Origin of the sequence: Sphaerotilus sp. (assembly GCF_031429695.1) — a bacterium.
GTDB lineage: Bacteria > Pseudomonadota > Gammaproteobacteria > Burkholderiales > Burkholderiaceae_C > Sphaerotilus.
This window is the reverse complement of the sequence record NZ_JANPAB010000108.1, coordinates 1-53,942: the sequence shown is the minus strand read 5'-3', so window position 1 is coordinate 53,942 and position 53,942 is coordinate 1. Positions and strand designations below refer to the sequence as shown.

Sequence of the window (53,942 nt, the reverse complement as noted above, 5' to 3'; positions counted from 1 at the left end):
GCGGACCCGACGCCCATGCCGACCGACCGGTCCAGCCCGCGTCTGGTGGAATCCGCCGCACCACTGCAGCCGCTTGCGCGGGTGTACGGCGAGCAGGCGTTCAATGCGGTGCCGGCCCGACGCCTGCGGGTCAGCGCCACCGCGGTCGGTGCACGTGCAGACATGGTGTCCGCAGTGCTGGACAAGGAATTCGCGGCACTGCGACCGGGCGACCGGGGATTGTTCTTTTACGCCGGTACCGGGCAAGCCGACCCCGGCGACGCGGCCGGCAACACGCTGCGCCTGTGGGACAACTCCGCGCTGTCTGTGCGGGAAATGGATGCCCTGAGCAGCCACGCACCGGTCACTGCACCGATGCGCTTCGTACTCACGCAATGCCACTCCGGCGGTTTTCAGCGCCTGATCCACCCGTCCGCGCGCAACCAGCGCAACCTGGGGCGCCACAATCGGTGCGTGTTTACCTCCGAGCCAATCGACCATCTGCGCCGCAGCTGTCCGGACTTGCCGGCTGATATCGAATCTGATGCGGACCTCGATTACGCCAGCCAGTTCTTTTCCGCGCTTGCAGGCCGAACCCGTGCTGGAACACCGCTGCGGCGCTCGCCGGATCTGGACGGTGACCACACGGTGACACTGCACGAGGCACACCTGCACGCCATCATCGAGGGCGACGGCAGCGACCTGCCCCGGTCGTCCACGGAGACCTACCTGGAGCGCTGGCAACCCGTCTGGCTGCGCTATCTGGATACGGTCAGCGAGCCGGACAACGAGTACGGCCGCGTTGCGCAGGCGCTGGCGGAACGCTTGCACCTGCCGCTGCGCGGACGTGCGCTGGTCGATGCACTGGAAACCCGGCAGAGAGAGCTGACCTCGCGCTTGCAGCGTCTCGCGGACGAGTCCCAGCGTGTGGGCGCTGACGTCGACCGATTACAGACGACACTCCGCCGCGCCCTGACCCAGCGCTGGCCCGCAGCAGCCCATCCGCACACTGCTGGCTATGTGCGGTTTCTGGCGAACGATCTCGGCGCGGCGCAACGGTTTCTGCTCGGCCAGACCGCCACCTACCCCAGGCTGGTGGCGCGACAGGAGCGGCAGGCCCAGATCGTTCAGGACCGCCTTGCACTGGACCGCAGCCTGACGCAGCTGGACAAGCTGATGCGGATGCGGCAGCTGGCGCGCCTGCGCGTGCAGTTCGACCGCTACGCCAATGACCAGGCGCGACAGGAGCTGGAGCGCCTGACCCGCTGCGAAAGCACGCCTCTATAGCGTCTTTATAGCGTGCTGCGTCAAACTAGCCCGGCTGCTGGTGCCGTCAACACGTGCCGGTAACGCTTCATCGGTCCGATGTCAGCGTAGCCCATCCAGCGTGCAACTTCCTCTTCCGCATGCCCGCTCAGCAATTGGCGCACGGCAAAGGTGTGCCGCAGCCGAAAAGGGGAACCGCCCTCGACACCCGCTTCCTCCATGACGCTGACCGCTGCACGGTGGCAGGCCGGATGGGACCAGGGCTTGCCGGCCGTTGTGGACGGAAACACCCAGCCAGACTGCTGCATCGCCGCTCCCTGCGCTGCGCGCACCGCCAGCCAGAACTTCAACTGCCCTGCCGCCCAGGGCGCGATCGGCACCTGGTGAGCCGCCGAGCTGCCGTCCGCTGCGACCGACAGCCTCCACGGCACTCCAGCGACAGGGCCACCGTCGACGGCTACCTCCTTGACGGTCAGCACGCGAATCTGTCCCGGTGCCAGGCCGGCACCGAGCATCAACGCCACGGCAGCCCGGTCGCGGACCACCTTCCAGGTCACGCCACCAGGCACGTCCAGCGCAGCAACAGCGGTGCAGTGACGGATCAGCGCAAGTGCCTGCGTATCGGTGAGCACATCCGGCACGGGGGTCAAGGCGGTCGCGTTCGCGTAGCGGTACGGCGCCTCCTGCATCAGTAACAGCGGAGCGTCGACCGGCGTCAGACCCCCTTCTTCTCGGCCGAGGTTGAGTACACGGTCAATGAGTTGCAGCAGGCGCCAGGCGTAACGTGGGGTCAGTTCAGCATGTGCACGCCCGGTGCGGCTCTGGCGCTGTGGGCGCACCGCCGCGAACGCGAGGAAGGCCAGCAGATCTTCGCGGCTGAGTGCCTCCGCCGGATCGAGGCAAACGCTTCGGATGCCCGAATCCCCGTCAAACGGTGCGCAGTAGGCAATGAAGGCCTGCCACATGTCGGCGTAGATCTGTGCCGATTCCTCCCGCAAAGCGCCCTGCTGCCGCGGCCCGCGTGCAGGTGATGAGGCAAGCCATGCCGTGAATTGCGCTTGCAGCGCATCGGCGAGGTGATTGCCGTCCGAGGTGGAAAACAGGGAGAGGGTATCGCTTCGCATAAAAAGATACTAACGAAAACCTCCTTGAATCACAAACAATCCCCCTTATTCGGTCAGTCCCATCTGCAAGCAGTTAAGCCGTTAGTATCTTTTGTTTACCGTGGTCCAACCACCTTCACTTCGAGGGGCCTAGCGTGGCTGGCGTATGCGGTTCAAAGGAATGCTCAGGCAAGCAAGAATGCCGAATCACAAATCTCGACGGCGTGACAGATCAATCGTGTTTTGAAAATCCATTGATAGGTTCTATCTTACGCAGCCCATCGACTGCGGTGAAAATCGCCCTATCCCGCCTCCCTTTGCCGGAATCCGTCCTGATGAACACCACCCGCCCGCCTGCCGACCTGAACCTGTGCGTCGAGCAAGCCCTGTCCGAGGACATCGGCCAAGGCGATGTCACCTCCGTGCTGCTGCCGCGGGGGCAGATCGTGACCGCCCGTGTGACGACCCGCGAGGCCGCCGTGCTATGTGGCCAGCCTTGGTTCACCGCTGCGTTCCAGATGATCGACCCGACCGTGTCGGTGACCTGGGCGACACCGGAGGGCAGCCGCGTGCAGCCTGACGACCTGCTGTGCACAGTGACCGGTTGCGCCCGCATGCTCTTCACCGGCGAACGCACGGCGTTGAACTTCCTGCAGACGCTGAGTGGCACAGCCACCTCGGTGCGCCGCTATGTGGACGCCGTGAGCGGAACCGGCGCGCGGATCGTCGATACCCGCCAGACGCTGCCCGGCATGCGCAGCGCGCAGAAATACGCCGTGCTCGTGGGTGGCGGGCTAAACCACCGGCTCGGGCTGTACGACGGTTTCCTGATCGAGGATGTCCACAGCGCCGCCGCCGGTGGGCTGCGCGAGGCGATCCACTACGCACGCGCCATGGGCCTGAGCGTGCCGATCATGGCGGAGATCCGCACGCGCGAAGAGACCCGCATCGCGCTGGACGAGGACATCGATCTGCTCTTGGTGGAGAGCCTGCCGCTGGAGCTGGTCAAGACGGTGGCGCGCATGGTGCATGAGCACCGCGACTGCGGCGGGCGGACGCTGGTCGAGTACTCGGGCGGCGCCTCGCTGGAGACCGTGCGTTCGCTGGCGGAAACCGGGGTGGACCGCGTCGCAGTGGGCTCGATCACCAAGCACCTGCGCGCGGTGGATATCACGATGAAGATCGTGAAGTGAAGTGACGCAAGCTCACGCCACCGGGCAGGTCGGTGTGAGGGTCACGAAGTACCAGCCGGTGCCATCCTCCAGCGAATACGAACCGAGGTTGCCAGGCCGCAGATCGATGGTCAGCGCCTGCCCGAGCAGGTAGGCGCACTGGCGCGTGTCGATGTAGAACGGCACGGCGCCCACCGTCCCGACACACTGGTCGGTCACGGTGAGCGACAGGTCGCCGGGATTCAGCGCCAGCGGGTTGCTGCCGTCACAGCAGCCCCCCGACTGGTACAGCAGCATCCCGGGATGCTGCCGAAGCAGCGTGGCCAGATGGGCCAGCGCTGCTTCGGTGGCCGACACGCGGGTGGACACGGCAAGCGTCGTGTCCGCGGGCATCAGAAGAATCCCAGCGCGTTCGGCGAGTAGCTGACGAGCAGGTTCTTGGTCTGCTGGTAGTGGTCCAGCATGGCCTTGTGGGTTTCGCGGCCGATGCCGGATTCCTTGTAGCCACCGAACGCCGCGTGCGCCGGGTAGGCGTGGTAGCAGTTGGTCCACACGCGGCCCGCCTGGATGGCACGGCCCATGCGGTAGGCGCGACTGCCGTCACGGCTCCACACGCCGGCACCCAGACCGTAGACGGTGTCGTTGGCGATGGCCAGGGCTTCGGCTTCGTCCTTGAAGGTCGTGACCGCCAGCACCGGGCCGAAGATCTCCTCGCGGAAGATGCGCATGTTGTTGTTGCCCTTGAACAGCGTCGGCTGGATGTAATAGCCACCGGCCAGATCACCCGACATTTCGGCGCGGTTGCCGCCAATCAGCACTTGCGCGCCTTCGGCCTTGCCGACGTCCAGATAGGACAGGATCTTGTCCATCTGCATGGCAGAGGCTTGCGCACCCATCATGGTGTCGGTGTCGAGCGGGCTGCCTTGCTTGATCGCCTTGACACGCTCCAGCACGCGGGCCATGAACGGCTCGTAGATCGATTCCTGGATCAGCGCCCGCGACGGGCAGGTGCAGACCTCGCCCTGGTTGAACGCGAACAGCACCATGCCTTCGATTGCCTTGTCGAAGAAGGCGTCGTCGGCCGCCATGATGTCCTCGAAGAAGATGTTGGGCGACTTGCCCCCCAGCTCCAGCGTGGCCGGGATCAGGTTGGTGGCGGCGGCCTGGGCGATCACGCGGCCGGTGGCGGTCGATCCGGTGAAGGCGATCTTGTTGATGCGCTTGGACGTCGCCAGTGGCATGCCGGCTTCGCGCCCATAGCCGTTGACGATGTTCAGCACGCCCGCTGGCAGCAGGTCGGCGATCAGTTCGGCCAGCACCAGGATGCTGATCGGGGTCGATTCGGCCGGCTTCAGCACCACGCAGTTGCCTGCACCGAGGGCCGGAGCCAGCTTCCACGCCGCCATCAGGATCGGGAAGTTCCACGGAATGATCTGGCCGACGACGCCGAGCGGCTCCTGGAAGTGGTAGGCGATGGTTTCGCCGTCGATCTCGCTCAGGGCGCCTTCCTGGGCCCGCACGCAGCCAGCGAAGTAGCGGAAATGATCGACCGTCAGCGGGAGGTCAGCGTTCAGCGTTTCGCGGATCGGCTTGCCGTTGTCCACGGTTTCAGCGTAGGCCAGCAGCTCCAGGTTCTGCTCGATGCGGTCAGCGATCTTCAACAGGATGTTGGCGCGCACGGCCGGGGGCGTGGCAGCCCAGCCGGCCTTGGCGGCGTGGGCGGCGTCCAGCGCCAGCTCCACGTCGGCTTCGCTGGAACGGGCGACCTGGGTATAGACCTTGCCGCTGATCGGGGTGATCACGTCGAAATACTGGCCACTCACCGGAGCGACCCACTGGCCACCGATGAAGTTGTTGTAGCGGGTCTTGTACTGGACCTTGGCTTCCGGGGTGTTGGGCTGGGCATAGATCATGGGATGTCTCCTGCGGTGTGACGGAAAGGTTGCGGACACCCGTCACTACGCGAAGGTCGTGCCAGCCGAAACCGCCTGGACAGACCGCTGGCCAGTTGCCACGAAATGGCCCGTTTCCTGCTTGAACCCTGTCCAACTGGCGGAACAAGGTGAACACCTGGGACACCCTGCGCTGCAGCAAATCAGGGTATCCCGCCATCCGCCTGAATTTCGTCAACCTGAAGCCGCGAATTGGTCGAATTTGGAATGGTCCATGTCGTGACGATTGGAAGCGCCAGACATAAGGGTAATTACTGAATGAGCAAGGTCACCAAGCCCAATCAGACCGCCCCGATGACTGCGGCCCGCCTGCGGGAAGCCCGCCGCGCGATGGTCGAGGGACAGGCGGACAGCTCGGATCTGGCCGCCTGCAGCCCGGCCCTCCTGCGCTCCTGGGAACGCAGCCGGGCGGCGGGCCTCACTCCCATTGGTCGCACGCCCGGCACGCCCCATGCCTCGGCCCTGCAACTGGCCCAGGCCCGCGAGCAGCAGCACGAACTTGTCGCCCACGCCCGCCCCGCGATGGAATTCATCCACGAGCAGACCCGCGACAGCGACAGCATCGTGCTGCTCTCCGATGCGCAGGGCTTGCTGCTCGACACCCTGGGCGATGCGGGTTTCGCCAACCGGGCCGAGCGGGTGGCGCTGCGTCCAGGCGCCAACTGGCATGAACAGTGGCGCGGCACCAATGCGATCGGCACCGCGCTGGCCGAGCAAAGCCCGGTGGTGGTCCACGGCAGCGAGCACTACCTGGAGCGCAACGGCTTCCTGACCTGCGCCGCCGCGCCGATCATCGACCCCGCCGGCACGCTGCTCGGCGCGATCGACATTTCCAGCGACCACCGCCAGTTCCACCGCCACACGCTGGGCCTCGTTCGTTCGGCCGCCCGCATGATCGAGCACCGCCTGTTCGAGACCCGCCACCGCGACAGCCTGCGCCTGCGCATCCACAAGTACCGAGAAGGCATTGCGGGCCTGACCGAAGGGCTGGTCGCGCTGTCCGAGGACGGCTGGCTGATCGGGGCCAACATGGCCGGGCTGCACCTGCTCGGATTGGCACGCCGGGACATCGCAGGGCTGCGCATCGACGCCATCTTCGAGACCACGGTGGACATGCTGCACGGTCACAGCCGAATCGGCCAGGGCTGGCCGTTCGAGCTGCGCCGGATCGGCGGATCCGTCCTGTGGGTGCAGGTGGAAGCCTGCCGTGGCGGCATTGATGTCACGCCAGCACCGGACACCGCCCAGGAAACGCCACGTGCCCTGCCCGATGACGTGGAGCGCACGGTCACTGAGTGCCAGGGCAATTTGTCTGAAGCCGCGCGCCGGCTAGGCATCAGCCGCACCACGCTCTATCGCCGCCTGCAGCGATAGCGTGGGGCGTCAGCGCTGCCTCATGCGCGCAGGAAGTGCCCGAGCTTGTCGCGCTTGGTGCCGAGGTAGGCGGCGTTCTCGGGGTTGGCGTCGATCTCGTGCGGCTCGCGCTGCACGATGGTGATGCCTTGTGCCTCCAGCGCCAGCACCTTCAGCGGGTTGTTGCTCATCAGGCAGACCGAGCGCACACCCATGTCCCGCAGAATCGCCGCCGCCGACTCGAAGCGGCGGCTGTCGGCCGGGTGGCCGAGTGCCAGATTGGCCTCCACCGTGTCCATGCCCTGGTCCTGCAGGTTGTAGGCCCGCAGCTTCTGCTCGATGCCGATGCCCCGCCCCTCGTGGCCGCGCATGTAGATCACCATCCCGCGGCCCAATGCGGCGATCCGCGCCAGGGCGAGCTGCAGCTGCGGGCCGCAGTCACAGCGCAGCGAGCCGAAGATGTCCCCGGTCAGGCACTCGGAGTGGACCCGCACCAGCACCTCGTCGCCGGCCACATCGCCGCAGTGCAGCGCCAGGTGCTCGATGCCAGTGGAACGGTCGAAATACGCGGTGATCGTGAACTCGCCGTGCGGCGTGGGCAGGCGCGCGCTGGTGCCCTTGTCGATATCAGTCATCCCGCGATTGTCGCCCGATCACGCCTGGAGCACCCCGCGGCGCACCTGGTCCCGCTCCAGCGACTCGAACAGCGCCTTGAAATTGCCTTCGCCAAAGCCGTCGTCGCCGCTGCGCTGGATGAACTCGAAGAACACCGGCCCGAGCATCGTGCGCGAGAAGATCTGCAACAGCAGGCGCGGCCGGCCGTCCGCGGTGGAGCCGTCCATCAGGATGCCGCGGGTCTGCAGCTCCGCCACGGGCTGGCCGTGGCCGGGCAGGCGCTCGTCCAGCATCTCGTAATACACCTCGTTCGGCGCCGTCATCAGCGGCACACCGGCCAGCGCCAGCCGGTCCACGGTATCGATCAGGTTGTCCGTGAGCAGCGCGACGTGCTGGATGCCTTCGCCGTTGAACTGCATCAGGAACTCCTCGATCTGGCCCGCGCCGCGCGAGGATTCCTCGTTCAGCGGGATGCGGATCTTGCCGTCCGGTGCCGTCATGGCCTTCGAGGTCAAGCCGGTGTACTCGCCCTGGATGTCGAAGTAGCGAATCTCGCGGAAGTTGAACAGGCGCTCGTAGAAGCCCGCCCAGAACGCCATCCGGCCGCGGTAGACGTTGTGCGTCAGGTGGTCGATCAGCCGCAGGCCGTGGCCTTCGGGGCGACGCGGAACGCCGTCGAGGAACTCGAAATCGATGTCATAGATCGACTTGCCATCCTCGAACCGGTCGATCAGGTACAGCGGCGCGCCACCGATGCCCTTGATCGCTGGCAGCCGCAGTTCCATCGGCCCGGTGGGGATCTCGATCGGCTGCGCGCCGAGTGCCAGCGCACGGGCGTAGGCCTTGTGCGAATCCTTCACCCGGAATGCCAGCCCGCACGCCGAGGGACCATGTTCGGCCGCGAAATAGCCCGCCGTGCTGCGCGGCTCGCGGTTGACGATGAAGTTGATCTCGCCTTGCCGGTACAGCACCACATCCTTGGACCGATGACGGGCAACGAGCGAGAAGCCCATCAGCTCGAACAGTGGCTCCAGCAGGTTGGGGGTGGGCGAGGCGAACTCGACGAACTCGAAGCCCATCAAGCCCATGGGGTTGTCGTACAGATCCGTGTGCATGGGGACTCTCCAGTGCTGAGCCGTGCGGTGCTGCCTCGCCGTTCAGGCGGGTCTGGCCGCGCGTGCGACCGTTCGTTTGGCAATCTCGATCTTGGCAATGGCGTTGCGGTGGACTTCGTCAGGGCCATCGACCAGTCGCACGGTGCGCTGGTGCGCGTACATCTCGGCCAGCCAGGTGTCCTGACTCACCCCCGCCGCGCCATACGCCTGGATCGCCCAGTCCACCACCTTGCAGGACACGTTCGGCGCGACGACCTTGATCATCGCGATCTCCTGGCGCGCGCCCTTGTTGCCAACGGTATCCATCTTGTACGCGGCGTTCATCGTCAACATGCGCGCCTGGTCGATCATGCAGCGCGACTCGGCGATGCGTTCATGCCAGATCGACTGTGCCGACAGCGGCTTGCCGAAGGCGACGCGGGTGGAGAGCCGGTCCACCATCATCTCCAGCGCCCGCTCGGCCGCACCGATGGAGCGCATGCAGTGGTGGATGCGGCCCGGGCCAAGACGACCTTGCGCGATCTCGAAGCCACGGCCTTCGCCGAGCAGGATGTTCTCCACCGGCACCCGCACGTTCTCCAGCAACACCTCCATGTGCCCGTGCGGTGCGTCGTCGTAGCCGAACACGCTCAGCGGACGCAGCACCGTCACTCCCGGCGTGTCCCGCGGCACCAGGACCATCGACTGTTGCTCGTGGCGCACGGCCTCGAAATCCGTCTTGCCCATCACGATGAAGATCGCGCAATTCGGGTGACCCGCGCCGGAAGAGAACCACTTGCGCCCGTTGATGACGTAGTCGTCACCGTCACGCCGGATCGAGCACTCGATGTTCGTCGCGTCCGACGACGCCACTGCCGGCTCGGTCATCAGGAAGGCGGAGCGGATCTTGCCGTCCAGCAGCGGCTCCAGCCAGCGCTCCTTGTGTGCGGCGGTGCCGTAACGCTCGATGGTCTCCATGTTGCCGGTGTCCGGTGCCGAGCAATTGAACACCTCGCCCGACCACACCACGCGACCCATGAGTTCGCACAGCGGCGCGTAATCGAGGTTGGAGACACCGCCCTCGCCCTTGTACGGGTGCGGCAGGAACAGGTTCCACAGCCCGGCGGCGCGGGCGACGGGCTTCAGCTCTTCCACCAGCGGCACGACCTGCCACGGATTGCCCGTCGCCCGCAGCGCGTGCATCTCGGCTTCGTAGCGCGCTTCGTTCGGGTAGATGTGTGCGTCGAAAAATGCCTGGACGCGATCGACGAGGTCTTGGCTCTTGGGGGAGAGTTCCCGGTTCATGCTCTGGCTCCTGCGGGTCTGAGGTGGGATGCTGGTGATTGAAGCACCGCCACCGCGCCCCCGAGGTCGCCTAGGTGACCAGATCCAGTTCCGGATAACAGCGGAACAAGCCTTGCTCGCTGAATGGAATGCGCCGCTCGCTCGCCAGATACGCCGCCACGCGCGGCACCTCGGCCACGCGGTCGTGCAGATCCACGATCAGCGGGGTGCGGGACAGTGCGCTCACCGCCGCCTTCGGGAAGGCATAGCGCAGACCCTCGATCAACTGGAACAGCGACAGGTCCGCATAGCTCATCTTGCCGCCGACCAGGAAGCGCGTGCCGGCCGGATTGCGGGCGACGATCTGCTCGAACCACTGCAGGTACTTGGGCATGCGCGTGCAGCAGAACTCCTGCGCGCGCCGGAGTGCCTCGGGCTTCTGGTCCTCGTAGTACAGGCCCACGCCCACCGGATGGTGCGTGTCGTGCGCCTCGCTGACCATGTCGGCGAGGGTAAGCTGGATCTGCTGCGTCCAGACCCGTGACTGCTCGCTGCGCCCGACCAGCTTCCACTCCAGCGCCAGGTATTGCAGGATCACCGCAGTCTGTCCGATCACGATGTTGCCGTCTTTCAGGAACGGCGGCGCGAACGGGGGCTGGACCGCTTTGGTGTCTTTCAGATGGCGCATCAATGCGGGCACGCCCTGCCCCGCCGCCTCGTCGCCGCGGGCCACGTCGGTGTACGGCGCACCCGCCGCCTCCAGCGCCAACCGCACGAATTCGCCTCGACCCTGAATGGTCGGCCAGTAATGAAGTTCATATGCCATGGACCGGACTGTAGCGGTCAACGCCTTGCATTCCGCCGCCCCGCCCTCAGATCGGCATTTCTCGCCTCTTACCCACAACGCACCGAAGGAGTTACCCGCATGGGCCTGTTCGACATGTTCAAGACCGACACCGGCGACAAGATGACGCCGCACCTGGCGTTCACCACCTCGCTGATCTACATGATGAGCGCGGACGGCGAGATGGACGCCGAGGAAGTCGGGCACCTGCTGTCCGTGCTGGGCGGCCAGGACGACGGCAAGGGCACGATCGGCGTCGGCGCGCAGAACCAGGCGCTGCTGGACGCGGCGCTGAAGTACCGCCGCAAGAACTCGCTCGACACCTTCCTGACCGAAGCCACGCCGCTGCTGAGTGACGCGCAGAAGATGTGCATCCTGGTCAATCTGATCGACTCCTCCCTGGCAGACGGCCAGCCCGAGCGTGAGGAGCAGGAAATGTTCGCCAAGTTCCTGAAGGCGTTCAACGTCACCGAGGAGCGTTTCCGCCCGTTCTTCGAGGTGATCGTGCTCAAGGCGGACCGCACGGTGTTCACCAACCAGACGCATCCGAAAAACCAGCCCGGGTACCAGGTCAAGCTCTCCCTGGCCTGATCCGGCCCTGATCACCACCCGCCAAGCGCCCCCGCTGTCCTGCTGCAGCGGGGGCGCTTGTGCTTGTACTTGCATCGAATCGAACCGCGAGCCTGCCATGACCGAACGCCCGCCACTGCACCAGCGTTGTTTCACCAGCGAGGCGGTCGAAGCCACGATCGACCGCGTGCGCACCCGCATGGCCGACGCCGAGCTGGGCCAGCTCTTCGCCAATGCGCTGCCGAACACGCTCGACACGACGGTCGAATTCACCGATGGCGAGCGGCCGGACACCTTCGTCATCACGGGCGACATCCCTGCGATGTGGCTGCGCGATTCGACCGCGCAGGTGTGGCCGTATCTCGCGCTGACGCCGTCCGAGCCGCGGTTGCAGCGGATGCTGGCCGGGGTGGTGAACCGGCAGGTGCGCTGCGTGCTGATCGACCCGTATGCGAATGCGTTCAACAAAACGCAGGAAGGCAGCCAGTGGGCGGACGACCGCACGGCGATGCGCCCCGAGCTGCACGAGCGCAAGTGGGAGCTGGACTCGCTGTGCAGCGTGATCCGCCTGGGCCACGGCTATTGGCAGGCGTGTGGCGACACGTCACCGTTCGATGCGGACTGGACGCGCGCGATGTGGCTGGTGCTGCAGACGTTGCGCGAGCAGCAGCGCCGCGACGGCCCCGGCCCCTACCGCTTCCAGCGTCTGGCGCTCAGCCCGACCGACACGCTGCCCTTCGACGGCGAAGGCTGGCCGGCGCGGCCGAACGGGCTGATCCGCTCCGGGTTCCGGCCGTCGGACGACGCGTGCCAGTACCCCTACCTGGTCCCCGCCAACTTCATGGCCGTGACCTCGCTGCGGCAGCTCGATGCGCTGGCTTCGGCGCTCGGACAGGCGGCGCTGGCCGAGTCAGCGCGGGAGCTGGCGGATGAGGTCGCGGCGGCGCTGCCGACCGAGGGGGTGCTGCCCTATGAAATCGATGGCTACGGCAATGCGCTCTACATGGACGATGCGAACGTGCCGAGCCTGCTGTCGCTGCCGTATCTCGGCTGCATGGCGGCGGACGACCCGCGTTACCGCGCCACCCGTGCCTTCGTGCTGAGCGAGAACAACCCGTTTTTCTTCCGCGGCCGGGCGGCGTGCGGGATTGGCGGTCCGCATTGCGGGCTGGGGATGATCTGGCCGATCGCGCTGACGATGCAGGCGATGACCAGCACGAACGACGCCGAGATCCTGCGGTGTCTGGCGATGCTCAAGGCGAGCCATGCGGGGACCGGGTTCATGCACGAGTCGTTTCACCAGGACGATGTGCGCAGGTTCACGCGGCCTTGGTTTGCTTGGGCGAATTCGTTGTTTGGGGAGTTGGTGTTGCGGCTGGATGCGCAGCGGTCGCATTTGTTGCGCTGAGGCGCAATTCATTCGAACAGGCGACACCCGCCTCACTGGCAGATGAACACACTGATGTACCACCGGGTTGGTTGCTGCGACTCTCGCAAGGCCACCTTTAGCCCTGTCTTGGCTAATCGATCGGCAAGCGTCCTCGCTGCCTCCGTTTCGTCCGGCACGTTGTATCGGATCTCGTTGGACGTGATGCCATAGCCAGGCTGCTGGTTGACGCTGTCCGGCAGGAACCGCAGACGCCATCGCCCCGACTCGCCTGACTGCCTGAGCGCCAGAACGCTCCTGGCAATCGGCTCGGACGTGGCCTGCTTCGCAGCGCAATAGAACACGTCGACGTCCATGCTACCCACTGCTGTGGACCGAACAGCCGGCTCGCCCGGTGCCGGGATCACCGGCGCCTTCTGGACAACAGCCTGTGCTTCCTCTTTAAAGAACGAAGAGCTTTCTGTAGCCGCTCGCTTGATCTCCGGCGTACTCGCACTGACCGCCAGCACGCCCAGCAACTTGTACCGGAAGGGATCGTCCGCCAGCGACTCAATGAGCACCCGAAGCGCCTCCTCGTCCTTGGGCGTCTTGTCCTTTCTCTCGAGAATCTTGCGAACTTCCTGGTAAAGGTCGAAGGACAGCTTGCGTCCGGACTCAGTTTCCTTGAGTCGGGCCTCGGCTTCCTTCAGGCGACCCTCTGCGGCCTTCAGGTCGATGTCGAGTTTCTGGGTCTGCGTCTGAAGCCGCTTAAGCTCGGCATCCAGCGGCAAGGCGATCCATGCCGCGAACACCGCGATCCCGGCCGACGCGATGGTGACGACTTTCGACAGGCTGTCCAGCGTGACGGGCATGGTGCGAACCTCCTCGGCAGGGGGAAATGCGTCCGGTCTCGACTGAAGTTAGCCTGTGTCACCTTGGCCGGCATCCCCAAAGTTGACGACATTGCCCGTTGAATTGGACCTCATCCCCGCCACCCCAACCGCGCCGACACCCCCCGCCCCCGCCCCCGCAACACCCGCACCACCTCCGCCGCCTCCCGCACCTCCAGCGTCGCACTCGGCCCGATCGCCGTCAGCGCCAGCACCATCTGCCCGAAGCCGTCGAACACCGGCGCCGCCACCGCGCTGACCCCCCGCACCGAGCCATCGACCGCGCCGCTCCAGCCCTGGGCGCGCACCCGGTCGAGCTGCGGCGCCAGATCGGCCAGCGTGCGGCCGGCACCCTCGGCCTTCAGCACCGCCTCGACCTCCGCCGCTGGCCGGTGCGCCGCGAACAGCAGGCCGGACGCCGTGCCATCGACCGACACCACCGTCCCGTGCCGCATGTTGACGTGGACCGCCTGCGGCCCCTCCTCCAGCCGCACGATGGTCGGCCCGCGGTTGCCCCACACGGCGATCGCCACCGTGTGCCCCACCTCGCGTGCCAGCGCCGGCAATTCCGCCGAGGCCAGCCGCACCGGATCGACCTGTTGCAGCGCGATCAGCCCCAACTGCAGCGCCAGCGGCCCCAGCCCGTAGCGGCCGGTTTCGGCGTCCTGCTCGACCAGCCCGACCGCGCCGAAGCTGACGAGATAGGGATGCGCCTTCGCGGGCGTCATGTCGGCTTCGCGGGCCAGGTCTTTCAGCGCCAGCGGGCGGCCGGCGTGGGCAAGTGCGTGCAGCAACTGGCCGCCGACCTCGATGCTCTGGATGCCACGGGAGCCGCGGGGAGTGGGTTCTTCGGTCATGGCGATGGTCTGCGGCAATGGGTTGCGGGTTTTTACTAATGCGAATGCATTAGACATTAACAAACGCCGTGACTAAGATCAACCATCGTTCGGATTAGACGAACTCGTTCGACAGGAACAAACCGCCATGACGCAGACCAAAACCTTCGCCTCCGCCGCCGACCTGGAAGAAAAGAAGGTCAGCTTCGACAAGCTGTCCGACCACGCCTATGCGTACACCGCCGAGGGCGATCCGAACACCGGCATCATCATCGGCGACGACGCCGTGATGGTCATCGACACGCAGGCCACGCCGGTGATGGCGCAGGACGTGATCCGCCGCATCCGCGAAGTGACGGACAAGCCGATCAAGTACGTGCTGCTGAGCCACTACCACGCGGTGCGCGTGCTGGGCGCGACGGCCTACGAGCCCGAACAGATCATCGCCAGCCAGGACACCTACGACCTGATCGTCGAGCGCGGCGAATTCGACAAGGCCAGCGAGATCGGCCGCTTCCCCCGGCTGTTCCAGAACGTCGAATCGGTCCCACCGGGCCTGACGTGGCCGACGATCACCTTCACGGGGAAGATGACGATCTGGCTGGGTTCGGTGGAAGTGCAGGTCCTGCAGCTCGGCCGCGGCCACACCAAGGGTGACACCGTCGCGTGGCTGCCGAAGGAAAAGATCCTGTTCTCGGGCGACCTGGTCGAGTTCGACGCCACGCCGTATGCGGGCGACGCCTACTTCCAGGACTGGCCGCAGACGCTGGACAACCTCGCCGCGCTGCAACCGGAGAAGCTGGTGCCGGGCCGTGGTGCCGCGCTGCAGACGCCCGAGCAGGTGCAAGCGGGTCTGGCCGGCACGCGGGCGTTCGTGAGCGAGCTGTATGCCAGCGTCAAGGCCGGCGCAGCGGAAGGCCGCGATCTGCGCAAGGTGTACGAAGAGACCTTCGCCACGCTGAAGCCGAAGTTCGGCCACTGGGTCATCTTCAACCACTGCATGCCGTTCGACGTGACCCGCGCCTACGACGAAGCCAACGGCCACCGCGACCCGCGCATCTGGACCGCCGAGCGCGATGTCGCCATGTGGCAGGCCCTCGAAGGCTGATCGATCCCCGCTGTCCCACTGCGCAGGAGAACCCCCATGCCCATCACCCACGGCGTTCACCACGTCGCCTACCGCTGCAAGGACGCCAAGCAGACCGTCGAGTGGTACCGCGACCACCTCGACATGGACTTCGTGCTGGCCATCGCCGAGAACGAGGTGCCGTCCACCAAGGCGCCGGACCCGTACATGCACGTCTTCCTCGACGCAGGCAACGGCAACGTGCTGGCCTTCTTCGAGCTGCCGAACTCGCCCGCGATGGGCCGCGACGAGAACACGCCGGGCTGGGTACAGCACATCGCGTTCAAGGTGGCGTCGATGGAGATCCTCGAAGCGGCCAAGGCGAAGCTGGTCGCGGCCGGGATCGACGTGCTCGGGCCGGTCAACCACACGATCTTCAAGTCGATCTACTTCTTCGACCCGAACGGCCACCGGCTCGAACTGGCGGCCGACATCGGCACGCCGGAGATGATGCAAAAGCTCGACGAATGCAAGTGGGACATGCTCGAAGAGTGGTCGCAGACGAAACGGGCGCCGCGCCATGCCGCCTGGATGCACGAAGGCTGACCGGGCAGGAACACGGCGATGCTGAGCACCTACACCTATCCCCGCTACGCCTGGCGCCGCCCGGCCGAGCTGGACACGCCGGACACGGTGACGCGGCACCCGGTGGTCGTCGTCGGCGCGGGTCCGGTCGGGCTGAGCGCGGCGATCGATCTGGCGCAACAGGGGCTGCCGGTCGTGCTGCTGGACGATGACAACACCGTCAGCGTCGGCTCGCGCGGCCTGTGCTACGCCAAGCGCACGCTGGAGATCCTCGACCGGCTCGGCTGCGGGCAGGCGGTGGTGGACAAGGGCGTGACGTGGAACGTCGGGCGCACCTTCCACCGCGATGCCGAGGTGTTCAGCTTCAACCTGCTGCCCGAGCCGGACCACCGCCGCCCCGGCATGGTCAACCTGCAGCAGTACTACGTGGAGCAGTACCTCGTCGATCGCGCCGCCCAACTGCCGAACCTCGACCTGCGCTGGCTGAGCAAGGTCACGCGGGTGACGCCGCTCACCGGGGACGATGACGGCGCGCTGATCGACGTGGAAACGGCCGAGGGCGCCTACCGGCTGCATGCCGACTGGCTCGTCGTCGCCGATGGGGCACGCAGTCCGATCCGCCGCCAGCTCGGCCTCGACATCGAGGGCAAGGTGTTCCAGGACCGCTTCCTGATCGCCGACGTGGTGATGAAGGCGGATTTCCCGGCCGAACGCTGGTTCTGGTTCGACCCACCGTTCCACCCGAACCAGAGCGTGCTGCTGCACCGCGAGGCCGACAACGTCTGGCGCATCGACTTCCAGCTCGGCTGGGACGCCGATCCCGAGCACGAGAAGAAGCCGGAGCAGGTCATCCCGCGCATCCGCGCCATGCTCGGGCCAGAGCGCGAGTTCACGCTGGAGTGGGTCAGCGTCTACACCTTCCAGTGCCGGCGCATGGCGGATTTCCGGCACGGGCGGCTGCTGTTCGTCGGCGATGCGGCGCACCAGGTGTCGCCGTTCGGGGCGCGGGGGGCGAACTCCGGCATCCAGGACAGCGACAACCTCGCGTGGAAGCTCAAGCTGGTCATCGACGGGCGAGCGCCCGAGGCGCTGCTGGACACCTACCACCGTGAACGAGGCGAGGCGGCGGATGAAAACCTGCTGAACTCGACCCGCTCGACCGATTTCATGACGCCCAAGAGCCAGGCGTCACGCGACATCCGCAACGCGGTGCTGACGCTGGCGAATGACCACGCCTTCGCACGGGCGCTGGTCAACTCGGGCCGGCTGTCGGTACCGACACACCACCGCGGCTCGCCACTGTCCACGCCGGACGCCGAGGGCAATACCTTCGGCGGCCGGATGACGCCGGGGGCGCCGATGGACGATGCACCCGTGACGGTGGACGGCCGCGACGGCTGGTTGCTGGAACACACGGGCAACGGCTTCGTGCTGCTGCTGTTCGGAGACGCGGGCACATCAGCGTTCGATCCACTGGCCGGCGATGCAATCCCGGTGCACACGCTGCGCCTGCCCGCCGAGGGTGTCGCGGCGCGGCGCTATGACGCCCAGCCCGGCACGGCGCTCCTGATCCGCCCGGACCAGCTCGTCGCCGCCCGCTGGCGCCGCCCCGATCCCGACGCCGTGCGCGCCGCCGTGCTGCGTGCGACCTGCAACGCTTGAAGCCTGAGGCCCACCGCGATGCCGCACCTCCAGACCCAGCCGAACTTCGGCGCCAACGCCCCCGCCCCGCTGCGCACCTACACGCCCGGCGACGACTTCTACGACCTGCTGATCGACACCCACCGCGGTCTCGACGACGACACGAGCCGCCTTGTCAACGCCCGGCTGATCCTGCTGCTGGCCAACCACATCGGCGACATGGCCGTGCTGCGCGAGGCGATGGCCGCTGCACGCCACGGCACCACCCCGGACACCACCACCCCATGAACCCGAACACTCACCTCGACGCCACCCACGACCTGGCCCTGTGCAGTTGGGTTGCCTCCGCCAACGATGGCGCGACCGATTTCCCGATCCAGAACCTGCCTTATGCCCGCGCCCGACGCGCCGGGACGGACGAACCGTGGCGGATCATGGTGGCGATCGGCGATCAGGCGCTGGACCTTGCCGCCGCTGTCCTCGCCGCCGAGCACACCGACGCGCAAACCGCTGCGCTCGCGCCGCTGGTGCAGGGTGATCTGAATGCGTTCATGACCCGCGGGCCGGCGGACTGGCAGCTTGTGCGCGAGTCGCTGTCGCGGGCGCTGACCATGGGCAGCCCGGCAGAGAGGGCGCTGGCGCCCTGCCTGATCGCACAGTCGGCGCTCGAATTCGCGCTGCCCTGCACGATCGGCGACTACACCGACTTCTACACCGGCATCCACCACGCCACCACCGTGGGCAAGCTGTTCCGCCCTGACAACCCGCTGCTGCCGAACTACCAGTGGGTGCCGATCGGCTACCACGGTCGAGCGTCGTCGATCGGCGTCAGCGGCCAGACCGTGCGCCGTCCGATGGGCCAGACCAAGGCGCCCGACAGCGACTCACCGCAATTCGGCCCCTGCAAGCGGCTGGACTTCGAGCTGGAACTCGGCCTGGTCATCGGCACCGGCAACGCACTGGGCGAGCGCATCGACATGGCGCAGGCCGAGGCGGCGCTGTTCGGCATGGTGCTGCTCAACGACTGGTCGGCGCGGGATGTGCAGGCGTGGGAGTACCAGCCGCTCGGGCCGTTTCTGTCCAAGAACTTCGCGACGACGATCTCGCCGTGGATCGTGACGATGGCGGCATTGGCGCCGTTCCGGCTGCCTTTCACGCGACCCGCCGGCGATCCGCAGCCGCTGCCCTACCTCGACAGCGCCGCCAACCGGGCGGCCGGCGCAATCGACGTGCAGTTGTCGGTGTGGATCGAGACCGCGCAGATGTCGGCATCCAAGGCCAGCGCAGTGCGGTTGAGCAGCAGCAATTTCAGCGAAGCCGCCTACTGGACCGCCACGCAACTGGTGGCGCACCACACCGCTGGCGGCTGCAACCTGCAAGCGGGTGACCTGCTGGGCACCGGCACGCTCTCAGGCCCGGCACCGGATCAGGCGGGTTCATTGCTGGAGCTGTCGATGGGCGGAAAGACGCCGATCACGCTGCCGAATGGCGAGCAGCGGACTTTCCTGGCAGACGGTGACGGCGTGATCCTGAAGGGGCGGTGCAGCGCAGTGGGAGCCGTGGCGCTAGGGTTTGGCGAGTGCCGCGGGACCGTGTTGCCGGCGCTGGCAGGTTGAGCGCCTCGGCATGGCAGTGCGCTTCATCGTGTGGTGATACGCACTATACTGGGCCCGATTGACCTGCTTGATCGGAACCGCCATGCACCAGCTCACCGCCAACGACCTGAAGACCAAGGGCGTTGCCGCCATCGAGGCGGTTCTCGCCGAACAAGCCGAAGCCGTGATCTCGGTGCGCGGCAAGGAGCGTTATGTGGTGATGGACATGGCGCAGTACCACTATCTGCGCGAATGTGAGCTGGAGGCGGCACTCACCCAGACGCGCGCGGATCTGGCTGCAGGCGCCTACACCAGGGAATCCGCAGAGGCGCATCTGGCCCGCTTGCAACAGGCATGACCTATGCGCTGGTCTTCACGGACCACTACACCCGTCGCGCCCGGCAGTTCCTGAAACGCCACCCGGAACTGGTGCGGCCATACGGCAAGACCCTGCAATTGCTGGAGCTGAATCCGCACCACCCTTCCCTGCGGCTACATGCACTGAAGGGACGGCTGGACGGCCTGCACTCGGTCTCGATCAACCTGTCTTACCGCATCACGCTGGAGTTGCTGATCGTTGACCAGGAAATTGTTCTGGTCAACGTGGGCGACCACGACACGGTGTATTGACGGCGGATCGCCGACGGACACGTCAGCGTCCGTGGCGCCAGTCGCCGCGGTTGTCACGCCATTGGCCACGGCTGCCGTCGTCCCAGCGATCGTCATCCTGCCAGTGGTGGCGGTGGTGGCGGGGCCATGGCCGCTGCTGCTGCTCGACATAGACAACACGGGGCGCCTGTTGCACATACACCGGCTCGGGTGCGTAAACACGTTGCGGCGACGCCGGATAGAACACGACGGGCGGCGCCGGCAACTGGATGCCGATGGACCATTGCACGCCACCGGCCTGGGCTGCACCGGCGCACAGGCCGGTGGCGACCAGCAGTGTGGAGACCACCAGGCGGCGCGATGCGGACGTCAAGAACGAGAACATGACCGATTCCTTCTGAAGGCGGGAGTGCTCTAGCAACGTGCCAGCCCGCCCTCCAGGGGACAAGCGCGGCCTGTCCCAAGGTCGTGTGTTCAGCCGCGCTTCAGATCCGCCGCAACCGCATCTGCCCCGGCAGCGGCACCGAGCGGCGCAGCACCCCCTCGGCCAGCCACACCGCCGAGTCCCAGGCCCGCTGCGCCACGAAGGGCAGCGGGAGCTGCTGGTAGTCGTCGTTGAAGACCTCGAAGCTGTAGTCGCCCCGGTAGCCCAGTGCATCCAGCTTCAGCACCAGTGCCGTGAGCGCCTCGGAATGCACCCCCTCGCCAGGGAACACCCGGAAGTGGCGTGCGGTGTCCATCCGCTCCTGCGCGGTGCGGACCTCGTTCCACATGAAGTCGGCGAGCTGGACCAGGTAGATCTTGGCCGGATCGATGTCGTCGAGCATGTCGAGCGGCGTCTGCGTGGCCATGATGTGGTACGAGTCGATGCCGATGCCCAGGTTCGGGCAATCGGCGCGCTGCACCGCGTCCCAGGACTGGTGGTACTCGTTGATGTGGCGACCCCAGGACAAGCCCTCGTAGGCCACGCGCAGGTCGTAGGGAATCGCCAGCATCGCGAGCTTGCGCAGGTCGCGGGCAACGGCGTCCACGTCTCCAGTGGCGTGCTGCGAGGTCGACGAACAGGCCAGCAGCACTTTGGCGCCAAGCGCGTGCGCCATCAGGATCATCTGCTTGGCGATCTCGACCTTGTAGCTGTGCAGGTGGCCAGACAAGCCTTCGAAATCCCGCAGCACCTGGAAGCCGGTGACACGCAAGCCGCTGTCGCGCACCGCCTGCACCGCCACGTCCACCCCGTCCGGGTGGCCGACGATGTCGCGGGCGGCGAGCATGATCTGGGTAAAACCGGCCGCACGCACGGCCTTGAGCTTGGCTTCGAGCGGGCCGGCGAGCGTGATGGTGTCCATGCCGAAATCGGCGACGTTCTGGATGATCTGCGCGTTCATGATCGACCGTCTCAGCGCGTGGACCGGACCAGCTCGAACACCAGCCCGCCCAGCAACGGCCGGGTCAGCGCGCCACGCTCGTCGGTGCGCACGCCGTGGGCCGATTCGACAAACTCCACGCCGCGCTCACGCAGCACGGCGGCCGTCGCAAGCACCTCGTCGCAGCCGAAGGCGATGCGCTGCAGCAGTTCGTCATGTTCGAAGGTGGCAGCGTCTGGCTCCGGCTCGATGAGCTGCCAGTGGAACTGGCCGCAGGGGCTGGCCAGGATGCGGCCGCTGGTGAGCACACCAAAGCTCTGTTCGCGCGGCAGTTCGGCGAATCCGAACAGCTCACCGTAGAAAGCGGTCCAGTCGTCGGCACGGTCCATGCCGATGTACTGCACCACACCGAACAGGTGCATGCCCTGCTGGGCAGGCGGGCGCTGGTCCACTCCCGGAATCGGCACGAAGTCCACGTCGTAGATCGAGAACTCGCGGTGGCGATCGACGAAATAGATGCGGCTGGAACCGACGCCGTGGATGGCCGGGATGTTCAGCTCCATCACCTCCACCTGCGTCGGCACGGCCCAGGCACCGAGTTCGAGCACCCGCCGGTAGGCCGACGCCGCGTCACGCACCCGGAACGCCACGGCGGCGATCACCGGCGTCTCGCTCGGTGCGGCTTGCCCGCTCAGCCCGCCCTGGTGGGCGTTGACGATGATGTGCATGTCGCCCTGGCGATAGAGCATCACCTCGCGCGAGCGGTGGCGCGCCACGGGCACGAAGCCCAGGCGTTCGAGCACCTGCCCCAGCGCCTGCGGGCGGCTGGTGGCGTACTCGACGAACTCGATGCCCAGCAAGCCTAGCGGATTGGGGAGTTCGCCGATGGCTTCGCGGTCAGCAACAGAGGCCAAGGTCATGGTGGATCCTAAAAGTTGGGGGCTCAATAGCTCAGACGCGCGACCGAACGCAGCACGTCCGCGGTCGTCGTCGGCAAGCCGAAGTATTCGAGGTAGGCAGGAATCTGCTCGAACAGCATGTCCGAGCCAATCTGCACCCGGCAGCCGCGCGCCGCAGCCGCCGTCAGGAAAGCCGTCATCTCGGTTTTCATCACCACTTCGCCAACAAAGGTGTCGGGCGACAGGCGGTCGATGTCGAGGGGCAGCGGGTCGCCTTCGTTCATGCCCATCGGCGTGGCATTGACGACCAGATCGTGGCCGAAGGGGTCATTCGAGCCGGTGGCCACGTCGAGCGCCGGGTAATGCTGGCGAAGCCGAGCGCCCAGCGCGTCGGCCGACTCGGTGTGGCGGTCGAACAGCGTGATCGCGCCGATGCCAGCGGCGGCAAGCGAAGCGGCAATGGCACAGCCCACGCCACCGCTGCCGACCACCAGCACGCGCTTGCCCGCCAGCGCAAAGCCCTTGCGCAGGACACCACGCACAAAGCCCTCGCCGTCGAACATGTCCCCTTCAAGGCGACCGTCAGCGCCCAGGCGCACGGCATTGCAGGCACCGGCAATGCTGGCCGTGGGCGACAGGACATCCACCAACCCGGTGGTCGTGACCTTGTGGGGCATGGTGATCAGCGCGCCACGGATGTTCGTCAAGGTGAACACCGCGCGCAGGAAGGTGGGGTAATCCGCAGTCTGGCAGCCCATCGGCACCACGACGGCGTCGATGCCCGCCTGCTCGAAGTACGGGTTGTAGATCATCGGCGCCTTGAACGCGAAGGTCGGGAAGCCGATGTGGGCGATGAGCGAGGTGGTGCCGCGGATCATGAGCTTGGGGGAGGTGGGGAGAGAAGACCCGCCGGAAAGACGGGAGAGTACGACCGGACGCAGGACGCATCCGGTCGCGGGCCACGCTTACTTGCGCAGCTTGGCCAGCTCGGCCTGCAGCTCGGTCACGGTGCCGGCAATGGCAGCGCCATGCTTCTCGATGACCGGCTTGAACTTGTCACGCAGCTTGGCCTGCTCGGCAGGGCTGAACTCGGAGACCTGCATGCCGGCCTTCTTCAGATCGGCCAGGGCGGTGCCGGCCGAATCACGGGCAACCTGGCGCTGGAACTTGCTGGTTTCCGTGGCAGCGTCCTGCAACGCCTTCTGCTCGGCCGGGCTCAGGGTGTCCCAGACCTTCTTGCTGAAGATGATCGACTGGGGGTTGTACTGGTGGTTGGTGACTGCCAGGTACTTCTGCACTTCAAACAGCTTGTTGGCCAGGATCACGCTGAACGGGTTTTCCTGACCGTCGATCGCCTTCTGTTCCAGACCGGCGTAGACCTCGGGGAAGGCCATCGGGGTCGGGTTGGCACCCACAGCCTTGACCCAGTCCACGTTGATCGCGTTCGGGATCACGCGCAGCTTCAAGCCAGCGAGGTCTTCGACCGTGTTGATCGGACGCTTGCTGTTGGTGATGTTGCGGAAACCGAGTTCCGTGAAGGCCAGGCCGATGATGCCCTTGTCGGCCAGCTTGGCGTGCAGCTTCTGGCCGAAGGGGCCGTCCACGACCGCATCGGCTTCCTTGCCGTTGGCGAACATGAAGGGGAAGTCGAAGACCTCGAAATCCTTGACCTGCGAGGCCAGGATGCCCGAGTTCAGCATCACGAACTCGATCGTGCCGCCTTGCAGGGCCGACACATTGGCTGCATCGCCGCCCAGCGTGCCGCCAGGGAAGATGTTGACCTTGATCTTGCCGCCCGACTTGGCGGCGACGAGTTCGGCGAACTTGTTGGCGCCGATTTCGAGCGGGTGGCCCTTCGGATTCTGCAGGGCGAACTTGAAGGTCCTGTCCTGGGCAGCGGCAACACCGGCGATGGCGAGGGCGGCGGCGGCAACCAAGGTCTTGAGCATCAGACGTTTCATGACATGTCTCCTAGTGGTGAACGGTGAACGGGAACAGGAACAGGAATGGGGGAACGGTTGAAAAGAACGTTGTGTTGACGGTGGGCGGCCATCAATTCGCCAGCCAGCGTGCCGGACCGGTGACGATCGAGGGGAACAGCACCAGCAGGAACATCACGATGAACTCGGCGATCATGAAAGGAACGACCCCCTTGGTGACCTCGTCCATCTTCATGCGCCCGACGCCTGCCACGACGTTGAGCACGGTGCCCACGGGCGGGGTCACCAGACCGATGGCGTTGTTCATGATGAACAGCACACCGAAATAGACCGGATCGATGCCAGCCGCCTTGACCACCGGCATCAGCACCGGGGTCATGATGAGGATGGTCGGCGTCATGTCCATGGCAGTGCCGACGGCCATCACCAACAGCATGATCGCGATCAGCAGCAGTGTCTGGTTGCCCATGAACGGCTGCAGCAGATCGATGAGCTGCGCCGGAATCTGCGCCACCGTGATCAGCCAGGCCGAGACCATCGCAGCCGCCACCAGGAACATGATGACGGACGTGGTCTTGGCCGCAGCCACGAACACTTCATAGGTCTGCTTGAGCGACAGCTCGCGGTAGATCACGGTCGAGACGAACAGCGCATAGACCGCCGCCACCACCGCCGCCTCGGTCGGCGTGAAGACACCGAACTTCAGGCCGAACAGCACGATGAACGGCAGCACCAGCGCCCAGGTCGAGTCACGCAGCGCCTGCAGCTTCTCGGCGGTCGTGGACTTCTTCGGAGGCACGACGTTTTCCTTGCGCGCCACAATCCACCAGGTGATCGCGATTGACACGCCCATCAAGACTCCGGGCACGATGCCGGCCAGAAACAGCTTGCCGATGGACACGTTGGCGGCGACGCCGAAGATCACGAAGCCAATCGACGGCGGAATGATCGGGGCGATGATGCCCGCCGAGGCGATCAGGCCGCCAGCGCGTGCCTTGTCGTGACCGGCAGCGACCATCATGGGCAGCAGCAGCGAGGCGAGTGCGGCGGTATCGGCCACAGCCGAACCGGACAGCGCCGCCATCAGCACCGCCGCGACGATCGCGACATAACCGAGGCCGCCGCGCACATGGCCCACCAGCGTCAGCGCCAGTTTGACGATGCGCCGCGACAAACCGCCGACGTTCATGATCTCGCCTGCCAGCATGAAGAACGGCACCGCCAGCAGCGGGAACGAGTCTGCGCCGTTGATGACGTTCTGCGCCAGGATCTGGGCGTCGAACAGGTCAAGGTGCCACATCAGGGCAGCACCGCACACCAGCAGCGAATAGGCGATAGGAATGCCCAGCGCCATGGCGCCCAGGAGCGATCCGAGGAAGATGAGTACGGTCATGGTGAAAAGTCCTGATCGGGCGGGGTTACTTGCGCAGGGGGGCGGATTCGTCGATGTGCAGCGCATGGACCTGGGCGAGGTCTTCGGACTCCTGCACCAGCACCAGCTCGGCATCGGTGATCTTCCCGGTGATCGAGCGCCAGAACTGGCCCAGCAGGATCAGACCGGAAGCGACCGCGAACACGACACCCGCGCCGTAGAAGATCGCCATCGACGCACCGGACACCGGCGCCTCGACGTCGTAGTTGATGCGCGCTTGCGCCAAGGCGCCAGAGAACAGCAGCCAGGTCACGAAGAGCATCGCGAGTTGCGCGATCACCAGGCAGATGCGCTTGCCGGTGCGGCCCAGACTGCTGACCAGCATGTCGGTGCCCAGGTGGCCGTTTTCCTGCAGCGCCACGACCGCACCGAGGAAGGTCATCCACACGAACAGCCAGCGCGACATCTCTTCGCTGATGGTGATGCCCGAGTTGAATGCGTAGCGCAACACCACGTTGCCGAACACCAGCACCACCATGATCGCCAGCAGCAGCGCGATCAGCACTTCGGTGCCGCGACAGAAGAGAGTCATCAGTCTGGCCATCCCGGCCTCCTTGGAAAACTAGAAAGGATGCCGTAATGTACGAACTGGTTAGTTTTCTTTCATCAGGGCTAACCCTGATGGATACCCCGGAACAACCCGAGGTGCTGGCCGCGAGCGGTCAACCAGCGATGCGGACGAAGCGAACGATCATCTCGACGATGTTGTCGCGCCGGTTGGCGATGGTGGCCGGGTCGTCAAAATCGTGCTTGAAGATGAGCGCGAAGGTGTGGCGGTTGGCCACATTGAAGACCGAGAGGGCCGAGATGGACATGTGCAGATCGACCGGATCGAGGTTCGGGCGGAATACCCCCGCCTGCACGCCACGCTCGTACACCGAGCGCAGGCCGTGGATGGCCGGGACGTTGAGCTTCTGGATCGACTCCGAGCGCGCCAGGAACTCGCCACGGTGCATGTTCTCGTTGAGCACGAGGCGGATGAACTCGGGGTTCTCGCGCTGGTAGTCGCAGGTGAAGGCGACCAGCTTGCGCAGCGCCGCTTCCGGGTCGAGGTCTTCGAGGTGCAGGTCGGTCTCGATGTGGCGGATGCGGCGGTAGGCCTCCTCCAGCACGGCGACGTACAGCCCCTCCTTGCTGCCGAAGTAGTAGTAGATCATCCGCTTGCTGGTGCGCGTCAGTGCGGCGATCTCGTCGATGCGGGCGCCGGCCAGTCCCTTCTCGGCAAACTCGGTGGTCGCCACTTCGAGGATGTTGGCCATCGTCGCTTCGGGGTCGTTGGTGCGACCCGGCTCCTGGATGGCGGGCGTTTCGGCGGCCTTGGTCTTGCGAGGGCGGCGCGGAGCAGGTTCTGTACGGTCGAGTTCGTTCATATGAGCCGCAAGCATAGCGGCTCCGGCAACCTCAACCCCAAGGCTGATCGCCCAGCGCCGCCAGATGCACCAAACGCTGCACACCCCGCGCCGCGTCGTCGGGACGCAGCGGGGTGTGGGGCAGGTAGGCATACACGCGCATCCCGGCATTCAGCCCTGCCTCGATCCCGGCACGGCTGTCCTCGACCACGGCACAAGCGGCCGGCTCGACACCCAGCGCCTCGGCGGCGTGCAGGAACAGCGCCGGATCGGGCTTGTAGCGGCCGAGGTCCGCCGCGCTGAAGATGCGCGCGGGCGGCACGAAGCGGTCCAGCCCGGTCAGCCGCAGCACCAGGGCAATCTTCTCCCGCGGCCCGTTCGATGCCACGCAAAACGGCACACGCAGGCCGTCCAGCACCTCCAGCAGCGTGGTCGCCCCAGGGATCTCACGCAAGTCGGTCTCGAAGCGCCGCGCCATTTCGGCCCGCACCTGTGCCTCGAAATCGACCGGCAGCGGCCGGCCCCGCCGCTCCTCGACGATGGCCAGACTGCGCGCCATGCTCTGCCCTTCGATGTCGCTGAACTGCAGCGTGATCGCCGGCCCGTCCGGCAGCGCGGCGATGGCATCGCACATCGTCGCCAGCCAGATCGGCTCGCTGTCCACCAGCGTGCCATCGCAGTCGAAGAGCACGGCGCGGATCGCCGGCACGGTGTTCACTGCGGCACCCCTTTGGGCAGATGCGGCGTCCTCGCGACCAGCCAGGTGCCCAGGCTGCCGCACAGCGCGATCAGCCCCATGCCAGCGAAGGCGGGCAGGTCCGGCACATGGCCGAAGACGAGCCAGCCCGACACGCCCGCGAACGCGATCTGGAAGTACAGGAACGGCGTCAGCGTCGCGACCGGTGCGCGGGCGTAGGCCATGATCAGCAGCAGGTGCCCGACCGAACCGACCACGCACAGCAGCAGCAACAGCCCCCAGACGTGCAGGCTCTGCGGCGTCTGCCAGGTCCACGGCAGCAGCAGCGTCGCGGCCAGCGCGCCGACACAGCCGGTGTAGAACTGCGTCGTCACCGTGTCGTCCACCTCGGCCAGGCGGCGCGTGAGCGTCTGGAACACGGCGTTGACCAGCACCAGCAGCAACGGCAGCAAGGTCGCCCAGTGGAACAGGTCGTGCGCCGGCCGGATCACGACCAGCGCGCCCACCATGCCGCCCAGCACCAGCAGCCACTCCAGTGGCGTGACCCGCTCGCCCAGCCGCCAGACCGCCAGCAGCGTGACGAACAGCGGCGTGAGTGTCACGACGGCGGTGAACTCGGCGATCGGCATGACCTTCAGGCTGTAGAAGGCGAGCACCGTGGCCAGGACCAGCATCAGCCCGCGCAGCACCTGCAGACCGGGGCGGCGGCTGTGGTGGAGCGTGCGGCGCTGGGCGGGCGTGACGGTGGCGAGTGTCAGCAGCACCTGGAACAGGTAGCGGAACCAGACCACCATCGCCACCGGCACCGCCGACGCCAGCAGCTTGGTCGTCGTGTCCAGCGAGACGAAGAAGGCGACGGCGGCGAGTGTGCAGCCGATGGCGGCGGGCTTGCCCAGCGGGACCAGGTTCCTCACTGCAACTCGATCTTCGCGGCCTGGATCACGTCGCGCCAGCGGCGGGTGTCGGTGGCGAGCAGCGTCTCCAGTTGCGCGGGCGTGCCGGCCTGGGCGCGCACGCCGAGTTCCTGCAGCCGCTTGTGGACTGCCGGGGTTGCCAGCGCGTCTCGGGCGGCCTTGCCGATCTTGGCGACCACGTCGGCGGGGGTGCCAGCCGGCGCCGCGAGCGCATTCCACGAGGTCACGTCGTAGTCCTTCACGCCAGACTCCTGCACCGTCGGAACGTCCGGCAGCACCGGGTTGCGCCGGTCGTCGGTCAGCGCCAGCGCCCGCACCGAGCCGCCGGTGATCTGCGACATCGTGGGGCCGAGGATCTCCACCGCCACGTCGATGTCACCGGCCTTCAGCGCCCGCAGCACATCGGGCGATCCCTTGAACGGCACGATCAGCGCGTCCATCCCGGCACGCATCTTCAGCAGTTCGGCGGCGAGGTGCTGGGTCGAGCCGACGGCGATGGTGCCGATGTTGAGCTTGCCGGGGTTGGCCTTGGCGTAGGCCAGCAACTCGCCCAGCGACTTGAAGCGCGAGCCGGCGTCCACCGCCACCACCATCTCGAAGAAGCCAAGCGTGGTGATCGGCGCAAAGTCCTTCGCCACGTCATAGGGCAGCTTCTTGAACAGGTTGGCGCTCACCGCGTGGCCATTGCTCATGAGCAGCAGCGTGTAGCCATCCGGAGCGGCCTTGGCCACCGCCTGCGAGGCGACGATGCTGCCCGCGCTTGGCCGGTTATCGACCACCACGGTCTGCCCGAGCAGCGGACCCATCGCCTGCGCCACCGTGCGGGCGGTGATGTCGGCGATGCCCCCCGGCGCGAACGGCACCAGCAGCGTGATCGGCTTGCTCGGGAACGCGGCCTGAGCCTGCGCTGGCGCCATCGTCGGCAGCGCAGCAGCGGCGGCCAGGGTGGTCAGCACCTGGCGGCGGGTCGGGTGGGTCGGGCGGTGCGGCATGGTCAGAACTCCTCGGTGTCGATTTCGGTCTGGGTGGCGGCGTTGTAGCGGGCGCCGCGCACGGTGTCATGGTGGATGAGCGTGTCCAGCCGCTGCATCTGCGCAGGGGTGAGCATGACCTGCGCCGCGCCGAGATTCTCTTCGAGGTGGGCGATGGAGGTGGTGCCGGGGATCGGCAGGATGTGCTCGCCTCGGTGCAGCAGCCAAGCCAGCGCGAGCTGCGCCAGCGTGCAGCCGGCCTCATGCGCCACCTCGGCGACACCGTCGAGCAGCACCAGGTTCTCGGCGTAGTTCGACGGCGCGAAACGCGGCATGGCGCGGCGGATGTCCTTGGCGTCGAAGGCCAACACGTCACGCAGCGTGCCCGGCAGGAAACCGCGTGCCAGCGGGCTGAACGCGACCAGCGTAGCGCCGAGTTCGCGGCAGGCGTCGAGCACGGCGATCTCCGGGTTGCGCGTCCACAGCGAATACTCGGTTTGCACCGCCGCGATCGGATGCACCGCGTGCGCCCGCCGCAGCGTCGCCGCCGACACTTCGGACAGGCCGATCGCGCGGATCTTGCCCTCCTGCACCAGCTCGCCGAGCGCGCCGACCGAGTCCTCGATCGGCACCGACTGGTCCCAGCGGTGCAGGTAGTACAGGTCGATCACGTCGGTGCGCAGCCGCTGCAGCGCCGCCTCGCAGGTCGCCTTGAGCGTGGCGGGCCGGCCGTCGATGACGCGCTTGCCGTCCACACCGGTCATGCCGCACTTGCTGGCGAGCGTGAAGCGGTGGCGGTGCGGCGCGAGCACGCGGCCCACCAGCGTCTCGTTGGCGCCGAAGCCATAGAGCGCCGCGGTGTCGAAGTGCGTGACGCCCAGGTCGAGCGCCCGCAGCAGCAGCCCCGCCGCGTCGTCCGCCGACGGCGGGACACCGTAGGCGTGGCTGAGGTTCATGCAGCCGAGGCCGATGGTGCGCGCAGCCATGGCCGGTCAGCCCGCGTCGAGCTGCTGTTCCAGCGCGTGCAGCACCTGGTAGCAGGCCAGCACGCCCTCGACGCTCGAATTCGGCTGCCCGCCTTCGCGGATTGCGGCGAAGAACTCGCGGTCCTGCAGCTCGATGCCGTTCATCGACACCGCCACCTGCGACACGTCGATCTTCTCTTCCTTGCCGGTGTACAGGTCGTCGTAGCGCGCCAGGTAGGTCGCGGTGTCGCCGATGTAGCGGAAGAAGGTGCCGAGCGGGCCGTCGTTGTTGAAGGACAGGCTCAGCGTGCAGATCGCGCCGTTGGCGGCTTTCAACTGGATCGACATGTCCATCGCGATGCCGAGCGCCGGGTGGATCGGGCCCTGCACTGCGTTGGCCTTCACGATCGGCGAGCCGCACTGGTAGGCGAACAGATCGACCGTGTGCGCGGCGTGGTGCCACAGCAGGTGGTCGGTCCACGAGCGCGCCTGGCCCAGCGCGTTCATGTTGGTGCGGCGGAAGAAATACGTCTGCACGTCCATCTGCTGGACGTTGAACGCGCCGGCCGTGATCTGGTGGTGGACGTACTGGTGGCTCGGGTTGAAGCGCCGGGTGTGGCCGCACATCGCCACGAGACCCGATTCCTTGGCCACGCGGACCACCTCCTCGCCCTCGGCCAGCACGTCGCACAGCGGGATCTCCACCTGCACATGCTTGCCCGCCTTCAGGCACGCCAGCGTCTGCGAGGCGTGCATCTGCGTCGGCGTGCAGAGGATGACGGCATCGACTTCGGGCAGCGCCAGCGACTCGTTGAGGTCGGTCGTCACGTGGCCGATGCCGTACAGGGCGGCGGTCTCGCGGGTCTTGTCCAGGTCGCGGCTGATCAGCGAGACGACTTCGACGCCGTCGATGTTCTTGATGCCGTCGAGGTGCTTGATGCCGAAGGCGCCGGCGCCGGCCAGCGCAACGCGGATGGGGCCTTGATGCGGAGTGCTCATGTCAGAGAGTCCTTGAATGGGGTTCGAAGAATGGGGTTCGAATCGGGTTCAACCGTTGTTCTCGAGAATGGCGTGGCCCACCGCCGTGTTCGACGCGGGCACATGGTAGAAGCGGTGGCTCAGGGTCGGCGCCGGGCCGCCGTTCACGTCCGCCATCGCGCCACGGGCGATCAGCCACATGACCAGCTCGATGCCTTCCGAGCCAGCTTCGCGCACGTAGTCGATGTGCGGCGTGGCGGCGGCGGCCTCCGGATCGGCGATCAGCTTGTCGAGCCAGGCGTTGTCCCACTCGCGGTTGATCAGCCCGGCACGCGGCCCCTGCAACTGGTGCGTCATGCCGCCCGTGCCCCAGATCTGCACGTTCAGCGGCTGGTCGTAGCTCTCCACGGCCTTGCGGATCGCCTTGCCGAGGTTGTAGCAACGGCGGCCCGATGGCACCGGGTACTGCACCACGTTGACCGCGAACGGGATCACCGGGCACGGCCACGCCTCGGGCTGCCCGCACATCAGCGACAGCGGCACGGTCAGGCCGTGGTCCACGTCCATCTTGTTGACGATGGTCAGGTCGAAATCGTCCTGGATCACCGACTGCGCGATGTGGGCGGCGAGTTCCGGGTGGCCGATGACCTTCGGCACGGGACGCGGCCCCCAGCCCTCGTCGGCCGGCGTGAACTCGGCCGCGCAGCCGATGGCGAAGGTCGGGATCATGTCCAGGCTGAACGCGGTCGCGTGGTCGTTGTAGACCAGGAAAATCACGTCGGGCGTGTTGTCCTTCATCCACTGCTTGGACGGCTCGTAGCCCTTGAACAGCGGCTGCCAGTACGGCTCCTGGGTCTTGCCGAGGTCGATGGCGGCGCCGATGGCCGGGACGTGCGAGGTGTAGACGGAGGCGGTGATGCGGGCCATCTCAGGCACCTGCTTTCTGTTGCGGGCTTGGCTGGTGGGCCGCGCCTTGCGGCTGGTTCTGGGGCTGGGCGTCGCCGTTTTCGCCCAAGTAGCGGTTGCCCTCGATGGAGCGGCCACCGCCGAGCATCATCGCCATGTACTCCTCCTGCGTCATGCCCGTCATGCTGGCGGCCATGTACTGGAAGCTCTTGCCGTCGGTGGCGCCGATCTTGGCGAGAAAGTAGATGTTGCCGCCCGCGGCGATGCAGCGGTTCAGGTCGCGGGTCAGCACGCCCTGCTTCTGCTCCTCGGTCATCGGCCACTCGTCGAGGTAGGCGCGCTCGTCGGCCTTGAACCGCTCGCGGTTGGCCGCCTTCATCAGCGACATGCAGAACTGGTTGAGGTGGTAGCCCTTACGCGACTGTTCCGCGTCGAAGATGGTCGTGCCGGGCACGTCCAGATAGGGTTTGTCGAGTGCCATGGAAAACTCCTTTTCAGGGTGCGACGCAGCGGAAGCTGCTCGCCGATTCGAGGTCACCGCCCTGGTAGCGCGCCACCTGCGGCCACGCGCACAGCGGGCGGGTGCGGGTCTTGGACCAGTCGGCGGGGACTTCCTTGTTGGCGGGGTTGAGGCTGGCAGTCAAGGCTTGCGGCGCCTGACCCTTTTCCACCCAGTCCACCAGGGCGCCGAGTGCATCGAACTGGTCGGTGGCCGGGCCGCCGCTGCAGTGCGCCATGCCGGGCACGCTGTACAGGCGCGAGAACGCGGCGCCGTCCGCCCCGGCGTTGGCCTGCAGCTTGCCGAACCAGCGTTGCGTGTCGTTGATGGAGAACACTGCGTCGCTGTTGCCGTGGTAGACGATCAGCTTGCCGCCGCGCTGGCGGAAGGCGGCGAGCTTCGGGTCATCGACATCCGGCGGCGTCATGAACTGCATGGACGATTCGGTGTGCAGGTCATTGCGGGCAAAGATGCGCGGCGCATCGGCGTCGAAGCTGAACTTGGTGAGGAAGTTCAGCAGTGCGGCCGGCGTGCCGTTGGTCATCGTCGGCGGAGTCGTGAAGACGTAGGCCAGGGAACCGGCGCCCATCGTCGCGATCAGCGGCAGCTTGTCCCACGGCGGGATCTGGCTTTCCATTTTCCAGAAGCGCCAGTTGCCCGACCCCATGCCGGCGTCGAACGACCAGTCGCTGTACAGCGCCTCGCCCTTGCTGTTGCGTGGGCCGGCGAAGGCGCGGTTCAGCGCCGTGACCTGCGTGGCGCTCAGGCACTGCGCGGTCTTGGCACCGCTGCACTGCAGGTCCGCCAGCTTGAACACCGACTGGCAGCGCGCCAGATCACCCACCACGCCGTCGGCCGCGCCATCGAGTGCGTCGCACTTCTCCAGCACCTTGGCCGCGACCAGCTTCATGTCGTCCGTGGTGAACGCCTTGCGGATGTCCGGGTCAGCCGGGTTGACCATCTGCCAGCTCTGCACGTCCCAGGCGTGCTGCACCGCCGCCTTGGGCAGGTTCAGGCCCGGCGCGCCGGCGAGGATGCCGTCATAGCGGTCGGCGTAGCGGGTGGCCGCGACCAGCCCGTGGCGACCGCCGTTGGAGCAGCCTGCCATGTAGTTGCGCACCGGGGCTTGCCCGTAGTGGCTGGTGATCACCGACTGGGCGACGGTGAACATGGTGTCGTTGGCGGTGTAGCCGTAGTCGCGCCGGGCCTGCGGGTCGATGCCGAAGGCATTGCCCTGCGCCAGCGCAAACGCCTTGTTGGAGGGGTCGGCCTCGCTGTGGCCCGAGTCCGAGCTGATCACCGCGAAGCCGCGCTGCAGGCCGTTGGTGGACAGCACAGGCAGCGCACCGAGTGCCGGCACGACCTTGCCGTCGTTGCCGCCGTTGACCTGGTGCAGGAAACCCTTGTTCCAGTGTTGCGGCAGGCGCATCTCGAAGCCGATGGCGTAGCGGTTGCCGTCCACGCCGGTGCGCTCGTTGGCCACGCCGGTGACCTGGCAGTGGGCGGGCGTGCCCTTGTCGTCGGCAGCGACTTCCTTGGACGCGGTGATGCGGACGTTCTTCAGCGATGCCAGCGCGGTCGGCAGCTCGGCGCAGGCCACCGGCGTGGCGCGCATCGCCGTGGTGCTGCAGGCGGACAGTGCCGCAGCGGCGATCAGCGTCAACGCGACGCGGGTGGTGGTGTTCGTGCTCGGGTTCATGGGCTTGTCTCCTCGTGGTGTGTCGTGCTGTGCTGTGACACAGACTCAGGCGCCGGTTTCGTCCGGCCAGTACAGGCGCATCGGGTTGTCCACCAGCAACTTGTGCTGCAGCTCGGCGGTCGGCGCGATGTGCGGGATGAAATCGACCAGCAGGCCATCGTCGGGCATGTGGTCCTTCAGGTTCGGGTGCGGCCAGTCAGTGCCCCAGAGCACGCGATCCGGGAACTCCTCGACCACGCGGCGGGCGAAAGGGATCACGTCGGTGTAGGCGTTGCGTTCGCCGCCCAACGCATTCGGGCCGGTGAAGCTCAGCCGCTCGGGGCAGCTCACCTTGCTCCAGACGTTCGGGTGCTGGCGCATGAACTCCAGGAACAGCGTGAACTCCGGCCCGTCGATCGGCTTGGACACGTCCGGGCGGCCCATGTGATCAACCACCACGGTCGTCGGCAGCGCGGTGAAGAAGTCCCACAGCTCGGGCAGATCGACCGCCTCGAAGTAGATGACGACGTGCCAGCCCAGCTTGCCGATGCGGGCGGCGATCTCCATCAGCTCGTCCTTGGGCGTGAAGTCCACCAGCCGCTTGACGAAGTTGAAGCGCACGCCGCGCACGCCGGCCGCGTGCATCGCCTGCAGTTCGTCGTCGGTGACGCTGCGGCGCACGGTGGCCACACCCCGTACCTTGCCGCCCGAGGACACGCAGGCGTCGAGCATGGCGCGGTTGTCGGCGCCGTGGCAGGTGGCCTGCACGACGACGTTGCGGGCGAAGCCGAGGTGGTCGCGCAAGGCGTACAGCGCGTGCTTCGAGGCGTCGCACGGCGTGTACTTTCGCTCCGGCGCGTAGGGGAACTCGGCGCCCGGGCCGAAGACGTGGCAGTGCGCATCGACGGCGCCTGCGGGCAACTGGAACGCGGGCTTGGTCGGGCCGGCATACCAGTCCATCCAGCCTGCGGTCTTGGTGAAATCACCGGTGGTGGGTTTGCTCATGGCGTCTCAGTCCTTGTGCTTGCTGTCGTTGACGTGATCAAGAAGGCGGTCCGCCTCGGTGCGCCAGTCGGCGCTGCGGGCGAATTCGGGGGTGCCGCGGGTGCCGAACAGGCCGGCGTCGCGCACGGTTTCGGCGACCTCCCGCACTTCCTCGCTGCGGCGGCGGCCGTGTTCGATGGCACGCTGGAAAAAATAGGCGGCCTGCTTTTCCCAGTAGATGCCGGGAAACGTCTCGTGCAGGCTGGCGATCACCGCGTCCTCGACACCGTAGTGCCGGGCCGTGGTGAAGCTCTCGATGACCATGGCTTCGAGGCCCTTGACCATCACGCGGTGACGGCGGACACGATGAAATCGGACTGCCCCGCCAGCGCCGCGTGGCTGCTGTGCAGGACCACGCCGTGCGAGGCGGCATGGGTGCGCAACGGCGCCCCCGCCTCGCCCGCCAGCTTCAGGTCAAAGGCGTGGACGGCCACGCCCTGCGCGCGCAGATCCTCGGCCAGGATGTGGCCGACTTCGCCATAGCCGACGAGGCCGCCGCGCCAGAACTGGGAGTTGCTCATCGCCGGGTCACCGCTAGATCAGTCGATGTAGCGCAGGCCGGCTTTTTCCAGCGGCTCGCGCATCTTGTACATGTCCAGCCCCAGCTCGCCCGCGGCGAAGCGGGCGCGCTTCTCGCCCTCGAAGCTCTCGCGCTTCTCGGCCGCGTCGGCCACCTGCTGCGCCATCCCGGCGGGCACGACGACGATGCCGTCCGCATCGGCGATCACCACATCACCCGGGTTCACCAACGCACCGGCGCAGACCACCGGGATGTTGACCGAACCCAGCGTGGCCTTGATCGTGCCTTTGGCGTGGATCGCCTTGGCGAAGACCGGGAAGCCCATCGCCTGCAGCTCGTCCACGTCGCGCACGCCGCCATCGATGATCAGGCCCTTGGCTCCACGCGCCTGGAAGCTGGTGGCCAGCAGGTCGCCGAAGAAGCCGTCGGTGTTGTCGGTGGTGCAGGCGGCCACGGCGACATCGCCCGGCTGCAACTGCTCGGCAGCGACGTGCATCATCCAGTTGTCACCGGGTTGCAGCAGCACGGTGACGGCCGTGCCACAGATCCGGGCACCGGTGTAGATGGGCCGCATGTACGGCTTCATCAGGCCGACGCGGCCCATGGCCTCGTGGATGGTGGCTACACCGAAGCGCGACAGCTTGTCGACGGCGGCCGGATCGGCGCGCACGATGCCGCGTTTGACAACGCCGAGCTGGTTCATCAGGGAAGTCATGGTCAGAGTCCTTTGGCTTTGAGCGCGGTATCGAGGCGCGAGAACACGCGGCGGGCGTTGCCTTCGAACACCTGGTGACGCTCTTCGTCGGTCAGGTTGGAGGTCGCGGCGACATAGCGTTTCGTGTCGTCGTAGTAGTGGCCGGTTTCCGGGTCGATGCCGCGCACGGCGCCGATCATCTCGCTGGCGAACAGGATGTTCTTGACCGGGATCACCTTGGTCAGCAGGTCGATGCCCGGCTGGTGGTAGACGCAGGTGTCGAAGTAGATGTTGTTGAGCAGGTGCTCGGACAGCAGCGGCTTCTTCAGCTCCTGCGCCAGCCCGCGGAAACGGCCCCAGTGGTAGGGCACCGCGCCGCCGCCGTGCGGGATCAGGAACTTCAGCGTCGGGAAGTCCTTGAACAGGTCGCTGGTGAGGCACTGCATGAACGCCGTCGTGTCCGCGTTCAGGTAGTGCGCGCCGGTGGTGTGAAAGCAGGCGTTGCAGCTCGTCGAGACGTGGACCATCGCGGGGATGTCGTACTCGACCATCTTCTCGTAGATCGGGTACCACGACTTGTCGCTCAGCGGTGGCGAGGTCCAGTGGCCGCCCGACGGGTCCGGATTCAGGTTGATGCCGACGTTGCCGAACTGCTCGACGCACTTGACCAGCTCGGGGATGCAGGTCGCCGGATCCACCCCGGGCGACTGCGGCAGCATCGCGGCCGGGATGAAGTGGTCCGGGAACAGCTCGGCCACGCGGAAGCACAGCTCGTTGCAGATCGCGGCCCAGGTGCTCGACGTCTGAAAATCGCCGATGTGGTGCGCCATGAAGCTGGCGCGCGGGCTGAAGATGGTGAGATCCGAGCCGCGCTGCTTCATCAGCTTGAGCTGGTTGGTCTCGATCGACTCGCGCAGCTCGTCGTCGCTGATCTTCAGATCAGCCGGGTTCGGCGCCTTGGACGGGTCTTTCAGCGCGGCGATCTGCAGATCGCGCCAGAGGCCGAGGGCGGCCGGGGCGGTGGTGTAGTGGCCGTGGACGTCGATGATCATGGGGAGTCTCCTGGGGTAGCCGGGTGAAAGTCGGGGGTTCCGGCGTCAGGCCGGGTCCATGCCCTGGCGGCGCTTGGCGTCGGCCGTCTGCGGGGAAGTCATGAAGTCCAGCAGGGCGCGCACCGCGTCCGCCTGCGCCGTGCCGGCACAGACGCCGGCGGAAAACGCCGTGGTGATCTGGATGGCGGCCGGCAGCGGGCCGAGCACGTCGATGCCGTCGAGGTTGATCAGCTCGCTGAACTGCTGGAAACCGAGTTCGACCTCGCCGCGTGCCACGAGCAGGCCGACCGGGACACCGGGCGGCGGCGTGACCAGCCGCGCGGCGATCGCGTCGGCGATGCCCCAGCGCGCGAACAGCCTGGCCAGCGCCACGCCGCTCGGGCCGGTGGAGTAGCTCACGCTGCGGGCGGCCAGCACCGCGGCGCGCACAGCGGCCTCCGAGCCGATGTCCGGCCGCGGCGCCCCTGCACGCACGGCCACCGCCACGCCGGAATGCACCAGATCGACCTTGCTGTCGGCCAGCACCCGGCCGGCCGCGATCAGCTTGTCGATGGCGTCGGAGGCGAGGATCACCACGTCGAAAGCCTCGCCGGCCAGCACCCGTCTGGCCGCGTCCACTCCGCCGACCGATTCGATGGCCACGGCGGCACCGGCGCCAGCGCCAGCGGCATAAGCAGCGACCAGCTCGGCCAGCACCTGGCGGGTGGCCATCGAGGAGATGCCGCGGATCGCCGGAGCGGTCGAGGGGGACAGGGTGGACGGCATGGGGTCGGCGCAGAAGCAATGGGATGCGCGGATTCTGGCGATCCCGCACCATGCCGAACAGGGGGCACTGTCACTATCTGCTATATCAATCCGGCATATCCAGAGGAACCCAGTCACCCGCGCACCGCCGCGGTGCTACGCTGACCGCACCGGAACCACCGCAGAGGATCCACCGATGAGCCCGACCCACCCGGAAGCACCGGTCGCCCCGGACACCCCCGCGCTGCACGGACTGGCCGCCGTGTCTGCGGGCCTGACCGGCTTCGGTCTGGTCCTGTGGATCGCCGCGAACTGGGACACGCTCGGGCGCACAGGCCAGTTCGCGCTGCTGCAGGTGGGCGTGGTCGGCGCCTGTGCGCTGGCCTGGCGCCTGCGGGCGGCCCGGCCAGCAGCGGGGCTGCTCGCCTTGCTGGGCATCGGCGGACTGTTCGCGTTTTTCGGGCAGACCTACCAGACCGGCGCGGACGCCTGGCAGCTCTTTGCGCTGTGGGCCGTGCTGGCGGCGCCGCTGGCGCTTGGCGTGCGCAGCGACGTGGTCTGGGCGCCCTGGTCGCTGGTTGCACTGACGGCGGTGACGCTCTGGGTGCAGGCGCACACGGGACACCGCTGGCGCACCGACCCGCGGGATCTGCCGGTCTACCTGATCGGCTGGGCCGTGGCGATCGGCGTCTGTGTGCTGTCCGGGCCGGCGCTGCGCCAGCGTCTCGGCACCGGGCCGTGGTCCTTCCGCGGCAGCGTGACCCTGACGGTGGTGATGGTCAGCGCAGCGGCACTCTGGGGCCTGTTCGACCGCAGCGTGTCGCCGCACTACGCGCTGGGTCTCGTGCTGCTGGTCGCTGCGGCCGCGGTGCTGGGTCGGCCCGCGGGATTCGACGTGTTCGCACTCAGCGCCGTGGCGCTCGGGCTGGACACGCTGCTGGTGGCAGGCCTCGCGCGCCTGGTGTTCGAGTCCGGTGGCGGCGACACCGTGGGCCGCCTGCTGCTGGTGGGGGTGTGCGCAGCCGGGCTGCTGGCGTTCAGCGTCTCCCTGATTCTCAGGCTCGTGCGGCGCCCGCTGGCGCAGGGAGTTTCAGCATGACCGCCCATCCCGCCGAGCGACCCTGGCCCGTCGTCCTGCTGACCGCACTGGGCGCGTGGCTGGCCACCCTTCCCTTGGCCGGTGTCGTCGGGCTGCTCCTGGGCGACCTGCTGGTGTCCGGCATCGGGCCCTACCTCGTCGGGCCGCTGCTGCTGGTCGGCGCCGGCGTGGTGCTGCGCGCGCAAGGGGTCGGGCCGTTTGTCGAACAACTGGCGGTGCCGATGCTGCTGCTGGGCGGCGTGACGCTGGGCTTCGGGCTGTACCGCGACATGGCGGTGCCCAGCGCTTCGCTGGTGCTGGCGGCCGTGGCACTGGGGGTGGCCGCGCTGATCCGCGGGGCGTGGCTGCAGGCACTGCTCGGCGCCTGCGCGGTCGGGTTGCTGCTGGCGGGCGTGGGCACGCACGGCAGCCGCCACTGGGGGATCTGGCTGGCCACGCAGGCGGCCGTTCTGCTGTGGACCGTGCTGTCGGTGTGGACGGCCGACCGGCACGGCACCCGGACACTCGACGCCATCGGCACCGGCTGGATCCTCGCCACGCTGGTCGCATCGGCCGCCGGCTCCGGGATGACGTTTCTGGTCGGCGCGGTGGTCGATGCGCAGGGGGATCTGGGGTCAGGGGGGTTCACCGCGGTCAACGGATGGTGGTCCTGGCAATCGGGGGCGTCGGTGGCGCTGGCCGCTGCAGCCAGTGCTTTGCTCTGGCTGCGCAGGCCAGCCATGAAGCGCCCGTGGTGGGCAGGTGCCATGGCCGTGGGTCTGGTGCTCGCTGGTTTCATGCCGTGGCTTGGAGCCGTGTGGTGGGTGGTCGCCTGGTGCGTCACGGCACGGCAACCCAAACACAAGCGCGCCGTGGCCGCAGGACTGGCGGCGGTGTGGATCGTCGGCGCGCTCTACTACGCGCTGGACTGGCCGCTGACGACCAAGGCCGCCGTGCTGGCCGGCACGGGCGCGGGCCTCGGGCTGCTGGCGTGGTGGGGTCTGCACGCCAGCCGTGCTGCGCCGATCGCCGCGGCGGCCCCGGGGGCCTCGTCGCCAGACCGCGCCCGCCTCGGGATCCTGCTGAGCGCCGTGGCGGTGCTGGTGACCGCCAACGGCGCCATCTGGCAGAAGGAAGACCTCATCGCCCACGGCCGCCCGGTCTTCATCGAGCTGGCGCCGGTCGATCCCCGCGCGCTGATGCAGGGCGACTACATGGCGCTGAACTACCGGCTCGGCGACACGCTGCGCGGCCAGCTCGACGGCGCCGACCGCTTGTCGCCGCCCCAGGTGCTGGCCCGCGTCGATGCGCGCGGCGTGGCGCAACTGGAGCGGCTGCTGGACACCCCGCCCGGCGCCGCCCTGCCCGCCGACACGCTGCGCATCGCGCTGGCGCCCAAGGGCGGCCGCTGGGTGGTGGTCACGGACGCCTGGTTCTTCCGCGAAGGCGACGGCCAGCGCTGGCAGGCCGCGCGCTACGGTGAATTCCGGGTCCAGCCGGACGGGCGTGCGCTGCTGGTCGGTCTGGTGGACGCGGCGCTGCAGCCGATCCGGCCAGCCGCCCTCAACCCGGCAGCGAGTGCGCCGCAGCCGCCTGCGGCAAGCCCCGCGCCAGTTCCTCCAGCAAGCGGCGGGTGAGGCGGATCAGCGGCGTGCTGCGCTGGCGCGACGACGCCGCCAGACACAGCACGCTCGGCAGGCTCGGCGCCACGATGGGCCGCACCGAGAGCACATCCGCCCGCCCGGACGCCGCCACCGCGCTGGCCGTGAGCACCGCGTGGCCATAGCCGGCGCAGACGAGGTCGATGATGGAGGCGATGCTCGACACCTCCCACGCGATGTCCAGCGCCAGGCCGGCCAGCATCGCCTGCGTGTCCAGCAGCCGCCGGATCACGTGCGCACGCTCCGGCAGGACCAGCCGCACCGCCGCCAGTTCGGCCAGCGGGATCGGCCCGCGCGCCACCGAGGCACCCGGCGGTGCCCGCTGCACCAGACACAGCCGCTCTTCCAGCACGGGCGCGATCTCCAGCCCGGGCTGCACGTCCGGGTTGAACAGCAGGCCCAGATCGACCCGGCCCGAGGTGATCCATTCGGTGATGTGGGTGGACAGGCCTTCGACGATCGCCAGCCGCGCCTGCGGCATGCGGCGCTGGAAGCCGTCGATCAGCGGCACCGTGAGCTGGCGGCCGATGGTGGGCGGCAGGCCGACCGTGATGCGCCCCAATGGTTCGTCGCGGGTCGCGGCCATCTCGTCACGCGCCAGTTGCACCCGCCGCAGGATGCCCACGCTGTGCTCGAACAGCCGGTGCCCGGCCTCGGTCAGGACCACGCCGCGGCCGTTGCGCAGCAAGAGCGTCTCGCGCAGCTCGATCTCCAGCGCCCGCACCTGCCGGCTCAGCGCCGATTGCGCGATGTCGAGCACCACCGCGGCCTTGCTGAAACTCTGGAGTTCGGCGACGTGGACGAAGTAGTCGAGTTGCTTGAGGTCCATGGCGCGATGATTGCACGGTGCTACGCTCACCCTCCCTGCTGTTTTCTCGCCGTTCCGTGCTGCCTCCACCATGACAACCCTGACCTTCGACGACAACGAAACCCTCGACGCCGCCCGCCTGCGCAACGTGCACGACGCCCTGCGCGAAGACATCGGCCGCTGCGACTGGACCGCGATGCTGGTGCCTGCCGAGCGCGCCGTGCACGCCCGGGTGATGGCCAAGGAACACGGCGTCCTGTGCGGGCGCGACTGGTTCGACGCCTGCGTGCTGGCCTGCGATCCGGCGGCGCAGATCGAGTGGTTCCTGTCCGAAGGGGACGCCTTCACCGCCACCACCGAGGTCTGCCGCATCCGCAGCAACGCCCGCGCGCTGCTGAGTGCCGAGCGCTCGGCGCTGAACTTCCTGCAGATGCTCTCGGGTGTGGCCACCGTGACACGCAGCTATGCGGACGCCATCGCCGGCCTGTCGCCGAACCCGCGCGGCTGCCTGGTGCTGGACACCCGCAAGACGCTGCCCGGCCTGCGCCAGGCGCAGAAGTACGCGGTGCGTGTGGGCGGCGGGGCCAACCAGCGCATGGCGCTGTGGCACGGCATCCTGATCAAGGAAAACCACATCGCCAGCGCCGGCAGTGTCAGCGGCGCGCTGCGCGCCGCCCAGGCGTTGCACTCGGGCGTGTCGATCCAGATCGAGGTGGAGAACCTCGCCGAGCTGGAAGAAGCCCTGCAGGCCGGCGCCACCAGCGTGCTGATCGACGATTTTTCCTTCGACGACATGCGCGCGGCCGTGGCCCTGAACGCCGGGCGTGCGCTGCTGGAGGTCTCGGGGGGCGTGGACATGAGCACAATCCGCGAGATCGCCGCCACCGGCGTGGACCGCATCTCCATCGGCCGCCTGACCAAGGAAGTCCACGCGATCGATCTGTCGATGCGTGTCCTCGGCTGAGCCACCTTGTGCGATCAAACGTGATTTAGTTGGCATTTCAGCGCCATCTGATCAACGTCGATCCACAAGACTGAGGATGCCCCGAAGCCGGGGCCTTCCCAGAATCTCCTCACTGCCCACCACGGCGTGTTGCCGTCCCTCCCCGGACAGCCAAGGAGATTCTCATGGCCACCAGCAAGCCCCCCGTCCCCGCGACAAGCATGCACCCCACGACCACCGGCTCCCCGGCGGACATCGAGGCCACCGCCGCCGCGGTCGGCCACGGCCTCAGCAGGGCCGTCGCTGGCGCGCAGGGCCATCTGGCCGCCCGGGCCGTGCCCAGCACCAACCTGACCAGCGAACTCAACAACATCGACTTCCGCAAGATGATCGGCGGGCCGCTGCAAGCGGCGGTCGATGCGCAGGTCGCGTCTTCGCTGGCGACGGTCAACTTCATCAACAACGTCGGTTTCGAAACCGCCGAGGACGGCAAGAAGACCCTGGTGATGGTCGACTTCAGCCACACCCGCAAGGACGTCGATGCAGAGGGCAACGAGGTCAACAAGGAGGTCGCCATCCGGGTGCCGCTGCTGGCGATGCTGCCCATCCCGAGCCTGCGCATCGAGCACGTGATCATCGACTTCAAGGTCAAGCTGAACTCGGTCGAATCGTCGAAGGTGTCCGACAAGCTCGGCGTGAGCGTGTCGGCCGGTGGCGGCTTCGGGCCGGTCAACTTCAAGGTCTCGGCGTCGTATGAACGGCAGACGTCGACCGGCGTCGAAGTCAAGAAGGAATACGCCCTGACCGTCAACGTCAAGGCGGTGCAGGACGAGATCCCGGCCGGGCTGGAGAAGATCCTCAACATGCTGGCCGCCTGACCGCCGCTGCGAGACACCGCCATGTCCGAGATCACGCTGTCCGACTACACCGGCTACATCTTCCGCGAGCTGATCAAGGCGCGGCAGATGTCGGACGAGTACGCCCGGCAGGTCGCCCTCGCCTACGCACAGGATCCGGTGCTGCAGCACTTCACGGCGCCCCGCTTCAAGATCCCGAAGATGGAGCTGACCATTCCCGTGCTGATCGCCGGGGCGCGCTACACCTCGACGCTGAAGTTCACGATGCCGGCGCGCACCTTCGTGGACTTCATCGGCGGCAAGCTCGCCAGCATCGAGTACACGCTGCGCGCCGCGGGCGGCCGGATCCTGGTCAAGCCGGACCTCATCAAGCTGGAGTTTCTGAACCGCAAATCCACCAGCGCACCCGCCAGCCGCGGCGACAACCCGCAGAGCAGCGGCGAGGCCATCAAGCTGCTCCACGAGGCCCTGCTCACCAGCAACGACCTGGGCCACCCGGAGGGCATGGTGAGCTTCGCCTGGGGCACGATCCTCCAGCTGTGGCTGAACGAGCGCAAGCTGGTCGAGCTGTACCAGAAGTACAGCCCGAACAACGAGCTGTCCAAGCAGGCCTACAGCGAGATCCTGGCCGGCATCAAGGGCGCGGTCGTGGTGGACAAGGTGGGCATCGACAACCTGCTGGTCGATCCGGAAACCAACCTCATCAAGAACGGCAGCGACGCCACCTCGGTGTTCACGATCAAGGCCGAGCTGATCGAGGAAGGCTTCTTCGTGCGCTCGGTCCGGGACGACACCACCGGCCAGGTCAGCCAGATCGTCGAGTTCGAATGACACCGGACCGGTGACCCCCCATGCGGCCGATCCTGCACCACCAGCTCGCGCAGACCGACACCCTGCTGGTCGATCTCGGGCGGCTGCTGACGCGCTACAACACGGGCGATGGCGAGGTGGACAGCGCAGTGTCCAGCCTGCTCGCCTCGGCTGCGGCGCTGTACGAACGCCAGGGCCGGCACGACCTGCAGGCCCGCTTTCTGGCGATGGGCGCGGAGCTGGTGACCGCCCGCCGCGGCACCGATCCGGCCACGCTGGAGCCGATGCGCCCGCGCCGCGAGGGGGTGCGCCGCACGGTGTTCCGGGTGCTGACCGCCGCCGAAGCACAGATCGGCACGGACTACCGCCAGACCCTGTCGAAGCTGGACGCCCTGCGCGAACAGCTCGGCGCGCTGCTGGCCACCGGGCTGGAGCGTGGGCTGCTGCAGCCGCTGCTCGGCAGCGGCCCGCCCGATCAACCCACGCTGCAGGCGATCTGGGCTGCGCTGACCCGCGACACCGGCACGGGCGGCGCTGCGCTGCGCATCAACCTGCAGTACGCGGTCTACGACGTGCTGCTGCTGATCGACGATCTGCTCGCGCCGCTGCTGCGTCCGGCCGCTCCGGGCTGAATCCTGCCGGCGTCAGTGCGTCAGCGTCTGCCGCACCGCCCGCGCCCACTGCGCCATCAGCTCGTCGGCGCGGTCGCGCGCCATCGTCGGCAGGAAACGGCGCTCCACGCGCCACTGCGCCGACAGCTCCTCCCGGCTGTGCCACACCCCCGTGGCCAGTCCCGCGAGGTAGGCCGCGCCGAGCGCCGTCGTCTCCGTCACCTGCGGGCGCACGACCGGGATGCCGAGCAGATCGGCCTGGAACTGCATCAACAGATCATTGACACAGGCGCCCCCATCGACGCGCAGCTCGGTGACGGCCGCGCCGCCATTGGCGACCGCATCGCGGCTCAGCGCCTGCAGCAGCGCGGTGGACTGGAACGCGATGCTCTCCAGCGCGGCGCGGGCGATGTGCGCGACCGTCGTGCCGCGGCTCAGGCCGACGATGGCGCCGCGGGCGTCCGGCTGCCAGTACGGCGCGCCCAGCCCGGTGAAGGCCGGCACGAACATCACCCCGCCCGCGTCCGGCACGCTCTCCGCCAGGCCCTGCACCTCGCCGCTGCCGCGGATCGCGTTCAGCCCGTCGCGCAGCCACTGCACCACCGCGCCGCCGATGAAGACGCTGCCTTCGAGCGCGAACTCGGGCGTCGGGCCGGTCTGCGCCGCACTCGTCGTGAGCAGGCCGTTGTGCGACACGGGGCGCTGGGTGCCCGTGTGCATGAGCATGAAACAGCCGGTGCCGTAGGTGTTCTTGGCCAGTCCCGCCGTGAAACACGCCTGCCCGAACAGCGCGCTCTGCTGGTCGCCCGCCATGCCCGCCACGGGAATCGACACACCGAACAGCGCCGCGTCCGTTTCGCCGAACACATGGCTCGACGGATGCACAGCCGGCAGCACCGATGCCGGGATGTCCAGCCGCGCCAGCATCGCCGCATCCCAGCGGTTGGCGCCGATGTCGAACAGCATCGTGCGCGACGCATTGCTCACGTCAGTGGCGTGGACGCGGCCACCCGTCAACTGCCACAGCAGCCACGCATCGACTGTCCCGAATGCCAGCTCGCCGCGCTCCGCCGCCGCCCGCGCCCCCGACACCTCGTCGAGCAGCCAGCGCAGCTTGGTCCCTGAGAAGTACGGATCGACCACCAGTCCGGTCGTCGCGCCAATCGCCTCCGCCAGCCCCTGCACCCGCAGTTCGGCGCACAGCGGCTCGGTGCGGCGGTCCTGCCAGACGATGGCGTTGTGCAGCGGCCGGCCGGTGCGGCGGTTCCACAGCAGCGTGGTTTCCCGCTGGTTGGTGATGCCGATGGCGGTGATGTCGCGGGCGGTCAGGCCGGCCAGCGCCAGCGCGGCGTGGGCGGTGGCGAGCTGGGAGGTCCAGAGGTCGTCCGGGTCGTGCTCCACCCAGCCGGGCTGCGGAAAGATCTGGCGGAATTCGCGCTGCGCCTGGGCGACGATGCGGCCGGTCTCGTCGAAGACGATGCTGCGGGAGCTGGATGTGCCCTGGTCGAGGGCAAGGATGTACGGCATGTGGGAACTCCTTTCGCGGTCGAGCGGCGGCCTCAGGCGATCTCGCACTGCACGCCGGCCTCGGCCAGCAGCGCGGGGAACGGCTCGGGTGGCGCACTGTCGGTGTAGAGCCGGTCGAGGTCGGCGAAACGGGCCACTTCGACCATCGCCGGGCGGTTGAACTTGACGTGGTCGGCGGCGAGCCAGACCTCGCGCGACTGGGCAATGATGGCCCGCGCCACCGTCACCTCGCGGTAGTCGAAGTCGCGCAGCGTGCCGTCGGCCTCGATGCCGGAGATGCCGATCAGGCCGATGTCCACCTTGAACTGGCGGATGAAATCGACCGCCGCCTCGCCGATCACGCCCCGGTCCCGCGGACGCACCACGCCACCGGCCACGATCACCTCGCAGTCCGGGTTGGCGCAGAGGATGCCGGCGACGTTCAGGTTGTTGGTGATGACGCGCAGGCCGCGGTGCTGCAGCAGCTCGCGTGCCACGGCCTCGGTGGTCGTGCCGATGTTGAGCAGCAGCGAGCAGCCCTCGGGCACGGCGCGGGCCACGGCGCGGGCAATGCGCTGCTTGCCTTCGGCGTTGAGGGTTTCGCGCTGGCGGTAGGCGAGGTTTTCGGTGGTCGAGCCGGGCAGGCGCACGCCGCCGTGAAAACGCGCCACCAGCCCGGCCTCGGCCAGCAGCTTCACGTCGCGGCGCACCGTCTGCAGCGTCACGCCGAACCGCTCCGCGAGCGCCTCGACCGTGACCGAGCCGCCCAGGCGCACGGCTTCCAGAAGATCGGATTGGCGGGGATTCGGTGTCATGGAAGCGCAGCCTACACAGGCGCAAAACGAACACAAACCGGGTAAATACTCACACTTGAATCGGGTGTCTGCGGTTAAAACGAAAAAAGGCGATCAAAACGAAATCAAAGAAATCAAAAACGAATCGCAAAACCACAAAAACGAACTCCATTGCTTACCACGCCCATGACGCCATGACGGCCAGCGACACCCCCCCAGACTGCGACGTGCTCATCGTCGGCGGCGGCATCAACGGCGCCGGCATTGCCCGCGACCTGGCGGGGCGGGGCTGGCGCGTGGTGCTGGCCGAGCAGGACGACCTGGCCTCGCACACCTCGTCCTCGTCCACCAAGCTCATCCACGGCGGGCTGCGTTACCTGGAGTACCGCGAGTTCTCGCTGGTGCGCAAAGCCTTGCAGGAGCGCGAGGTGCTGCTGAAAAGCGCCCCGCACATCATGTGGCCGCTGCGCTTCGTGATGCCGCACGACCCGTCGATGCGCCCCGCGTGGCTAATCCGGCTCGGCCTGTTCCTCTACGACCACCTGGCGCGGCGCGAGGTGTTGCCCGGCTCGCGCGGCATCAACCTGCGCACCCACCCGACCGGCGCCCCGCTCAAGCCCGCCTTCACCCGTGGCTTCGTTTACTCCGACGGCTGGGTGGACGATGCGCGGCTGGTGGTGCTGACCGCACTCGATGCACAGGCCCAGGGAGCGCACATCCTCACCCGCACCCGCTGCACCGCCGCCGTGCGCAGCGCCGACGGCTGGCGCGCGACGCTGCAGTCCGGCGATGGCCGCGCACACACCGTGCAGGCGCGGGCGCTGGTCAACGCGGCAGGCCCCTGGGCGGAATCCTTCCTGCGCCAGCAAGCCCAGTCCGCCCGCGGCGAGGCGCTGGCCACCCGCAGCCTGCGTCTGGTCAAGGGCAGTCACATCGTCGTGCCGCGCTGCTTCGAGCACGACCACGCCTACATCTTCCAGAACCCCGACAAGCGCATCATCTTCGCCATCCCCTACGAGGGCGATTTCACGCTGATCGGCACCACCGACCAGGAACTCCACGGCGACCCGCGCGGCGCCCGCATCGACGTAGACGAGATCGCCTACCTGTGCGAACAGGCCAGCCGCTACTTCACGCGCCCGGTCCTGCCCGCCGACGTGGTGTGGAGCTACTCGGGCGTGCGGCCACTGCTGGACGACGCCTCGGGCGATCCGTCCGCCGTCACGCGCGATTACCTGCTGGAGAGCAACACCGACGCCGCGCCGCTGCTGAGCGTGTGGGGCGGCAAGATCACCACCTTCCGCAAGCTGGCCGAAGACGCCGCCACCGAGGTCGGCCAGATGCTGGGTGACGCCCGCCAGCCCTGGACCGAAAGCCGCACGCTGCCGGGCGGCGATTTCCGCGACTGGATCGGCACGGCGCAGCGGCCCGACACCGATTTCGAGCGCCTGGTGCTGCAAGTCCAGCAACGCCACCCGTGGCTGCCGGTGCGGCTGGCGCGGCGGCTGGCGCGGGCGTATGGCAGCCGGATCGGCGCGCTGCTGGCGGGCGTCCACGACCTCGCCGGTCTGGGCGCCGAGATTGCACCAGGGCTGCACGAGGCCGAGCTGCGCTTCCTGCAAGCGACCGAATGGGCCACCTGCGGCGACGACGTGCTCTGGCGGCGCAGCAAGCTCGGGCTGCACTACAGCGCCAGCGAACGCCAGCGCGTGCAGGACTGGATGGCCGCCGCACCGCCACCGCCGAACGATTGCCCCGACAAGAACCCTTCCAAGATGAAAGCCTTTCCATGCAGTTGACCTTAGAGGGCATCGGCAAGCGGGTCGGCGCCGAGACCTGGTTGCACGACATGACGCTGGCCCCGCAGCCCGGCGCCGTCACCGTGCTGCTGGGCGCGACCCAGGCCGGCAAGACCAGCCTGATGCGGATCATGGCCGGGCTGGATGCACCGACCACCGGGCGGGTGCGGGTCGATGGCCGCGACGTGACCGGCACGCCGGTGCGCGAACGCAATGTGGCGATGGTCTACCAGCAGTTCATCAACTACCCGTCGATGACGGTGTTCGACAACATCGCCTCGCCGCTCAAGCTGCGTGGCGACCGAGGCGACGCGCTGCAGCGGCGGGTGCGCGAAATCGCGGCGCGGCTGCACATCGAGGTCTTCCTCGACCGCCTGCCCGCTGCACTCTCCGGCGGCCAGCAGCAGCGCGTGGCCCTGGCGCGGGCGCTAGCCAAGGACGCACCGCTGATGCTGCTGGACGAGCCACTGGTGAACCTGGATTACAAGTTGCGCGAAGAGCTGCGCGAGGAGTTGACCCAGCTCTTCGCCGCGGGACAGTCCACGGTGGTCTATGCCACGACCGAGCCGGGCGAGGCGCTGCTGCTGGGGGGTTACACCGCCGTGCTGGACGCGGGCGAGCTGCTGCAGTACGGCCCGACCGCCGAGGTGTTCCACCGGCCGAAGTCGATCCGCGTCGCCCGCGCGTTCAGCGATCCGCCGATGAACCTGCTGCCAGCGCAGATCGTCGCGGGGGGTGCGCAATTGCGAGGGGGGCCGGTACTGCCGATGGCGCTGCCCGGCGCCGTGGGCCGCACGCTGACGCTGGGCATCCGCGCCGGCGCCCTGCGGCTGGCGTCACGCCCCGGCGACATCACCCTGCCCGGCCTCGTCGAGCTGGCCGAAATCTCCGGCTCGGACACGTTTGTCCACGTCCACACCCTCGTCGGCGAACTCGTCGCGCAGCTCACGGGTGTCCACGATCTGGCGATCGGCACCGCCGTGACGCTGCAGGTGAGTCCGGCGCAGGTCTACGCCTTTGACACCGCCGGCGATCTGCTGCTCGCACCGCAACGACCGCAAAGGCCACAAACGCCAGGAGGAACGCGCTGATGGCCCGCATCGAGCTTGATCTCGCGCACTCGTACAAGCCGAATCCGAACCCGAAGGACGACGCCGACTACGCCCTGCTGCCGCTGAAGATGACCTTCCACGACGGTGGCGCCTACGCGCTGCTCGGCCCCTCGGGCTGCGGCAAGACGACGATGCTCAACATCATGTCGGGCCTGCTCGTGCCGTCCCAGGGCACGGTGCGCTTCGACGGCGAGGACCGCACCCGCGCCACGCCGCAGCAGCGCAACATCGCCCAGGTGTTCCAGTTCCCGGTCATCTACGACACGATGACCGTGGCCGAGAACCTCGCCTTCCCGCTGAAGAACCGCAAGGTGCCGATCGACCAGATCCGGCAGCGCGTCGGCCAGATCGCCGAGATGCTGGAGATGAGCCACCAGCTCGACCAGCGCGCCGCCGGCCTGTCGGCGGACCAGAAGCAGAAGATCTCGCTCGGCCGCGGACTGGTGCGGCCGGACGTGGCAGCGGTGCTGTTCGACGAGCCGCTGACGGTGATCGACCCGCACCTGAAATGGCAGTTGCGCCGCAAGCTCAAGCAGATCCACCGCGAGCTGAAACTGACCCTGATCTACGTGACGCACGACCAGGTGGAGGCGCTGACCTTCGCCGAGCAGGTCGTCGTGATGACACGCGGCCGGGTGGTGCAGCTCGGCTCGCCCGAAGCCCTGTTCGAGCGGCCCGCGCACCGCTTCGTCGGCCACTTCATCGGCTCGCCGGGCATGAACTTCCTGCCGGACGGTGACCGCACGCTCGGCATCCGGCCCGAGTACGTGACGCTGCATCCACCCGGCACCGTCGGCACGCTGGCCGCCACGGTGCAGCGGGTGCAGGACATCGGCACCTACACGGTCGTGACCTGCGAAACCGAGGGTGCGACTGTGAAGGTGCGCCTGCCGGGGGAGGCGCCCGTGCCGGCGGTCGGCGAGGCGGTCGGGCTGCAGGTGCGCAATGCCCACACCTGTTTCTATGGTCCCAACGAGGAGCTGGTGGCATGAGTGCCCTGAACGCCCCGATCAAGCCCGTCAACCAGAAAGCCTGGTTCCTGATCCTGCCGATGCTGGTGTGCGTGCTGTTCTCGGCGGTCGTGCCGCTGATGACGGTGGTGAACTACTCGGTGCAGGACATCATCAGCCCCGAGCGGCGCGTGTTCGTCGGCACCGAGTGGTTCGCCTCCGTGATGCGCGACGAGGATCTGCACGCCGCGCTGTGGAACCAGTTGCAGTTCTCCTGCGCCGTGCTGCTGGTGGAGCTGCCGCTGGGCATCGCGCTGGCCCTGTCGATGCCGGCAGACGGCTGGAAAGCATCGGCCACGCTGGTGATCGTGGCACTGTCGCTGCTGATCCCGTGGAACGTGGTCGGCACGATCTGGCAGATCTTCGGCCGCGCCGACATCGGCCTGATGGGCGCGGCGCTGCAGGGGCTGGGCATCGCGTACAGCTACACCGGCAACGCCACCCACGCCTGGCTCACCGTGCTGCTGATGGACGTGTGGCACTGGACGCCGCTGGTGGCGCTGCTGGCCTATGCCGGGCTGCGCTCGATCCCCGATGCGTACTACCAGGCCGCCCGCATCGACGGCGCCAGCAAGCTCGCGGTGTTCCGCTACATCCAGCTGCCCAAGATGCGCGGGGTGCTGATGATCGCCGTGCTGCTGCGCTTCATGGACAGCTTCATGATCTACACCGAGCCCTTCGTGCTCACCGGCGGCGGTCCCGGCAACGCCACCACCTTCCTCAGCCAGTACCTGACGCAAAAAGCCGTTGGCCAGTTCGACCTCGGCCCGGCGGCGGCGTTCTCGCTGATCTATTTCCTCATCATCCTGCTGTTCTGCTTCGTGCTCTACAACTGGATGCAGCGCCTCGGCCAGACCGCCCAGACCACCAAGGAAGGAGCCGGCCATGCATGAGCACCGCTTCCACAAACGCTCGCTGTTCCTCCTGGCCTACATGGTGTTCGCGCTGCTGCCCATCTACTGGATGGTGAACATGAGCTTCAAGACCAACAGCGAGATCGTCTCCAGCTTCAGCCTGCTGCCGCAGCACTTCACCTGGGCAAACTACGCGCTGATCTTCACCGACCCTTCCTGGTACTCGGGCTACATCAACAGCCTGATCTACGTCGGCATCAACTCGGTGATCTCGCTGACCGTGGCGCTGCCGGCGGCCTATGCCTTCAGCCGCTACACCTTCCTCGGCGACAAGCATGTGTTCTTCTGGCTGCTGACGAACCGGATGACACCGCCCGCGGTGTTCCTGCTGCCCTTCTTCCAGCTCTACAGCACCGTCGGGCTGATGGACACGCACATCGCCGTGGCGCTGGCGCACCTGCTGTTCAACGTGCCGCTGGCGGTGTGGATCCTGGAGGGCTTCATGTCGGGCATTCCACGCGAGATCGACGAAACCGCCTACATCGACGGCTACAGCTTCCCGCGCTTCTTCCTGACGATCTTCCTGCCGCTGATCAAGGCGGGGGTGGGCGTGGCGGCGTTCTTCTGCTTCATGTTCAGTTGGGTCGAGCTGCTGCTGGCGCGCACGCTGACCAGCGTCAACGCCAAGCCGATCGTGGCGACGATGACGCGCACCGTCAGCGCCAGCGGGATGGACTGGGCGACGCTGGCCGCCGCGGGCGTGCTCACCATCGTGCCGGGCGCGATCGTGATCTGGTTCGTGCGCCACTACATCGCCAAGGGCTTCGCGATGGGCCGGGTCTGACCCACCGCACCAAGGAGACATGCACATGTTCGACTGGATGTTCTGGACCACCCCGGTGGCCGTGTTCTTCACCTGCATCGGGCTGATGCTCGTCGGCATGACGGTGTGGGAACTCCGCTCGCCCACCACGCTCCGCAGGGGCTTCCTGCCGATCGAGACGACCCGCGGCGACCGGCTTTTCATCGGCCTGCTGACCGCCGCCTACCTCAACCTGGTGTTCATCGGGCTGGCGGGCAAGTTCGCCGAATGGTTCTCGCTGAACGAGGAGCCGAGCATCTGGATCAGCTTCGTGCTGTCGATGGCCGCGCTCGCGCTGGTGATGCGCAAGGGATAGCCATCCGCTTGCGACGCTTCAAGGTTTCAGGACATTCGGCCGGTGCTGTTCCGGGGTCGGGTGTTCTTTCAGATGGCCGGGGCAGCTCCAACGAGGAGACGCACATGAAGACGAAGACGCAGACCCAGAAAACCACCCTGCAGACGCTGTGCCACACTGCCGTGGCGCTGGCGGCGATGGTGGCGGTCGGTCAGCCGGCCTACGCCGACGAGGCCGCCGCCAAGAAATGGATCGACAGCGAATTCCAGCCCTCCACGCTGAGCAAGGACCAGCAGGCCGCCGAGATGAAGTGGTTCATCGACGCCGCCGCCAAGCTCAAGGCCAAGGGCATCAAGGAAATCTCGGTCGTCTCCGAGACGATCACGACCCACGAGTACGAATCCAAGACGCTGGCCAAGGCCTTCAGCGAGATCACCGGCATCACCGTCAAGCACGACCTGATCCAGGAAGGCGAC

58 protein-coding genes and 1 pseudogene (1 of these 59 running past the window's edge) are annotated in these 53,942 nt (G+C 67.4%); 25 read left to right on the top strand and 34 right to left on the bottom strand.

Annotated features, from left to right (window positions below; genetic code table 11):
• Positions 1 to 1,266, top strand: the 3' portion of a protein-coding gene (locus RMP06_RS20775) for a hypothetical protein (protein WP_310463699.1). 264 nt of this gene lie to the left of the window's left edge; the window shows 1,266 of its 1,530 coding nt (coding positions 265–1,530); the start codon falls outside the window, past its left edge; the stop codon is at positions 1,264 to 1,266.
• Positions 1,267 to 1,286: 20 nt separating this feature from the next.
• Here RMP06_RS20775 and RMP06_RS20770 read toward each other — a convergent pair whose 3' ends face one another.
• Positions 1,287 to 2,369: a tyrosine-type recombinase/integrase gene (locus tag RMP06_RS20770; protein WP_310463698.1), complete on the bottom strand. Its 1,083-nt coding sequence runs from the start codon at positions 2,367 to 2,369 to the stop codon at positions 1,287 to 1,289.
• A gap of 314 nt (positions 2,370 to 2,683) precedes the next feature.
• Here RMP06_RS20770 and nadC (RMP06_RS20765) point away from each other — a divergent pair, with 314 nt between their 5' ends.
• Positions 2,684 to 3,541 carry a carboxylating nicotinate-nucleotide diphosphorylase gene (gene nadC / locus RMP06_RS20765; protein WP_310463697.1) on the top strand — a complete coding sequence of 286 codons (858 nt, stop codon included), beginning with the start codon at positions 2,684 to 2,686 and terminating at the stop codon, positions 3,539 to 3,541.
• A 12-nt stretch (positions 3,542 to 3,553) separates the two neighbouring features.
• Here nadC (RMP06_RS20765) and RMP06_RS20760 read toward each other — a convergent pair whose 3' ends face one another.
• Both RMP06_RS20760 and exaC read right to left on the bottom strand, forming a co-directional pair.
• Complete coding sequence (locus RMP06_RS20760) at positions 3,554 to 3,913, bottom strand: DUF779 domain-containing protein (protein WP_310463696.1); 360 nt, start codon at positions 3,911 to 3,913, stop codon at positions 3,554 to 3,556.
• Complete coding sequence (gene exaC / locus RMP06_RS20755) at positions 3,913 to 5,433, bottom strand: acetaldehyde dehydrogenase ExaC (protein ID WP_310463695.1); 1,521 nt, start codon at positions 5,431 to 5,433, stop codon at positions 3,913 to 3,915. The genes RMP06_RS20760 and exaC overlap by 1 nt, the downstream gene beginning before the upstream one ends.
• A 297-nt stretch (positions 5,434 to 5,730) precedes the next feature.
• Between exaC and RMP06_RS20750 the strand changes: the two genes are divergently transcribed.
• Positions 5,731 to 6,846, top strand: a complete 1,116-nt coding sequence (locus RMP06_RS20750; protein WP_310463694.1) for a sigma-54-dependent Fis family transcriptional regulator — start codon at positions 5,731 to 5,733, stop codon at positions 6,844 to 6,846.
• Positions 6,847 to 6,866: 20 nt separating this feature from the next.
• Here RMP06_RS20750 and ribA read toward each other — a convergent pair whose 3' ends face one another.
• From ribA to RMP06_RS20730, 4 genes are all read right to left on the bottom strand, one after another.
• The gene (gene ribA, locus RMP06_RS20745; RefSeq protein ID WP_310463693.1) at positions 6,867 to 7,460 is read right to left on the bottom strand and encodes a GTP cyclohydrolase II; all 594 of its coding nucleotides are present in this window, start codon (positions 7,458 to 7,460) and stop codon (positions 6,867 to 6,869) included.
• A gap of 18 nt (positions 7,461 to 7,478) precedes the next feature.
• Entirely contained in the window at positions 7,479 to 8,555 is a 1,077-nt protein-coding gene (gene hppD / locus RMP06_RS20740) for a 4-hydroxyphenylpyruvate dioxygenase (protein WP_310463692.1), read from the bottom strand.
• A 42-nt stretch (positions 8,556 to 8,597) separates the two neighbouring features.
• Positions 8,598 to 9,839 (bottom strand): acyl-CoA dehydrogenase family protein, encoded by a 1,242-nt coding sequence (locus tag RMP06_RS20735; RefSeq protein WP_310463691.1) that lies wholly within the window; start codon positions 9,837 to 9,839, stop codon positions 8,598 to 8,600.
• 70 nt (positions 9,840 to 9,909) lie between these two features.
• Positions 9,910 to 10,644, bottom strand: a complete 735-nt coding sequence (locus RMP06_RS20730; RefSeq protein WP_310463690.1) for a glutathione S-transferase — start codon at positions 10,642 to 10,644, stop codon at positions 9,910 to 9,912.
• Between the two features lie 99 nt (positions 10,645 to 10,743).
• Between RMP06_RS20730 and RMP06_RS20725 the strand changes: the two genes are divergently transcribed.
• Both RMP06_RS20725 and RMP06_RS20720 read left to right on the top strand, forming a co-directional pair.
• A complete protein-coding gene (locus tag RMP06_RS20725; RefSeq protein ID WP_310463689.1) occupies positions 10,744 to 11,253 on the top strand; it encodes a tellurite resistance TerB family protein in 510 nt (169 codons plus the stop codon).
• A gap of 97 nt (positions 11,254 to 11,350) precedes the next feature.
• On the top strand, positions 11,351 to 12,640 hold the full coding sequence (locus tag RMP06_RS20720; RefSeq protein WP_310463688.1) for a glycoside hydrolase family 125 protein: 1,290 nt from the start codon (positions 11,351 to 11,353) through the stop codon (positions 12,638 to 12,640).
• A gap of 32 nt (positions 12,641 to 12,672) precedes the next feature.
• On the opposite strand, the gene RMP06_RS20715 is transcribed toward RMP06_RS20720, so the two are convergent.
• Both RMP06_RS20715 and RMP06_RS20710 read right to left on the bottom strand, forming a co-directional pair.
• Positions 12,673 to 13,470, bottom strand: coding sequence for a hypothetical protein (locus RMP06_RS20715; protein WP_310463687.1), 798 nt, complete (start codon positions 13,468 to 13,470; stop codon positions 12,673 to 12,675).
• A 110-nt stretch (positions 13,471 to 13,580) separates the two neighbouring features.
• Positions 13,581 to 14,345: an IclR family transcriptional regulator gene (locus tag RMP06_RS20710; RefSeq protein WP_310463686.1), complete on the bottom strand. Its 765-nt coding sequence runs from the start codon at positions 14,343 to 14,345 to the stop codon at positions 13,581 to 13,583.
• 127 nt (positions 14,346 to 14,472) lie between these two features.
• Between RMP06_RS20710 and RMP06_RS20705 the strand changes: the two genes are divergently transcribed.
• The 7 genes from RMP06_RS20705 (at position 14,473) to RMP06_RS20675 (ending at position 19,841) form a co-directional block, all read left to right on the top strand.
• The gene (locus RMP06_RS20705) at positions 14,473 to 15,432 is read left to right on the top strand and encodes an MBL fold metallo-hydrolase (RefSeq protein ID WP_310463685.1); all 960 of its coding nucleotides are present in this window, start codon (positions 14,473 to 14,475) and stop codon (positions 15,430 to 15,432) included.
• Between the two features lie 36 nt (positions 15,433 to 15,468).
• Positions 15,469 to 15,996, top strand: a complete 528-nt coding sequence (locus tag RMP06_RS20700) for a VOC family protein (protein ID WP_310463684.1) — start codon at positions 15,469 to 15,471, stop codon at positions 15,994 to 15,996.
• Positions 15,997 to 16,014: 18 nt separating this feature from the next.
• On the top strand, positions 16,015 to 17,637 hold the full coding sequence (locus RMP06_RS20695) for an FAD-dependent oxidoreductase (protein ID WP_310463683.1): 1,623 nt from the start codon (positions 16,015 to 16,017) through the stop codon (positions 17,635 to 17,637).
• Between the two features lie 18 nt (positions 17,638 to 17,655).
• Positions 17,656 to 17,904, top strand: coding sequence for a DUF2783 domain-containing protein (locus tag RMP06_RS20690; RefSeq protein WP_310463682.1), 249 nt, complete (start codon positions 17,656 to 17,658; stop codon positions 17,902 to 17,904).
• Complete coding sequence (fahA, locus tag RMP06_RS20685) at positions 17,901 to 19,232, top strand: fumarylacetoacetase (protein ID WP_310463681.1); 1,332 nt, start codon at positions 17,901 to 17,903, stop codon at positions 19,230 to 19,232. Before RMP06_RS20690 ends, fahA begins: the two co-directional genes overlap by 4 nt.
• A gap of 82 nt (positions 19,233 to 19,314) precedes the next feature.
• Entirely contained in the window at positions 19,315 to 19,569 is a 255-nt protein-coding gene (locus RMP06_RS20680) for a hypothetical protein (protein WP_310463680.1), read from the top strand.
• A complete protein-coding gene (locus RMP06_RS20675; protein WP_310463679.1) occupies positions 19,566 to 19,841 on the top strand; it encodes a type II toxin-antitoxin system RelE/ParE family toxin in 276 nt (91 codons plus the stop codon). The genes RMP06_RS20680 and RMP06_RS20675 overlap by 4 nt, the downstream gene beginning before the upstream one ends.
• A 22-nt stretch (positions 19,842 to 19,863) precedes the next feature.
• Here RMP06_RS20675 and RMP06_RS20670 read toward each other — a convergent pair whose 3' ends face one another.
• The 22 genes from RMP06_RS20670 to RMP06_RS20565 form a co-directional block, all read right to left on the bottom strand.
• Positions 19,864 to 20,205, bottom strand: coding sequence for a hypothetical protein (locus RMP06_RS20670; RefSeq protein ID WP_310463678.1), 342 nt, complete (start codon positions 20,203 to 20,205; stop codon positions 19,864 to 19,866).
• Between the two features lie 100 nt (positions 20,206 to 20,305).
• Entirely contained in the window at positions 20,306 to 21,205 is a 900-nt protein-coding gene (locus RMP06_RS20665; protein ID WP_310463677.1) for a sugar phosphate isomerase/epimerase family protein, read from the bottom strand.
• Between the two features lie 11 nt (positions 21,206 to 21,216).
• Positions 21,217 to 22,104: a VOC family protein gene (locus tag RMP06_RS20660; RefSeq protein ID WP_310463676.1), complete on the bottom strand. Its 888-nt coding sequence runs from the start codon at positions 22,102 to 22,104 to the stop codon at positions 21,217 to 21,219.
• A gap of 23 nt (positions 22,105 to 22,127) precedes the next feature.
• Positions 22,128 to 22,961, bottom strand: coding sequence for a shikimate dehydrogenase family protein (locus RMP06_RS20655; protein WP_310463675.1), 834 nt, complete (start codon positions 22,959 to 22,961; stop codon positions 22,128 to 22,130).
• Between the two features lie 87 nt (positions 22,962 to 23,048).
• Positions 23,049 to 24,044: a TRAP transporter substrate-binding protein gene (locus RMP06_RS20650; RefSeq protein WP_310463674.1), complete on the bottom strand. Its 996-nt coding sequence runs from the start codon at positions 24,042 to 24,044 to the stop codon at positions 23,049 to 23,051.
• A gap of 91 nt (positions 24,045 to 24,135) precedes the next feature.
• On the bottom strand, positions 24,136 to 25,416 hold the full coding sequence (locus RMP06_RS20645) for a TRAP transporter large permease subunit (protein WP_310463673.1): 1,281 nt from the start codon (positions 25,414 to 25,416) through the stop codon (positions 24,136 to 24,138).
• Between the two features lie 25 nt (positions 25,417 to 25,441).
• Positions 25,442 to 25,999: a TRAP transporter small permease gene (locus tag RMP06_RS20640; protein ID WP_409050214.1), complete on the bottom strand. Its 558-nt coding sequence runs from the start codon at positions 25,997 to 25,999 to the stop codon at positions 25,442 to 25,444.
• 118 nt (positions 26,000 to 26,117) lie between these two features.
• A complete protein-coding gene (locus RMP06_RS20635) occupies positions 26,118 to 26,840 on the bottom strand; it encodes a TetR/AcrR family transcriptional regulator (protein WP_310463671.1) in 723 nt (240 codons plus the stop codon).
• Between the two features lie 16 nt (positions 26,841 to 26,856).
• The gene (locus tag RMP06_RS20630) at positions 26,857 to 27,522 is read right to left on the bottom strand and encodes an HAD family hydrolase (protein WP_310463670.1); all 666 of its coding nucleotides are present in this window, start codon (positions 27,520 to 27,522) and stop codon (positions 26,857 to 26,859) included.
• Positions 27,519 to 28,415, bottom strand: coding sequence for a DMT family transporter (locus RMP06_RS20625; protein ID WP_310463669.1), 897 nt, complete (start codon positions 28,413 to 28,415; stop codon positions 27,519 to 27,521). The genes RMP06_RS20630 and RMP06_RS20625 overlap by 4 nt, the downstream gene beginning before the upstream one ends.
• Entirely contained in the window at positions 28,412 to 29,407 is a 996-nt protein-coding gene (locus RMP06_RS20620; protein WP_310463668.1) for a tripartite tricarboxylate transporter substrate binding protein, read from the bottom strand. Before RMP06_RS20620 ends, RMP06_RS20625 begins: the two co-directional genes overlap by 4 nt.
• A 2-nt stretch (positions 29,408 to 29,409) precedes the next feature.
• Complete coding sequence (locus RMP06_RS20615; RefSeq protein ID WP_310463667.1) at positions 29,410 to 30,372, bottom strand: aldo/keto reductase; 963 nt, start codon at positions 30,370 to 30,372, stop codon at positions 29,410 to 29,412.
• A 6-nt stretch (positions 30,373 to 30,378) separates the two neighbouring features.
• Complete coding sequence (locus tag RMP06_RS20610) at positions 30,379 to 31,350, bottom strand: Gfo/Idh/MocA family oxidoreductase (protein WP_310463666.1); 972 nt, start codon at positions 31,348 to 31,350, stop codon at positions 30,379 to 30,381.
• Between the two features lie 48 nt (positions 31,351 to 31,398).
• Positions 31,399 to 32,256 (bottom strand): class III extradiol dioxygenase subunit beta, encoded by an 858-nt coding sequence (locus RMP06_RS20605; protein ID WP_310463665.1) that lies wholly within the window; start codon positions 32,254 to 32,256, stop codon positions 31,399 to 31,401.
• Between the two features lies 1 nt (position 32,257).
• Positions 32,258 to 32,716: a protocatechuate 4,5-dioxygenase subunit alpha gene (ligA, locus tag RMP06_RS20600; RefSeq protein ID WP_310463664.1), complete on the bottom strand. Its 459-nt coding sequence runs from the start codon at positions 32,714 to 32,716 to the stop codon at positions 32,258 to 32,260.
• A gap of 13 nt (positions 32,717 to 32,729) precedes the next feature.
• Entirely contained in the window at positions 32,730 to 34,433 is a 1,704-nt protein-coding gene (locus tag RMP06_RS20595) for a tannase/feruloyl esterase family alpha/beta hydrolase (protein WP_310463663.1), read from the bottom strand.
• A gap of 45 nt (positions 34,434 to 34,478) precedes the next feature.
• Complete coding sequence (locus tag RMP06_RS20590; RefSeq protein ID WP_310463662.1) at positions 34,479 to 35,417, bottom strand: amidohydrolase family protein; 939 nt, start codon at positions 35,415 to 35,417, stop codon at positions 34,479 to 34,481.
• 6 nt (positions 35,418 to 35,423) lie between these two features.
• Positions 35,424 to 35,741, bottom strand: a complete 318-nt coding sequence (locus RMP06_RS20585) for a DUF1932 domain-containing protein (protein WP_310463661.1) — start codon at positions 35,739 to 35,741, stop codon at positions 35,424 to 35,426.
• Complete coding sequence (locus tag RMP06_RS20580) at positions 35,741 to 35,977, bottom strand: hypothetical protein (RefSeq protein WP_310463660.1); 237 nt, start codon at positions 35,975 to 35,977, stop codon at positions 35,741 to 35,743. The genes RMP06_RS20585 and RMP06_RS20580 overlap by 1 nt, the downstream gene beginning before the upstream one ends.
• Before the next feature lie 18 nt (positions 35,978 to 35,995).
• A complete protein-coding gene (ligK, locus tag RMP06_RS20575; protein WP_310463659.1) occupies positions 35,996 to 36,691 on the bottom strand; it encodes a 4-carboxy-4-hydroxy-2-oxoadipate aldolase/oxaloacetate decarboxylase in 696 nt (231 codons plus the stop codon).
• A gap of 2 nt (positions 36,692 to 36,693) precedes the next feature.
• Positions 36,694 to 37,722 (bottom strand): amidohydrolase family protein, encoded by a 1,029-nt coding sequence (locus tag RMP06_RS20570; protein ID WP_310463658.1) that lies wholly within the window; start codon positions 37,720 to 37,722, stop codon positions 36,694 to 36,696.
• Positions 37,723 to 37,767: 45 nt separating this feature from the next.
• Positions 37,768 to 38,487: a substrate-binding domain-containing protein gene (locus tag RMP06_RS20565; RefSeq protein WP_310463657.1), complete on the bottom strand. Its 720-nt coding sequence runs from the start codon at positions 38,485 to 38,487 to the stop codon at positions 37,768 to 37,770.
• Between the two features lie 175 nt (positions 38,488 to 38,662).
• On the opposite strand from RMP06_RS20565, the gene RMP06_RS20560 reads away from it, so the two are divergent.
• Both RMP06_RS20560 and RMP06_RS20555 read left to right on the top strand, forming a co-directional pair.
• Positions 38,663 to 39,565 carry a DUF2157 domain-containing protein gene (locus tag RMP06_RS20560; protein ID WP_310463656.1) on the top strand — a complete coding sequence of 301 codons (903 nt, stop codon included), beginning with the start codon at positions 38,663 to 38,665 and terminating at the stop codon, positions 39,563 to 39,565.
• Positions 39,562 to 41,181 (top strand): GDYXXLXY domain-containing protein, encoded by a 1,620-nt coding sequence (locus RMP06_RS20555; protein WP_310463655.1) that lies wholly within the window; start codon positions 39,562 to 39,564, stop codon positions 41,179 to 41,181. The genes RMP06_RS20560 and RMP06_RS20555 overlap by 4 nt, the downstream gene beginning before the upstream one ends.
• Here the strand turns inward: RMP06_RS20555 and RMP06_RS20550 are convergent.
• Complete coding sequence (locus tag RMP06_RS20550; RefSeq protein ID WP_310463654.1) at positions 41,108 to 42,034, bottom strand: LysR family transcriptional regulator; 927 nt, start codon at positions 42,032 to 42,034, stop codon at positions 41,108 to 41,110. The two genes, RMP06_RS20555 and RMP06_RS20550, sit on opposite strands and share 74 nt — an antisense overlap.
• A 70-nt stretch (positions 42,035 to 42,104) precedes the next feature.
• On the opposite strand from RMP06_RS20550, the gene nadC (RMP06_RS20545) reads away from it, so the two are divergent.
• From nadC (RMP06_RS20545) to RMP06_RS20530, 4 genes are all read left to right on the top strand, one after another.
• A complete protein-coding gene (nadC, locus tag RMP06_RS20545) occupies positions 42,105 to 42,977 on the top strand; it encodes a carboxylating nicotinate-nucleotide diphosphorylase (RefSeq protein WP_310463653.1) in 873 nt (290 codons plus the stop codon).
• A 164-nt stretch (positions 42,978 to 43,141) separates the two neighbouring features.
• Positions 43,142 to 43,834 carry a DUF2589 domain-containing protein gene (locus RMP06_RS20540; RefSeq protein WP_310463652.1) on the top strand — a complete coding sequence of 231 codons (693 nt, stop codon included), beginning with the start codon at positions 43,142 to 43,144 and terminating at the stop codon, positions 43,832 to 43,834.
• 21 nt (positions 43,835 to 43,855) lie between these two features.
• A complete protein-coding gene (locus RMP06_RS20535) occupies positions 43,856 to 44,644 on the top strand; it encodes a hypothetical protein (protein WP_310463651.1) in 789 nt (262 codons plus the stop codon).
• Between the two features lie 20 nt (positions 44,645 to 44,664).
• Positions 44,665 to 45,255, top strand: a complete 591-nt coding sequence (locus RMP06_RS20530; RefSeq protein ID WP_310463650.1) for a hypothetical protein — start codon at positions 44,665 to 44,667, stop codon at positions 45,253 to 45,255.
• Positions 45,256 to 45,267: 12 nt separating this feature from the next.
• Here RMP06_RS20530 and glpK read toward each other — a convergent pair whose 3' ends face one another.
• Both glpK and RMP06_RS20520 read right to left on the bottom strand, forming a co-directional pair.
• The gene (gene glpK / locus RMP06_RS20525) at positions 45,268 to 46,761 is read right to left on the bottom strand and encodes a glycerol kinase GlpK (protein WP_310463649.1); all 1,494 of its coding nucleotides are present in this window, start codon (positions 46,759 to 46,761) and stop codon (positions 45,268 to 45,270) included.
• 32 nt (positions 46,762 to 46,793) lie between these two features.
• A complete protein-coding gene (locus RMP06_RS20520; protein ID WP_310463648.1) occupies positions 46,794 to 47,555 on the bottom strand; it encodes a DeoR/GlpR family DNA-binding transcription regulator in 762 nt (253 codons plus the stop codon).
• 173 nt (positions 47,556 to 47,728) lie between these two features.
• Between RMP06_RS20520 and glpD the strand changes: the two genes are divergently transcribed.
• The 7 genes and pseudogenes from glpD to RMP06_RS20485 form a co-directional block, all read left to right on the top strand.
• Complete coding sequence (gene glpD, locus RMP06_RS20515; protein ID WP_310463647.1) at positions 47,729 to 49,333, top strand: glycerol-3-phosphate dehydrogenase; 1,605 nt, start codon at positions 47,729 to 47,731, stop codon at positions 49,331 to 49,333.
• Positions 49,324 to 50,424 carry an ABC transporter ATP-binding protein gene (locus tag RMP06_RS20510; protein ID WP_310463646.1) on the top strand — a complete coding sequence of 367 codons (1,101 nt, stop codon included), beginning with the start codon at positions 49,324 to 49,326 and terminating at the stop codon, positions 50,422 to 50,424. Before glpD ends, RMP06_RS20510 begins: the two co-directional genes overlap by 10 nt.
• Positions 50,424 to 51,437, top strand: coding sequence for an ABC transporter ATP-binding protein (locus tag RMP06_RS20505; protein ID WP_310463645.1), 1,014 nt, complete (start codon positions 50,424 to 50,426; stop codon positions 51,435 to 51,437). Before RMP06_RS20510 ends, RMP06_RS20505 begins: the two co-directional genes overlap by 1 nt.
• Before the next feature lie 5 nt (positions 51,438 to 51,442).
• Positions 51,443 to 52,348 (top strand): carbohydrate ABC transporter permease, encoded by a 906-nt coding sequence (locus RMP06_RS20500; protein ID WP_310463731.1) that lies wholly within the window; start codon positions 51,443 to 51,445, stop codon positions 52,346 to 52,348.
• On the top strand, positions 52,341 to 53,153 hold the full coding sequence (locus RMP06_RS20495; RefSeq protein ID WP_310463644.1) for a carbohydrate ABC transporter permease: 813 nt from the start codon (positions 52,341 to 52,343) through the stop codon (positions 53,151 to 53,153). Before RMP06_RS20500 ends, RMP06_RS20495 begins: the two co-directional genes overlap by 8 nt.
• Positions 53,154 to 53,178: 25 nt before the next feature.
• A complete protein-coding gene (locus RMP06_RS20490) occupies positions 53,179 to 53,487 on the top strand; it encodes a DUF2160 domain-containing protein (protein ID WP_310463643.1) in 309 nt (102 codons plus the stop codon).
• A gap of 176 nt (positions 53,488 to 53,663) precedes the next feature.
• Positions 53,664 to 53,942 (top strand): annotated as a pseudogene (locus tag RMP06_RS20485) (carbohydrate ABC transporter substrate-binding protein); the annotation flags it as partial.

Coding starts and splice junctions, on each gene's coding strand:
- RMP06_RS20770 (WP_310463698.1), bottom strand. CDS start 2,369: ATGCGAAGCGATACCCTCTCCCTGTTTTCCACCTCGGACGGCAATCAC.
- nadC (WP_310463697.1), top strand. CDS start 2,684: ATGAACACCACCCGCCCGCCTGCCGACCTGAACCTGTGCGTCGAGCAA.
- RMP06_RS20760 (WP_310463696.1), bottom strand. CDS start 3,913: ATGCCCGCGGACACGACGCTTGCCGTGTCCACCCGCGTGTCGGCCACC.
- exaC (WP_310463695.1), bottom strand. CDS start 5,433: ATGATCTATGCCCAGCCCAACACCCCGGAAGCCAAGGTCCAGTACAAG.
- RMP06_RS20750 (WP_310463694.1), top strand. CDS start 5,731: ATGAGCAAGGTCACCAAGCCCAATCAGACCGCCCCGATGACTGCGGCC.
- ribA (WP_310463693.1), bottom strand. CDS start 7,460: ATGACTGATATCGACAAGGGCACCAGCGCGCGCCTGCCCACGCCGCAC.
- hppD (WP_310463692.1), bottom strand. CDS start 8,555: ATGCACACGGATCTGTACGACAACCCCATGGGCTTGATGGGCTTCGAG.
- RMP06_RS20735 (WP_310463691.1), bottom strand. CDS start 9,839: ATGAACCGGGAACTCTCCCCCAAGAGCCAAGACCTCGTCGATCGCGTC.
- RMP06_RS20730 (WP_310463690.1), bottom strand. CDS start 10,644: ATGGCATATGAACTTCATTACTGGCCGACCATTCAGGGTCGAGGCGAA.
- RMP06_RS20725 (WP_310463689.1), top strand. CDS start 10,744: ATGGGCCTGTTCGACATGTTCAAGACCGACACCGGCGACAAGATGACG.
- RMP06_RS20720 (WP_310463688.1), top strand. CDS start 11,351: ATGACCGAACGCCCGCCACTGCACCAGCGTTGTTTCACCAGCGAGGCG.
- RMP06_RS20715 (WP_310463687.1), bottom strand. CDS start 13,470: ATGCCCGTCACGCTGGACAGCCTGTCGAAAGTCGTCACCATCGCGTCG.
- RMP06_RS20710 (WP_310463686.1), bottom strand. CDS start 14,345: ATGACCGAAGAACCCACTCCCCGCGGCTCCCGTGGCATCCAGAGCATC.
- RMP06_RS20705 (WP_310463685.1), top strand. CDS start 14,473: ATGACGCAGACCAAAACCTTCGCCTCCGCCGCCGACCTGGAAGAAAAG.
- RMP06_RS20700 (WP_310463684.1), top strand. CDS start 15,469: ATGCCCATCACCCACGGCGTTCACCACGTCGCCTACCGCTGCAAGGAC.
- RMP06_RS20695 (WP_310463683.1), top strand. CDS start 16,015: ATGCTGAGCACCTACACCTATCCCCGCTACGCCTGGCGCCGCCCGGCC.
- RMP06_RS20690 (WP_310463682.1), top strand. CDS start 17,656: ATGCCGCACCTCCAGACCCAGCCGAACTTCGGCGCCAACGCCCCCGCC.
- fahA (WP_310463681.1), top strand. CDS start 17,901: ATGAACCCGAACACTCACCTCGACGCCACCCACGACCTGGCCCTGTGC.
- RMP06_RS20680 (WP_310463680.1), top strand. CDS start 19,315: ATGCACCAGCTCACCGCCAACGACCTGAAGACCAAGGGCGTTGCCGCC.
- RMP06_RS20675 (WP_310463679.1), top strand. CDS start 19,566: ATGACCTATGCGCTGGTCTTCACGGACCACTACACCCGTCGCGCCCGG.
- RMP06_RS20670 (WP_310463678.1), bottom strand. CDS start 20,205: ATGTTCTCGTTCTTGACGTCCGCATCGCGCCGCCTGGTGGTCTCCACA.
- RMP06_RS20665 (WP_310463677.1), bottom strand. CDS start 21,205: ATGAACGCGCAGATCATCCAGAACGTCGCCGATTTCGGCATGGACACC.
- RMP06_RS20660 (WP_310463676.1), bottom strand. CDS start 22,104: ATGACCTTGGCCTCTGTTGCTGACCGCGAAGCCATCGGCGAACTCCCC.
- RMP06_RS20655 (WP_310463675.1), bottom strand. CDS start 22,961: ATGATCCGCGGCACCACCTCGCTCATCGCCCACATCGGCTTCCCGACC.
- RMP06_RS20650 (WP_310463674.1), bottom strand. CDS start 24,044: ATGAAACGTCTGATGCTCAAGACCTTGGTTGCCGCCGCCGCCCTCGCC.
- RMP06_RS20645 (WP_310463673.1), bottom strand. CDS start 25,416: ATGACCGTACTCATCTTCCTCGGATCGCTCCTGGGCGCCATGGCGCTG.
- RMP06_RS20640 (WP_409050214.1), bottom strand. CDS start 25,999: ATGGCCAGACTGATGACTCTCTTCTGTCGCGGCACCGAAGTGCTGATC.
- RMP06_RS20635 (WP_310463671.1), bottom strand. CDS start 26,840: ATGCTTGCGGCTCATATGAACGAACTCGACCGTACAGAACCTGCTCCG.
- RMP06_RS20620 (WP_310463668.1), bottom strand. CDS start 29,407: ATGCCGCACCGCCCGACCCACCCGACCCGCCGCCAGGTGCTGACCACC.
- RMP06_RS20615 (WP_310463667.1), bottom strand. CDS start 30,372: ATGGCTGCGCGCACCATCGGCCTCGGCTGCATGAACCTCAGCCACGCC.
- RMP06_RS20610 (WP_310463666.1), bottom strand. CDS start 31,350: ATGAGCACTCCGCATCAAGGCCCCATCCGCGTTGCGCTGGCCGGCGCC.
- RMP06_RS20605 (WP_310463665.1), bottom strand. CDS start 32,256: ATGGCCCGCATCACCGCCTCCGTCTACACCTCGCACGTCCCGGCCATC.
- ligA (WP_310463664.1), bottom strand. CDS start 32,716: ATGGCACTCGACAAACCCTATCTGGACGTGCCCGGCACGACCATCTTC.
- RMP06_RS20595 (WP_310463663.1), bottom strand. CDS start 34,433: ATGAACCCGAGCACGAACACCACCACCCGCGTCGCGTTGACGCTGATC.
- RMP06_RS20590 (WP_310463662.1), bottom strand. CDS start 35,417: ATGAGCAAACCCACCACCGGTGATTTCACCAAGACCGCAGGCTGGATG.
- RMP06_RS20585 (WP_310463661.1), bottom strand. CDS start 35,741: ATGGTCAAGGGCCTCGAAGCCATGGTCATCGAGAGCTTCACCACGGCC.
- RMP06_RS20580 (WP_310463660.1), bottom strand. CDS start 35,977: ATGAGCAACTCCCAGTTCTGGCGCGGCGGCCTCGTCGGCTATGGCGAA.
- ligK (WP_310463659.1), bottom strand. CDS start 36,691: ATGACTTCCCTGATGAACCAGCTCGGCGTTGTCAAACGCGGCATCGTG.
- RMP06_RS20570 (WP_310463658.1), bottom strand. CDS start 37,722: ATGATCATCGACGTCCACGGCCACTACACCACCGCCCCGGCCGCCCTC.
- RMP06_RS20565 (WP_310463657.1), bottom strand. CDS start 38,487: ATGCCGTCCACCCTGTCCCCCTCGACCGCTCCGGCGATCCGCGGCATC.
- RMP06_RS20560 (WP_310463656.1), top strand. CDS start 38,663: ATGAGCCCGACCCACCCGGAAGCACCGGTCGCCCCGGACACCCCCGCG.
- RMP06_RS20555 (WP_310463655.1), top strand. CDS start 39,562: ATGACCGCCCATCCCGCCGAGCGACCCTGGCCCGTCGTCCTGCTGACC.
- RMP06_RS20550 (WP_310463654.1), bottom strand. CDS start 42,034: ATGGACCTCAAGCAACTCGACTACTTCGTCCACGTCGCCGAACTCCAG.
- nadC (WP_310463653.1), top strand. CDS start 42,105: ATGACAACCCTGACCTTCGACGACAACGAAACCCTCGACGCCGCCCGC.
- RMP06_RS20540 (WP_310463652.1), top strand. CDS start 43,142: ATGGCCACCAGCAAGCCCCCCGTCCCCGCGACAAGCATGCACCCCACG.
- RMP06_RS20535 (WP_310463651.1), top strand. CDS start 43,856: ATGTCCGAGATCACGCTGTCCGACTACACCGGCTACATCTTCCGCGAG.
- RMP06_RS20530 (WP_310463650.1), top strand. CDS start 44,665: ATGCGGCCGATCCTGCACCACCAGCTCGCGCAGACCGACACCCTGCTG.
- glpK (WP_310463649.1), bottom strand. CDS start 46,761: ATGCCGTACATCCTTGCCCTCGACCAGGGCACATCCAGCTCCCGCAGC.
- RMP06_RS20520 (WP_310463648.1), bottom strand. CDS start 47,555: ATGACACCGAATCCCCGCCAATCCGATCTTCTGGAAGCCGTGCGCCTG.
- glpD (WP_310463647.1), top strand. CDS start 47,729: ATGACGGCCAGCGACACCCCCCCAGACTGCGACGTGCTCATCGTCGGC.
- RMP06_RS20510 (WP_310463646.1), top strand. CDS start 49,324: ATGCAGTTGACCTTAGAGGGCATCGGCAAGCGGGTCGGCGCCGAGACC.
- RMP06_RS20505 (WP_310463645.1), top strand. CDS start 50,424: ATGGCCCGCATCGAGCTTGATCTCGCGCACTCGTACAAGCCGAATCCG.
- RMP06_RS20495 (WP_310463644.1), top strand. CDS start 52,341: ATGCATGAGCACCGCTTCCACAAACGCTCGCTGTTCCTCCTGGCCTAC.
- RMP06_RS20490 (WP_310463643.1), top strand. CDS start 53,179: ATGTTCGACTGGATGTTCTGGACCACCCCGGTGGCCGTGTTCTTCACC.